The 56,574-nt window shown below is 72.3% G+C and carries 51 protein-coding genes, 2 tRNA genes and 1 riboswitch (1 of these 54 running past the window's edge); of the genes, 32 read left to right on the top strand and 21 right to left on the bottom strand.

The genetic code is table 11. From position 1 onward, the window contains the following. The first annotated feature begins 42 nt into the window (after positions 1-42). The gene (locus IE294_RS47675) at positions 43-171 is read left to right on the top strand and encodes a DLW-39 family protein (protein WP_003999697.1); all 129 of its coding nucleotides are present in this window, start codon (positions 43-45) and stop codon (positions 169-171) included. 288 nt (positions 172-459) lie between these two features. Continuing rightward, positions 460-1,851, top strand: a complete 1,392-nt coding sequence (locus tag IE294_RS20200; protein WP_229917236.1) for a hypothetical protein — start codon at positions 460-462, stop codon at positions 1,849-1,851. Here the strand turns inward: IE294_RS20200 and IE294_RS20195 are convergent. Continuing rightward, positions 1,815-3,185, bottom strand: coding sequence for a serine/threonine-protein kinase (locus IE294_RS20195; protein WP_189888090.1), 1,371 nt, complete (start codon positions 3,183-3,185; stop codon positions 1,815-1,817). The genes IE294_RS20200 and IE294_RS20195 overlap by 37 nt on opposite strands. A 107-nt stretch (positions 3,186-3,292) precedes the next feature. Next, positions 3,293-3,841 carry a helix-turn-helix domain-containing protein gene (locus IE294_RS20190; RefSeq protein WP_189888088.1) on the bottom strand — a complete coding sequence of 183 codons (549 nt, stop codon included), beginning with the start codon at positions 3,839-3,841 and terminating at the stop codon, positions 3,293-3,295. 182 nt (positions 3,842-4,023) lie between these two features. On the opposite strand from IE294_RS20190, the gene IE294_RS20185 reads away from it, so the two are divergent. Then, a tRNA-Ala gene (locus IE294_RS20185) sits at positions 4,024-4,096 on the top strand. A gap of 132 nt (positions 4,097-4,228) precedes the next feature. Here the strand turns inward: IE294_RS20185 and IE294_RS20180 are convergent. Then, positions 4,229-4,930, bottom strand: a complete 702-nt coding sequence (locus tag IE294_RS20180) for a DUF5324 family protein (protein WP_189888085.1) — start codon at positions 4,928-4,930, stop codon at positions 4,229-4,231. Between the two features lie 278 nt (positions 4,931-5,208). On the opposite strand from IE294_RS20180, the gene IE294_RS20175 reads away from it, so the two are divergent. Further along, a complete protein-coding gene (locus tag IE294_RS20175; RefSeq protein WP_189888083.1) occupies positions 5,209-5,739 on the top strand; it encodes a peptidylprolyl isomerase in 531 nt (176 codons plus the stop codon). Positions 5,740-5,824: 85 nt separating this feature from the next. Continuing rightward, positions 5,825-6,712 carry a rhomboid family intramembrane serine protease gene (locus tag IE294_RS20170; protein WP_189888081.1) on the top strand — a complete coding sequence of 296 codons (888 nt, stop codon included), beginning with the start codon at positions 5,825-5,827 and terminating at the stop codon, positions 6,710-6,712. A gap of 248 nt (positions 6,713-6,960) precedes the next feature. Here the strand turns inward: IE294_RS20170 and crgA are convergent, their stop codons facing one another. After that, on the bottom strand, positions 6,961-7,215 hold the full coding sequence (crgA, locus tag IE294_RS20165; RefSeq protein ID WP_189888078.1) for a cell division protein CrgA: 255 nt from the start codon (positions 7,213-7,215) through the stop codon (positions 6,961-6,963). A gap of 152 nt (positions 7,216-7,367) precedes the next feature. On the opposite strand from crgA, the gene IE294_RS20160 reads away from it, so the two are divergent. The 6 genes from IE294_RS20160 to IE294_RS20135 all read left to right on the top strand — a co-directional run bounded on the left by IE294_RS20160 (position 7,368) and on the right by IE294_RS20135 (position 11,629). Next, positions 7,368-8,156 carry a DUF881 domain-containing protein gene (locus IE294_RS20160; protein WP_189888075.1) on the top strand — a complete coding sequence of 263 codons (789 nt, stop codon included), beginning with the start codon at positions 7,368-7,370 and terminating at the stop codon, positions 8,154-8,156. A gap of 21 nt (positions 8,157-8,177) precedes the next feature. After that, the gene (locus IE294_RS20155) at positions 8,178-8,843 is read left to right on the top strand and encodes a class E sortase (protein ID WP_189888072.1); all 666 of its coding nucleotides are present in this window, start codon (positions 8,178-8,180) and stop codon (positions 8,841-8,843) included. Between the two features lie 63 nt (positions 8,844-8,906). Next, positions 8,907-9,068 carry a hypothetical protein gene (locus tag IE294_RS20150; protein WP_014673796.1) on the top strand — a complete coding sequence of 54 codons (162 nt, stop codon included), beginning with the start codon at positions 8,907-8,909 and terminating at the stop codon, positions 9,066-9,068. Beyond that, positions 9,065-9,703 (top strand): aminodeoxychorismate/anthranilate synthase component II, encoded by a 639-nt coding sequence (locus IE294_RS20145; protein ID WP_189888069.1) that lies wholly within the window; start codon positions 9,065-9,067, stop codon positions 9,701-9,703. Before IE294_RS20150 ends, IE294_RS20145 begins: the two co-directional genes overlap by 4 nt. Beyond that, entirely contained in the window at positions 9,700-10,851 is a 1,152-nt protein-coding gene (locus tag IE294_RS20140) for a class E sortase (RefSeq protein ID WP_189888066.1), read from the top strand. The genes IE294_RS20145 and IE294_RS20140 overlap by 4 nt, the downstream gene beginning before the upstream one ends. A 28-nt stretch (positions 10,852-10,879) precedes the next feature. After that, on the top strand, positions 10,880-11,629 hold the full coding sequence (locus tag IE294_RS20135) for a class E sortase (RefSeq protein ID WP_189888064.1): 750 nt from the start codon (positions 10,880-10,882) through the stop codon (positions 11,627-11,629). A 60-nt stretch (positions 11,630-11,689) separates the two neighbouring features. Here the strand turns inward: IE294_RS20135 and pknB are convergent, their stop codons facing one another. From pknB to IE294_RS20105, 6 genes are all read right to left on the bottom strand, one after another. Next, positions 11,690-13,684, bottom strand: a complete 1,995-nt coding sequence (pknB, locus tag IE294_RS20130) for a Stk1 family PASTA domain-containing Ser/Thr kinase (protein ID WP_189888061.1) — start codon at positions 13,682-13,684, stop codon at positions 11,690-11,692. Positions 13,685-13,879: 195 nt separating this feature from the next. Then, positions 13,880-15,367, bottom strand: a complete 1,488-nt coding sequence (locus IE294_RS20125; RefSeq protein WP_189888058.1) for a peptidoglycan D,D-transpeptidase FtsI family protein — start codon at positions 15,365-15,367, stop codon at positions 13,880-13,882. Beyond that, positions 15,364-16,809, bottom strand: coding sequence for an FtsW/RodA/SpoVE family cell cycle protein (locus IE294_RS20120; protein ID WP_189888055.1), 1,446 nt, complete (start codon positions 16,807-16,809; stop codon positions 15,364-15,366). Before IE294_RS20120 ends, IE294_RS20125 begins: the two co-directional genes overlap by 4 nt. Positions 16,810-16,836: 27 nt before the next feature. Continuing rightward, positions 16,837-18,429 carry a Stp1/IreP family PP2C-type Ser/Thr phosphatase gene (locus tag IE294_RS20115; RefSeq protein ID WP_189888053.1) on the bottom strand — a complete coding sequence of 531 codons (1,593 nt, stop codon included), beginning with the start codon at positions 18,427-18,429 and terminating at the stop codon, positions 16,837-16,839. 140 nt (positions 18,430-18,569) lie between these two features. Beyond that, positions 18,570-19,100 carry an FHA domain-containing protein FhaB/FipA gene (locus tag IE294_RS20110; protein ID WP_014673804.1) on the bottom strand — a complete coding sequence of 177 codons (531 nt, stop codon included), beginning with the start codon at positions 19,098-19,100 and terminating at the stop codon, positions 18,570-18,572. Positions 19,101-19,110: 10 nt separating this feature from the next. Further along, a complete protein-coding gene (locus tag IE294_RS20105) occupies positions 19,111-19,980 on the bottom strand; it encodes an FHA domain-containing protein (protein WP_189888050.1) in 870 nt (289 codons plus the stop codon). 447 nt (positions 19,981-20,427) lie between these two features. Between IE294_RS20105 and IE294_RS20100 the strand changes: the two genes are divergently transcribed. The 6 genes from IE294_RS20100 (at position 20,428) to IE294_RS20075 (ending at position 27,921) form a co-directional block, all read left to right on the top strand. Further along, a tRNA-Leu gene (locus IE294_RS20100) sits at positions 20,428-20,511 on the top strand. Between the two features lie 331 nt (positions 20,512-20,842). Further along, a complete protein-coding gene (locus tag IE294_RS20095) occupies positions 20,843-24,103 on the top strand; it encodes an FG-GAP-like repeat-containing protein (RefSeq protein ID WP_229917235.1) in 3,261 nt (1,086 codons plus the stop codon). 70 nt (positions 24,104-24,173) lie between these two features. Beyond that, a riboswitch (SAM riboswitch) is annotated at positions 24,174-24,289 on the top strand. Between the two features lie 45 nt (positions 24,290-24,334). Further along, a complete protein-coding gene (locus IE294_RS20090; protein ID WP_189888044.1) occupies positions 24,335-24,835 on the top strand; it encodes a DUF3293 domain-containing protein in 501 nt (166 codons plus the stop codon). A gap of 152 nt (positions 24,836-24,987) precedes the next feature. After that, the gene (locus IE294_RS20085; RefSeq protein WP_373315836.1) at positions 24,988-26,475 is read left to right on the top strand and encodes a DUF2252 domain-containing protein; all 1,488 of its coding nucleotides are present in this window, start codon (positions 24,988-24,990) and stop codon (positions 26,473-26,475) included. A gap of 254 nt (positions 26,476-26,729) precedes the next feature. Next, on the top strand, positions 26,730-27,542 hold the full coding sequence (locus tag IE294_RS20080; RefSeq protein ID WP_189888038.1) for a hypothetical protein: 813 nt from the start codon (positions 26,730-26,732) through the stop codon (positions 27,540-27,542). A gap of 49 nt (positions 27,543-27,591) precedes the next feature. After that, positions 27,592-27,921, top strand: a complete 330-nt coding sequence (locus IE294_RS20075) for a rhodanese-like domain-containing protein (protein WP_014673811.1) — start codon at positions 27,592-27,594, stop codon at positions 27,919-27,921. 108 nt (positions 27,922-28,029) lie between these two features. Here the strand turns inward: IE294_RS20075 and IE294_RS20070 are convergent, their stop codons facing one another. From IE294_RS20070 to paaA, 6 genes are all read right to left on the bottom strand, one after another. Continuing rightward, positions 28,030-29,172: an acyl-CoA dehydrogenase family protein gene (locus IE294_RS20070; protein ID WP_189888036.1), complete on the bottom strand. Its 1,143-nt coding sequence runs from the start codon at positions 29,170-29,172 to the stop codon at positions 28,030-28,032. 180 nt (positions 29,173-29,352) lie between these two features. Next, positions 29,353-30,417 (bottom strand): 2Fe-2S iron-sulfur cluster-binding protein, encoded by a 1,065-nt coding sequence (locus IE294_RS20065; protein ID WP_189888033.1) that lies wholly within the window; start codon positions 30,415-30,417, stop codon positions 29,353-29,355. Continuing rightward, positions 30,417-30,995 (bottom strand): 1,2-phenylacetyl-CoA epoxidase subunit PaaD, encoded by a 579-nt coding sequence (gene paaD, locus IE294_RS20060; RefSeq protein ID WP_189888031.1) that lies wholly within the window; start codon positions 30,993-30,995, stop codon positions 30,417-30,419. The genes IE294_RS20065 and paaD overlap by 1 nt, the downstream gene beginning before the upstream one ends. Then, positions 30,989-31,744, bottom strand: a complete 756-nt coding sequence (gene paaC, locus IE294_RS20055; protein WP_189888028.1) for a 1,2-phenylacetyl-CoA epoxidase subunit PaaC — start codon at positions 31,742-31,744, stop codon at positions 30,989-30,991. Before paaC ends, paaD begins: the two co-directional genes overlap by 7 nt. Further along, positions 31,741-32,028 carry a 1,2-phenylacetyl-CoA epoxidase subunit PaaB gene (gene paaB, locus IE294_RS20050; RefSeq protein ID WP_014673816.1) on the bottom strand — a complete coding sequence of 96 codons (288 nt, stop codon included), beginning with the start codon at positions 32,026-32,028 and terminating at the stop codon, positions 31,741-31,743. Before paaB ends, paaC begins: the two co-directional genes overlap by 4 nt. Next, the gene (gene paaA, locus IE294_RS20045) at positions 32,025-33,041 is read right to left on the bottom strand and encodes a 1,2-phenylacetyl-CoA epoxidase subunit PaaA (protein WP_189888025.1); all 1,017 of its coding nucleotides are present in this window, start codon (positions 33,039-33,041) and stop codon (positions 32,025-32,027) included. The genes paaB and paaA overlap by 4 nt, the downstream gene beginning before the upstream one ends. 452 nt (positions 33,042-33,493) lie before the next feature. Between paaA and IE294_RS20040 the strand changes: the two genes are divergently transcribed. From IE294_RS20040 to IE294_RS20030, 3 genes are read left to right on the top strand one after another with little or no spacing between them, the layout of a single operon-like run. Continuing rightward, positions 33,494-34,252 (top strand): DUF5819 family protein, encoded by a 759-nt coding sequence (locus IE294_RS20040; protein WP_189888022.1) that lies wholly within the window; start codon positions 33,494-33,496, stop codon positions 34,250-34,252. Next, the gene (locus IE294_RS20035; protein ID WP_189888020.1) at positions 34,249-35,460 is read left to right on the top strand and encodes an HTTM domain-containing protein; all 1,212 of its coding nucleotides are present in this window, start codon (positions 34,249-34,251) and stop codon (positions 35,458-35,460) included. The genes IE294_RS20040 and IE294_RS20035 overlap by 4 nt, the downstream gene beginning before the upstream one ends. Continuing rightward, entirely contained in the window at positions 35,457-36,209 is a 753-nt protein-coding gene (locus IE294_RS20030; protein WP_189888017.1) for a TrmH family RNA methyltransferase, read from the top strand. Before IE294_RS20035 ends, IE294_RS20030 begins: the two co-directional genes overlap by 4 nt. Here the strand turns inward: IE294_RS20030 and paaN are convergent. Then, positions 36,206-37,897 carry a phenylacetic acid degradation protein PaaN gene (gene paaN, locus IE294_RS20025; RefSeq protein ID WP_189888014.1) on the bottom strand — a complete coding sequence of 564 codons (1,692 nt, stop codon included), beginning with the start codon at positions 37,895-37,897 and terminating at the stop codon, positions 36,206-36,208. The genes IE294_RS20030 and paaN overlap by 4 nt on opposite strands. 158 nt (positions 37,898-38,055) lie before the next feature. Between paaN and IE294_RS20020 the strand changes: the two genes are divergently transcribed. After that, positions 38,056-39,570, top strand: a complete 1,515-nt coding sequence (locus tag IE294_RS20020; protein WP_189888012.1) for a 3-hydroxyacyl-CoA dehydrogenase — start codon at positions 38,056-38,058, stop codon at positions 39,568-39,570. Further along, positions 39,567-40,154, top strand: a complete 588-nt coding sequence (locus IE294_RS20015) for a TetR/AcrR family transcriptional regulator (RefSeq protein ID WP_189888009.1) — start codon at positions 39,567-39,569, stop codon at positions 40,152-40,154. The genes IE294_RS20020 and IE294_RS20015 overlap by 4 nt, the downstream gene beginning before the upstream one ends. Positions 40,155-40,156: 2 nt before the next feature. On the opposite strand, the gene IE294_RS20010 is transcribed toward IE294_RS20015, so the two are convergent. Continuing rightward, the gene (locus IE294_RS20010; RefSeq protein ID WP_030640264.1) at positions 40,157-40,642 is read right to left on the bottom strand and encodes an Lrp/AsnC family transcriptional regulator; all 486 of its coding nucleotides are present in this window, start codon (positions 40,640-40,642) and stop codon (positions 40,157-40,159) included. Between the two features lie 190 nt (positions 40,643-40,832). Between IE294_RS20010 and pdhA (IE294_RS20005) the strand changes: the two genes are divergently transcribed. The 7 genes from pdhA (IE294_RS20005) to IE294_RS19975 are packed head-to-tail and all read left to right on the top strand — an operon-like array spanning position 40,833 to position 48,921. Then, a complete protein-coding gene (gene pdhA, locus IE294_RS20005) occupies positions 40,833-41,996 on the top strand; it encodes a pyruvate dehydrogenase (acetyl-transferring) E1 component subunit alpha (RefSeq protein WP_189888006.1) in 1,164 nt (387 codons plus the stop codon). Then, a complete protein-coding gene (locus tag IE294_RS20000; protein ID WP_189888003.1) occupies positions 41,993-42,997 on the top strand; it encodes an alpha-ketoacid dehydrogenase subunit beta in 1,005 nt (334 codons plus the stop codon). Before pdhA (IE294_RS20005) ends, IE294_RS20000 begins: the two co-directional genes overlap by 4 nt. After that, complete coding sequence (locus tag IE294_RS19995; RefSeq protein WP_189888000.1) at positions 42,997-44,445, top strand: dihydrolipoamide acetyltransferase family protein; 1,449 nt, start codon at positions 42,997-42,999, stop codon at positions 44,443-44,445. Before IE294_RS20000 ends, IE294_RS19995 begins: the two co-directional genes overlap by 1 nt. Positions 44,446-44,505: 60 nt before the next feature. Continuing rightward, a complete protein-coding gene (locus IE294_RS19990) occupies positions 44,506-45,435 on the top strand; it encodes an NTP transferase domain-containing protein (RefSeq protein ID WP_189887998.1) in 930 nt (309 codons plus the stop codon). Next, a complete protein-coding gene (locus IE294_RS19985) occupies positions 45,432-46,817 on the top strand; it encodes a molybdopterin molybdotransferase MoeA (RefSeq protein WP_189887995.1) in 1,386 nt (461 codons plus the stop codon). Before IE294_RS19990 ends, IE294_RS19985 begins: the two co-directional genes overlap by 4 nt. Further along, positions 46,814-47,911 (top strand): potassium channel family protein, encoded by a 1,098-nt coding sequence (locus IE294_RS19980; protein ID WP_229917234.1) that lies wholly within the window; start codon positions 46,814-46,816, stop codon positions 47,909-47,911. The genes IE294_RS19985 and IE294_RS19980 overlap by 4 nt, the downstream gene beginning before the upstream one ends. Before the next feature lie 29 nt (positions 47,912-47,940). Further along, positions 47,941-48,921 carry an NAD(P)H-quinone oxidoreductase gene (locus IE294_RS19975; RefSeq protein ID WP_189887990.1) on the top strand — a complete coding sequence of 327 codons (981 nt, stop codon included), beginning with the start codon at positions 47,941-47,943 and terminating at the stop codon, positions 48,919-48,921. Positions 48,922-49,000: 79 nt separating this feature from the next. Here IE294_RS19975 and IE294_RS19970 read toward each other — a convergent pair whose 3' ends face one another. Then, positions 49,001-49,825 carry a hypothetical protein gene (locus IE294_RS19970; protein WP_189887987.1) on the bottom strand — a complete coding sequence of 275 codons (825 nt, stop codon included), beginning with the start codon at positions 49,823-49,825 and terminating at the stop codon, positions 49,001-49,003. A 173-nt stretch (positions 49,826-49,998) separates the two neighbouring features. Here IE294_RS19970 and IE294_RS19965 point away from each other — a divergent pair, with 173 nt between their 5' ends. Beyond that, a complete protein-coding gene (locus IE294_RS19965; protein ID WP_189888264.1) occupies positions 49,999-50,544 on the top strand; it encodes a bacterial proteasome activator family protein in 546 nt (181 codons plus the stop codon). Positions 50,545-50,629: 85 nt separating this feature from the next. On the opposite strand, the gene IE294_RS19960 is transcribed toward IE294_RS19965, so the two are convergent. Continuing rightward, positions 50,630-52,270 carry a Stk1 family PASTA domain-containing Ser/Thr kinase gene (locus tag IE294_RS19960; RefSeq protein WP_189887984.1) on the bottom strand — a complete coding sequence of 547 codons (1,641 nt, stop codon included), beginning with the start codon at positions 52,268-52,270 and terminating at the stop codon, positions 50,630-50,632. 343 nt (positions 52,271-52,613) lie between these two features. On the opposite strand from IE294_RS19960, the gene IE294_RS19955 reads away from it, so the two are divergent. Next, positions 52,614-54,254 carry a protein kinase domain-containing protein gene (locus IE294_RS19955; RefSeq protein ID WP_189887981.1) on the top strand — a complete coding sequence of 547 codons (1,641 nt, stop codon included), beginning with the start codon at positions 52,614-52,616 and terminating at the stop codon, positions 54,252-54,254. 134 nt (positions 54,255-54,388) lie between these two features. On the opposite strand, the gene IE294_RS19950 is transcribed toward IE294_RS19955, so the two are convergent. Further along, complete coding sequence (locus IE294_RS19950) at positions 54,389-55,405, bottom strand: phosphotransferase (RefSeq protein ID WP_189887978.1); 1,017 nt, start codon at positions 55,403-55,405, stop codon at positions 54,389-54,391. A gap of 539 nt (positions 55,406-55,944) precedes the next feature. Here IE294_RS19950 and pdhA (IE294_RS19945) point away from each other — a divergent pair. Next, positions 55,945-56,574 carry the 5' portion of a pyruvate dehydrogenase (acetyl-transferring) E1 component subunit alpha gene (gene pdhA / locus IE294_RS19945; RefSeq protein ID WP_014673837.1) on the top strand. Its footprint extends 600 nt past the window's final position, so the window shows 630 of its 1,230 coding nt (coding positions 1-630); it begins with the start codon at positions 55,945-55,947; its stop codon lies off the right edge, out of view.

Raw genomic sequence — 56,574 nt, 5'->3', positions numbered from 1 at the left:
GCGCCAGAGGTCCCCTACGTCAAGGAAAGACGAGGTCGCGCGGTGAAGAAGCTGCTCCTGGTCGCACTGGCCGCCATCGGCGGGCTCCTCGTGTACCGCCAGATCCAGGCGGATCGCGCCGAGCAGGATCTGTGGACGGAGGCGACTGACTCCGTGCCCACGGGTTCGTGAGTCCCGATACCCGATCTGTACCGACCCCGGCCGCCTGCGCGGTCGGGGTTTCGTGTTTCCCGGCCGTGCCGCGCGGTCCCCTGCTTCGTGTTGCGGGGTCCCGGCGGGTGCGGTAGACGGGGCGGGGCGACCGGGGCCGGACGGTGCCGGGCGTTTCGGACGGGCGTACGCGTTGCCCGGATGGCGCAGCGGCGGCCGGGGCAGGATGGGCCTGCGGTCCGCCGGTCCGGTGCGGCCGTCCGACGACTGGGGGTGTGGCGCGTGCGGGGCCGAGGGGGTGGTACGGCGGTGGGGGCCGGGTCAGCCGGGTGGCCGGCGCGGGTACGGGCGCGGGTGGGGGCGCGGCGGCGGGCCGTCCTCGCCCGGGGTGCCGTGATCGGCCTGCTGCTGGGACTCTCCGCGGCCCTCGCTCCGCCGACCCCCGCCCCCGCTCTGCCGGCCGGTGCCGGGACCGCCGCCGACGCGCGCCCGGGGTCGTACACCTTCACCCCCGGCGCCCGGACCGTCGTGGGCACGAAGGGCACCACGGACGCCGCCCTGCTCGACCCCCGCCACACCTACCGCAGCTCCCTGCCCCGCAACGGCAGGCTCTACTACCGCCTGCGCCTGAGCGCCGCGGACACGGCGTACGTCCCCGTCACCGCCGTACCACCGGCGGACGCCACGGTCTCCGCCACCGACGGCATCCGCGTCTCGCTCCGGGACGCCAACGGCGGCTCCTGCTTCTACGCCTCCGCCCGCATCGGCGCCGGGCTCAGCCCGCGCCCGGTCACGGCCCTGGCCCAGCGCGAGGCCGGCAAGGCGCTGTGCCAGGGCGCGGGGACGTACTACCTGCTCGTCGAACGCCTCGACGCCGAGGGCTCCGGCGCGGCGGCGACGTCCGAGCCGTGGGACCTGGAGATCGCGCCCGCCACGGAACCCGGCCTCGCCGAGGCCGGGCCCACCACCGCGCCGCGGACCTGGGACTCCGCCACACCGGAACCCCTCACCGGCACCCCCCGGGACCGCTCCGGCGGCACCGGATTCGCCACGGCGCGCCCGGTGGGCCAAGGGATCTGGCGCACCCGTCTCACCCCCGGCGAGACCCGGTTCTACGCAGTGCCGCTGGACTGGGGCCGGCAACTGCACGCCTCCGCCGGCCTGGACGGCGCCCCGGGCCACGGCTACGTCGGCGGCGCCCTGAACCTCTCCCTCTACAACCCCGTCCGCGACCACGTCGACGACGCCTCCCTCGGCTACACCGGCACCCCCAAGTCCGCCGCCCTCGCACCGCTCCCGCCGGTGGAGTACACCAACCGGTACGCCGTCCCCGCCGGGGTGACCTCCGTCCGCTTCGCCGGCGAGTACTACCTGGTCCTGCACCTCAGCGCGCGGCTGGCCGACACCTTCGGGCCGGGTCCGTTCGACGTGACCCTGCGGGTCCGGGTGCGCGGACAGGGGCAGGCAGGACCCGCGTACGCCGGCCGGCCCGTGCCGGACGACGTCTTCACGGTCACCGACGAGGACCGGGACGCCGCGCTGACCGGGAACACCGGGGGCGGGACCGGCGGCCGGGTGATGCGGCTGGTCGCCGTCGGCGGGATCGGCACGGGCACCGCGCTGCTGCTGGTCCTGGGCGGGTGGACAGTGGCGGCCCGGCGGGCTCACACCCGGGTCAACGCCCAGAAACCCACGGCGTAGCAGGCGAGCGCCAGCAGCAGGAGCGGGATCGCGGCCCTGGCGGGGGGACCGGGCCGTGGGGCCGCACGCCGCGCCCGACGCCCGCGGGCGCGGGCGGGGGTCCGGGGGGCGGGTGAGGGCGGCGGAACCTGTGGGTCGCGGGTGGTGTACGCGGCGGTGGCGGTATCGATCCGGGGGTCCGGAGCCGGAGCCGGAGCCGGGGCCGGCACGGGGGCCCGGGGCGGGAGCGGGTGGACCGGGACCTGTGGGGGCGGTGGCAGGCGGAAGCTCCCCGTGTCCGAGAGGGAACCGGTATAGGCGGGCGTCGAACGCTCCTCCACCGCCGAGCCCGCACCGGGGTCGGCCGGCCCGCCGTCGACACGCCCAACACCCCTGCTCCCCACGGGATCAGCCGCCGCACCGGACGCGTCCGTCCCGCCCGCAACCAGGTCCGACGCCACACCGGAAGCCCGCTGGAGGGGGCCGTCGGGGCCGAACCCGGGCGGGAGCGGGCCGAGTTGGTCGAAGATCTCGACGAGTTCGTCGTCGGGGCCCGGCTCCGGCAGGAGTTCGGCGGCGGCGGCGAGCGCCTTGCGCGCCCCCGTGGCGGTGCGGAACCGGTCCGCGGGATCGGGCTGGAGCAGTGTGGCGACGACCTGCCACAGCGGTTCCGGAATGCCCTGGGGCGGACCGGGCGTCCCGTGCTCCAGGAAGTACTGCACCAGCGCCTTGGCATCGGGCTTGGCGCCTTCGAGGAGGTACAGGGCGACCAGGCCGACGGCGAACAGGTCGGCCGGGAAGTCGGGTTCGGCACCCAGCATCTGCTCGGGGGCGAGGTAACCGGGCGTCCCCACCACGAGGTTGGTCTCCGTCAGCCGGGGTTCGCCGAGCCGCATGGCGATGCCGAAGTCGGACAGCCGCAGCCGGGGCCGGCCGGTGCCGGTGGCTTCGAGGAGCACGTTGGCGGGCTTGACGTCCCGGTGGACGACGTCCTCGGCGTGGACGGCGGCGAGCCCGGACAGCAACTGGTCCAGCAGCGTGCACACGAACACCGGCGGGAGGGGGCCGTAGTCGCCGACCAGGTGGACCAGGGAGCCGCCCGCGACCAGGTCCATGGTGAACAGCACCTTGTCGTCGTCGGCGGCCCAGCTCGCCGGGGCGAGGACGTGCGGGTGGTCGATGCGCAGCGCCTGCTCGCGGACGAAGCGGAGCAGGGAGTGGGCGTCGCGCTGCTGGAGGACCTTGGCGGCCACGTACCGCCGGCGGCGATGGTCCCAGGCACGCCACACGGCGCCCACACCACCACGTCCGATCGGGTCGGCCAGCTCGTACCGGCCGGCGAAGACCTCACCCATGGCAGCCGCCGCTCCTCCCCTGCTCCGACGAAGCGCCCCCGCGCCCCTGCCCCGCGTACCCCGTGCCCGCCCGGCCGGGACCCCCCGGCCCCGAACCGGCCGCGCGGTCAGCTCTGGTGGGACTGGTAGTGCGCGACGGCGTCGGAGGTGCGGCCGGCGCCGTAGACGCGGAGGAACTCCGCGAGTTCGGGATGGCTCGGGGCGAGGGTGTCCGCGGCGTCGATGATGTCACCCGCGGCGGCCACCGAGCGGAGCAGCGACTGGATCTCGCGCACCACCCGCTTGACCGTGGGCGCACCCGAACTGTTCGTCGTGTGCGTGGTGTTGCTGAGCACGGAGCCCCCCTGCGACCTCTTGATCTCGTCCATCCGCTCGGTCGCCTCGGCGGCGCTGACGCTGCCGTCCGCGACCTGGGACGCCAGTTCCTGCAACAGCTGCACCCGCTGGACCACCGCCGGATTGCCGATCTTCGCGCGCTGGCCGCTCATCAGCTGCGAGAGCATCGGCGCGGACAGGCCCAGAACCGCCGCGAGCCGGGCCTGGTTCAGCCCGAGATCGTCGATGAGCTTGCGGAAGAGCGCCCCCAACGGCTCCCCGTACCAGTTCCGCTGTAGCTCCCGCGCTCTGGCGGTGGCTTCCTGCTGTGCGGCGTCCATTGCGTCTCCCCATCGCTTCCCCTGAAAACCGCGGTTCGCTGTAGCGAACCACGTCGAGCATCTTACGGAGAGTGGTCATCCACGGGGACCCCCAATCTTTTTGCGGGATACGGGGGGTGACCCGGTACTCTGGTCTGCGGCGCCCGCCGGAACGTGATCCCTCCGGTCGGTCGCTCCTTCCCGGGGCCTTAGCTCAGTTGGTAGAGCGCCGTCTTTGCATGGCGGATGTCAGGGGTTCGACTCCCCTAGGCTCCACCCCAAAAAAAATGCCCCCTGATCTGCGGAAACGCAGTATCAGGGGGCATTTTCTTGCGCACGGAGGACCCTCCGGCCCGATGCACTCGCGGCCGAAGGGTCTCCTGGTGTGCGCTGATGCGGGCCCGGCGCTCAGACCTCGTCGTCGCGGTCCACGGCGTCTTCCTCCGCCTGCTTCGCCTGGACCTCGGGGTCCAGGCCCTGGGCTTCGCTGCCGTCCACGGACGTGATGCGCCCCTCGTCGGGGACCTCCGTCGCCGCGGGCGGTTCGACCAGCCAGTCGGGGTTGGCCTGCTTGTCCCACCACTTCCAGGCCGCGAAGGCACCGCCCGCCAGAGCGGTCAGCACCGCCACCACCTTCAGGGTGCGGCCGGCCCGGGACCGACGGGCGTTCCGCCGGGCCAGCTTCTGGATGTCCCGGGCCGAGACCTGACCGCGCAGCGCGGCCAGTGCTGCCGCACCGCGCGCGGCTGCCTCGTCGCGGACCGGAGCGGTCGCGGCCACGGCATGCTCGATCTTGGGACGTGAATAGGCGGCGGCCTGCCGGGCGGCCTTGCGGGTGCGGACGGCGGCTTCCTGCGCGGCCAGGTCCACCTTCGGCGGCACATGCGTGCGGGCTTGCTCCAGGCGCGGGGCGAGCCGGGCGTCGTACTGCACGCGGGCCTGTTCGGCGGCCTGCGACACCACGGGCGCCAGCCGTACGCGTGCCTCCTGCGCGTAGTGCGCGGCACGCTCCTTGGCCGTGTCGGCGTAGGGCGCCACCACTTCCGCGGCGTGCAGCACGCTGTCCTTCGCCGAGCCGGTCGCGGCGCGCACGCTGTCGATGCGGGTCACGGGTTCCTCCTCCTCGGTGGCGTACGGTATTTCGACTTTCCACCCTTTTACGGATCATGCCTGCCCGCGGCTGCTGTGGCATGTGCGGACGCGCATACGGGTGCCCATCGCTCCCTTTGGCCTGATCCTGGGCAACGGGGGGCTTGTGGTCGACACTGCCACGAATCACCGGCGCGCGCCGCCCGCCCCGCGGAAGTCACGGCCGCCCGGCGACGCGCGGACGGGACCGTGGAAGGATCGGAGGTGGAGCGGCGGACGACGACGACGGAAGGCAGATCGTGGCCGAGCAGCTGTATGCCACCCTGAAGACCACCCTCGGCGACATCGAGGTGCGGCTCTTCCCCCTCCACGCTCCCGTCACGGTCAGAAACTTCGTCGAGCTCGCCCGCGGCGAACGCGAATGGACACACCCGGGCACCGGCGAGCGGAGCAGAAACCCCCTCTACGACGGCACGGTCTTCCACTCCGTCATCAGCGGGTTCATGATCCAGGGCGGTGATCCCCTGGGCAACGGCCTCGGCGGACCCGGTTACGGCTTCGAGGACGAGTGTCGTCCGGACCTGGCCTTCGACACCCCGTACCTGATGGCCATGGCCAACGCCGGGCCGGGCACCAACGGCTCGCAGTTCTTCATCACCGTCACCCCGAGCACCTGGCTGAACGGCAAGCGCACCATCTTCGGCGAGGTCACCGACCCGGCCTCCCAGAAGGTGGTCGACGCCATCGCGAACGTGCCCACCGGGCGCAACGACCGCCCGCTGACCGACGTCGTCATCGAGACGGTGGTGGTGGGGGCGCGGGAGAAGTGAGGGGAACCAAACGCGCCGCTCGTCCGTAAGGATGGGCGGAGCAGGACGGTACCGTCAGGACGGACACGACGAGCAAGGGGATCCGATGGACCAGGCCGCAGGGAGCGCGCAGGACGCCGCCCGGAGCGTGCCGGTGTGCTACCGGCACCCGGACCGCGAGACCGGCGTGCGCTGCACCCGATGTGAGCGGCCCATCTGCCCGGAGTGCATGATCAGCGCCTCGGTCGGCTTCCAGTGCCCGGACTGCGTCCGCGAGGGCTCGGGCACGGGACACGCGCCGGCGGCGTCCCGGCCGCGCACGGTCGCCGGGGGCACGGTCACGGCCGACCCCCGCCTGCTCACCAAGATCCTGATCGGGATCAACCTCGCGGTGTTCATCGCCGTCCAGGCCGACAGCTCCCTCCTGGACCACCTGGTGCTCTACGGCGCCTGGCCCCCGAAGCCGTTCGCGCCGACCTCGGGCGTCGCCGGCGGCGAGTGGTACCGCTTCGTGACGTCGATGTTCGCGCACCAGGAGTACTGGCACATCGGCTTCAACATGCTGAGTCTGTGGTGGATCGGCGGCCCGCTCGAAGCGGCCCTCGGCCGGGCCCGCTACCTGGCGGTCTACTTCGTCTCCGGGCTGGCCGGCGGCGCGCTGACCTATCTGCTCACCTCCCCGCAGACCGCCTCGCTCGGTGCCTCGGGCGCGATCTTCGGGCTCTTCGGCGCGACCGCCGTGCTGATGCGCCGGCTCAACTACGACATGCGCCCGGTCATCGCGCTGCTGGTGATCAACCTGATCTTCACCTTCGGGTTCAGCAACATCGCCTGGCAGGCGCACATCGGCGGGCTCGTCGCCGGGGTCGTGACCGGGTACGCGATGGTCCACGCCCCGCGCGAGAAGCGGGCCCTGGTGCAGTACGGCACCTGTGCCGTCGTCCTGGTGCTGGCGGTGGCGCTGGCCCTGGTCAGGACCGCTCAGCTCACCTGATACCGAACCGTTGTCCACAGGCTGTGCCGGATCTTGTGCACGGCGTGCGGACACAGCTGCGCCCCCTGCCGCTCGGATGTGTTTTCGCAGGTCGGGCAGGGGGCGAACAGATGTATGGGGATCAGTGGACCGGTCACACCGGCGTCAACGCCCGATGAGTTATCCACAGATCGTAGTTTCTTTTCCCCAGGGGATTGTGGACAGCAGCCCTGGCCTGTGGATAACTCGGCGGATAGCCCTGGGCAGAGCTATTTCCACTGGGTGGAGACGCCGAAGCCGGCGGCGATGAAGCAGAAGCCGACGACGATGTTCCAGTTGTCCAGGCTGTCGACCGGCAGCGAGCCGTCGGTCACGTAGAACACGACGATCCAGGCCAGGCCGATGAGGAACATGGCCAGCATCACGGGCGCGACCCATGCGCGGTTGGTGAGCTTGATGGCCTGCGCCTGCTTCGCCGCCGGCGGCGTGTAGTCGGCCTTCTTGCGGATACGTGACTTCGGCACGAGGGTCTCTCCTGTCGATGCGCTGCGTGGCCGCGCAGGTAACTGGGTCGGGCTCGGGGCAGCGTACAAGGGGCCAACATGACGACTCTGTGTGCTCCCCCGGGCGTCCGTTAGCGTAGTGCTTCCGTGGCGCCGAAGGAGATAAGGGTACGTTGAGCAATTCTGCCGACTCCCCCGGGACGGGATCAACGGGTTCGGGCCCCGTCCGCCGACCGCGTGTGCGGCCCGTGCGGATCCTCACCGCCGCCGTCTTCGCGCTCGCCGGGCTCATCTTCTTCACGAGCTTCGACACGGCCAAGGGCACCGACATCCGTCAGGACGGCTCCCTGCTGAAGCTGTCCGACCTGATCCAGCAGCGCAGCCGCAAGAACAAGGAGCTGGACGAGTCCAACGCGACCCTGCGCGACAGCGTGGAGTCGCTGGCCGAGAGCGACGACGGCAGCACCAAGGCCGAGGACGAGAACCTCGGCCGGCTGGAGAAGAGCGCGGGCACCCGGAAACTGACCGGCAAGGCCGTCACCGTCACCCTGAACGACGCCCCGCCCAACGCCACCGCCAAGCTCCCCGGCTATCCCGAGCCGCAGCCCGACTACCTGGTCATCCACCAGCAGGACCTCCAGGCCGTGGTGAACGCGCTGTGGCAGGGCGGCGCCCAGGGCATCAAGGTCATGGACCAGCGGCTGATCTCCACCAGCGCGGTGCGCTGTGTCGGCAACACCCTGATCCTCCAGGGCCGCGTCTACTCACCGCCGTACAAGATCACCGCGGTCGGGGACCCGGACCGGCTGAAGCAGGCGCTCGCCGCGAGCAAGGCGATCCAGACGTACATGGTCTACGTCAATGTCTACGGCCTCGGCTGGAAAGTCACCGACGACGGGACGGTGACTCTTCCCGGCTACTCCGGCACAGTGGATCTGCACTACGCGAAGCCAGTGGGATAGACGTCCGTCCGGGAGCCGCCGGTGCGCGTGATCGTCAGGACCGTCAGCGAACTCTGCATCACCGTCGGCACCCTGATCGTGCTCTTCGTCGTGTATGTGATGTTCTGGACGGGTGTGCAGGCCGATCGGGTGATGGGCGACCAGATCGACCGGTTGCAGCAGCGGTGGTCCCGGGGGAGCGTCCAGCCGGAGCCCGTGGCGACACCTCGAACATATGAACCCGGTGCGCCCTTCGCGATCATGTACATCCCGCGGCTCGGTTCCACGTGGAACAAGCCGGTGCTGGAGGGTACGGGCACCGGCACCCTGAAGAAGGGTCTCGGGCACTACGCGCGCACCGCGCGGCTCGGCCGGAAGGGGAACTTCGCGGTGGCGGGGCACCGGCGGACGTACGGCGACCCGTTCAAGGACTTTCCCGAGCTCAGGCCGGGTGACGCGGTGGTGCTCACGGACGGGACCACCTGGTTCACGTATCGGATCGACAAAGGCCCGTACAAAACAGTGCCGACCGACGTCGAGGTGATCGACCCTGTTCCCCGTAAGTCCGGGTACACGCGTCCGGGCCGGTATCTGACGCTGACCACGTGCGATCCGGAATGGGGGCACAGCCACCGGCTGATCGTCTGGGCGCACCTGGATTCCACACAGCCTGTGGAGGCAGGCGAACCGAGGGCGCTGCGCCGTTAGTCTGGTGACGTACGGCGTGGGTCTGGTGCCGTAGGGGATACGGAAGGGACGGCAAGGGACGGCATGTACGGCTGGATCTGGCGGCATCTGCCGGGCAACGCGTGGGTGAAGGCCCTCATCTCCCTCGTCCTGGTCCTGGCCGTGGTCTACATCCTGTTCCAGTACGTCTTCCCGTGGGCCGAACCGCTGCTGCCCTTCAACGATGTGACGGTGGACAACCAGTGAGTGCGCGGATTCTCGTCGTCGACAACTACGACAGCTTCGTCTTCAACCTCGTCCAGTACCTGTACCAGCTGGGCGCGGAGTGTGAGGTCCTGCGCAACGACGAGGTGTCGACCTCGCACGCCCAGGACGGCTTCGACGGCGTGCTCCTGTCGCCCGGACCGGGGACCCCGCAGGAGGCGGGCGTGTGCGTGGACATGGTCCGGCACTGCGCGGCCACCGGGGTGCCGGTCTTCGGCGTGTGCCTCGGCATGCAGTCGATGCAGGTGGCGTACGGCGGTGTGGTCGACCGGGCGCCCGAGCTGCTGCACGGCAAGACCTCGCCGGTCGAGCACGAGGGCAAGGGCGTCTTCGCGGGCCTGCCCTCGCCCTTCACGGCGACCCGCTACCACTCGCTGGCCGCCGAGCCGGCCACGGTCCCGGCCGAGCTGGAGGTGACCGCCCGCACGCACGACGGCATCATCATGGGCCTGCGCCACCGCGACCTTCCGGTGGAGGGCGTGCAGTTCCACCCCGAGTCGGTGCTGACCGAGCACGGGCACCGGATGCTGGCCAACTGGCTGGCGGAGTGCGGCGACGACGGTGCCGTGGCGAGGTCGGCGGGGCTCGCCCCGGTGGTGGGCAGGGCCACGGCGTGACCGCGCTGCGCCCCGAGCGCGAGGACTTGTACGACGGCGAGAGACCGTACGAGTCCTCCGGCGGTGCGCGGCCGTACGGCGGGCGGCGGCAGGATCCGCCGACGGCTCCGATGCCCCGGCTGACCGAGGAGGGCCTCACGGCGCCGCCGCCTCCCGGCGAGGACCTCACGGCGGCTGCGGCCCTGCCTCGCGCCGACGAGGAGACGATGGCGCTGCGGATTCCGCGGCCGACGGGGTACGGCGCGCAGAGCGAGGCCGCACGGGCGGGCACAGGGGCCGCTGGAGCCTCCTCGGCCGCTTCGGTCACCCCGGTCGCACCCGGCGGCCGTGCGGCCCGGAGAAGGGCCGCCAAGCGGCGTGGCGGGCGGCACGGCGGGGTCAGGGACGCCCGCGAGCCGGCGGCCCCGCCCGCGGACCGGGACCCGCAGCGGCCCCTGAGCCGGGTGGAGGCCCGGCGGCAGGCCCGGCTGCGCAAGCCGAGCCCGGCGACCGTCGCGAGCCGGGCGATCGGCGAGGTGTTCATCACCACCGGCGTCCTGATGCTGCTGTTCGTCACCTACCAGCTGTGGTGGACCAACGTCCGCGCGCACGCGCAGGCCGGCAGCGAGACGCACCAGCTCCAGGACGACTGGGCCAACGGCAAGCGCAATCCGGGCGTCTTCGAGCCGGGGCAGGGCTTCGCCATCCTGCACATCCCGAAGCTGGACGTGGTCGCGCCCATCGCGGAGGGCGTCAGCAACAAGAGGGTGCTCGACAAGGGCATGGTCGGGCACTACGGCGAGGCCCCGCTGAAGACGGCGATGCCCGACGCCAGGACCGGCAACTTCGGCCTCGCCGCGCACCGCAACACGCACGGCGAGCCGTTCCGGTACATCAACAGGCTCAAGGCCGGGGACGCGGTCGTGGTCGAGACGCAGGACACCTACTTCGTGTACAAGGTGACCTCGATGCTCCCGGTGACCCCGCCGTCCAACACCAGCGTGCTGAACCCGGTCCCGCCGGGCTCCGGGTTCACCGGGCCCGGCCGGTACATCACCCTCACCACCTGCACGCCGGAATTCACCAGCAAGTACCGGTTGATCGTCTGGGGCAAGATGGTCCAGGAACGCCCGCGCAGCAAGGGCAAGCCGGACGCGCTCATCGAGTAGGGCTCACCGACCAAGGGCAGAGGACACAGTGGCAGCGACCGCCGACGAGACCGAAGAGACCACGGACGCGTCCGAACCGGAACCGGCTCCCCGCCGGCGCCCCGGCCGGATCGCGCTGGCGGTCAGCGTCTTCGGGGAACTCCTCATCACGGCTGGCGTGCTGCTCGGCCTGTTCGTCGTCTACTCGCTGTGGTGGACGAACGTGATAGCCGACCGCAAGGCGGACCGGCAGGCCGACAAGGTGCGCGAGCACTGGGCCGAGCCGCAGGAGTCCGGTCCCGGCGCGCTCGACACCAAGGACGGCATCGGGTTCCTGCACGTGCCCGCGATGCACAACGGCGAGGTGCTGGTCGAGAAGGGCACCGGAACGGACGTCCTCAACGACGGTGTGGCCGGCTACTACACGGACCCCGTCAAGGCCACGCTGCCCACCACGGGCAAGGCCGGCAACTTCGCCCTCGCCGCCCACCGGGACGGGCACGGCGCGAAGTTCCACAACATCGACAAGCTGAGGAAGGGCGACCCGATCGTCTTCGAGACGCGGGACGACTGGTACGTCTACAAGGTCTACTCGGTCCTCCCCGAGACCTCGAAGTACAACGTCAAGGCGCTCTCCGCCGTCCCCGAGGAGTCCGGCAGGAAGAAGCCGGGCCACTACATCACCCTGACGACCTGCACCCCCGTCTACACCTCCCGCTACCGGTACGTGGTGTGGGGGGAGCTGGTCCGGGTGGAGAAGGTGGACGCCGAGCGCACTGTGCCGAGGGAACTGCGCTGAGCATGCGGGTGGGCCCCTGCCGGGATGTCCCGGCAGGGGCCCACGTGTGTGCGGGGCCTGTCAGCCGCCGCCGCCGAAGAAGCCGCCGCCACCGTTGTCGCCGCCGTTGTTGCCGCCGGTGAAGTCCACGGTGGTCAGAACGATCTGCGTGCTGGCCGGGTCCGCCTGGGTGCCCTGCGGCGGGGTCTGCTGGATGACCCGTGCCTTGTCGTCGTTCGAGCCGCTGACCTGGATGTTCGTGAAGCCCTGCTGTTGCAGGATCTGCTGGGCCTGCTTCAGGGTCTGGCCCGTGACGTTCGGCACCGGCTTCTGCTGCGGTTGCTGCGCCTTGCCCACGTTGATCGCGATGGGCGTGTTCTTGGAGACCTGCTGGCCCGCCGACGGGTTGGTGTTCTGGACCTTGCCGTCCTGAGCCGGGTCCGTCACCGGGGTCTCGGTGCAGCTGGAGTTCGGCGCGAGGCCCTTGGCCTGGAGTTCGGCCTTCGCCTCGTCGCAGGACTTGCCGGTGACGTCGGGGACGGTCACCTTCTCCTCGGGCTTGGCGACCGTGAGGGTGATCGTGGTGCCCTTCTCCTTGCTGGAGCCGCCCTCCGGGTCCTGGCTGATGACGACGTCGGGCGTCTGGGTCGACACCTGGGTCTTCTTCTCGACCTCGAAGCCCTTCTCCTTGAGCTGGGCCTCGGCCTGGTCGAACTGGATGCCGCGCACGTCCGGCACGGGGACCTTGGGCGCGCCCGTGGAGATCACCAGGTTGACCGTGCTGTTCTTGTCGACCTTCTCGTCCGGCTGCGGGTCCTGTGAGCACACGTTGCCCGTGGCCTGGTCCTCGCAGGCCTTCTTGGTGACCGACACCTTGAGGTCGACGTTCGCGGCCATCTTGCGGGCCGTCTTCTCCGGCTGGCCCACGAACGACGGCACGGGCACCTTGCCGTCGCCCCCGCCGTTACCGCCGACCGCGTACATGCCGATCAGGATCGCGCCGACCAGGACCAGCAGGCCCGCGACCACCAGCAGGATCGTGGAGCTGTTGGACTTCTTCTGCTGGCGGCGGCGGTCCGGGCGATCGTCGTAGCCGTAGCCGCCGTCGTCGGGGTTCATCGGCGGCAGCATGGTGGTCGCCGCCGCGCCCGGCTCCGAGCGCATGGCGGTCGTCGCCTGGTCGTCGGGGTAGCCGCCGTAGCCGACGGCGCCCATCGCGGCGGTGGCGGCGACCGGCTGGCCGTCCAGGCACGCCTCGATGTCGGCGCGCATCTCGTCGGCCGACTGGTAGCGGTAGTTGGGGTCCTTGACCAGCGCCTTGAGGACGATCGCGTCCATCTCGGGCGTGATCTCGGGGTCGAAGACCGACGGGGGCTGCGGTTCCTCCCGGACGTGCTGGTAGGCCACGGCCACCGGGGAGTCGCCCACGAAGGGCGGCCGTACCGTCAGCAGTTCGTACAGGAGGCAGCCGGTCGAGTAGAGGTCCGACCGGGCGTCGACCTGCTCGCCCTTCGCCTGCTCCGGCGAGAGGTACTGGGCGGTGCCGATGACCGCCGCGGTCTGGGTCATGGTCATGCCGGCGTCGCCCATGGCGCGGGCGATGCCGAAGTCCATCACCTTGACCTGGCCGTTGCGGGTCAGCATGACGTTGGCCGGCTTGATGTCCCGGTGGACGATGCCGCTGCGGTGCGCGTACTCCAGGCCCTGGAGGATGCCGATGGTCATCTCCATGGCGCGCTCGGGCAGCAGCTTGCGGCCGGAGTGCAGCAGCTCGCGGAGCGTGGAACCGTCGACGTACTCCATCACGATGTACGGGATGGAGACCCCGTCGATGTAGTCCTCGCCCGTGTCGTAGACCGCGACGATCGCGGGATGGTTGAGCGAGGCGGCCGACTGGGCCTCCCGGCGGAACCGGGCCTGGAAGGACGGATCGCGCGCGAGGTCCGCGCGCAGCGTCTTCACCGCCACGGTGCGGCCGAGCCGGGTGTCATGCGCGAGGTAGACCTCCGCCATGCCACCGCGGCCGAGCACCTGGCCCAGCTCGTACCGGCCGCCGAGGCGACGCGGCTCTTCCATAGCTACCTACCAGCCCTCTCCGTCGGTCTCGGCCGCGCACCCCTGTGCGCGGCCGGAGGCTGCCGTCCGGGCCTACCGTACCCGGCTCGCTGTGTGTGACCTGGCCAAGCCCGTAACCCGATACAGGACCGGTATCGCAACGTGCGGCGATGTGAAGGGTGTGTGAGCGGCGTCACTCCCGGTGGCCGGCGGCGGTCACTTCTTGGAGTCGATGACCGCCTTCATGACGTCCTTCGCGATCGGCGCGGCCAGACCGCCACCGGAGATGTCGTCGCGGTTGGCGCTCTCGTCCTCGATCACCACGGCCACGGCGACCGGCGAGCTGCCGTCGCCGAGTTTGGCGTAGGAGATGAACCAGGCGTACGGGTTCTCGCTGTTCTCTACACCGTGCTGGGCGGTACCGGTCTTGCCGCCGACCGTGACGCCGTCGATCTTCGCCCGCGTACCGGTGCCCTTCTCGACCACCGTCTGCATCATGTCCTGGAGGATCTGCGCGTTCTTCGGCGACAGCGGCCGGCTCAGCTCCTCCGGCTTGGTCGTGGCGACCGGGTCCAGGTTGGAGGACTGGAGCGAGTCGACCATGTACGGCTTCATCAGCTTGCCGTCGTTGGCGACGGCCGAGGCGACCATGGCCATCTGGAGCGGGGTGGCGGCGGTGTTGTACTGGCCGATGGAGGACAGCGCGGTCTGCGACTGGTTCATGCCGTCCGAGAACACCGAGGCGCTGGAGCGGACCGGGGTGAACTGCTCGGCGTCGAAACCGAACTTCTTCGCTTCCGCGAGCATCTTGTCGTTGCCGAGGTCGGAACCGATCTTGCCGAAGACGGTGTTGCAGGAGTACTGGAGCGCGACCCGCATGGTCGCGTTCTCACACGGGATGTTGCCCTCGTTCTTCAGCTGGGTCGTGGTGCCCGGCATGGTCCACGGCAGCGGCGAGTCGGTCCGCTCGTCGGCCGAGGAGTACTTGCCGTTCTCCAGTGCCGCGGCGGCCGTGACCACCTTGAAGGTGGAGCCCGGCGGGTAGGTCTCGCGCAGCGCCCGGTTCAGCATCGGGTCGTTGGGGTTGTACTTCTTCTGGAGCTTCTTCCAGGCCGCGGCGTCGTCGTTGGTGTTGCCCGCGAACGACGAGGGGTCGTACGACGGGTAGGAGGCCAGCGCCAGTATCTTGCCCGTGGAGGGGTCCAGGGCGACGACCGCGCCCTTGCCGCCGCGCTGCTTCAGACCGTCGTACGCCGCCTTCTGCGCGGCGGCGTTGAGCGTGGTGACGACGTTGCCGCCCTGCTGCTCCTTGCCGGTGATCATGTCCAGCGTCTTGCGGAAGAACAGCCGGTCGTCGTTGCCGGTGAGGATGCCGTCCTCGATGGACTCCAGCTGGGTGGCGCCGAAGGCCTGCGAGGCGTAGCCGGTGACCGGCGCCCACATGGGGCCGTTCTTGTAGGTCCGCTTGTACTTGAGGTCGTTCAGACCGGTCTTGCTGGTCAGGGCGGACCCGGTGATCGGGTCACCGCCGGACACGATGATGTCGCCGCGCGGAGTGGCGTAGCGGGCGATGGTGACGCGGCGGTTGTTCGGGTCGTCCTTGAGCTTGTCGGCCCTGACGTACTGGAGGTAGTTGTCCCGCAGCAGCAGGGTGAGGACGAGGAGGCCGCAGAAGATCGCGATCCGGCGCAGGGGTTTGTTCATGACGGGCGGACCACCTGGGTCATCTCGGCGTCAGGGTTGGCGGCGGGGGCGGGCGCCGGGCGGCGGGCGGTGTCGCTGATGCGGATCAGGACGCCGATCAGCGCCCAGTTGGCGATGACCGACGAACCACCGTAGGCGAGGAACGGCATCGTCATACCGGTCAGCGGGATGAGGCCCATCACACCGCCGGCCACGACGAAGACCTGGAGCGCGAAGGCGCCGGACAGGCCGATGGCGAGCAGCTTGCCGAAGGGGTCGCGGGCGGCGAGGGCGGTGCGCACGCCGCGCTCCACGATCAGGCCGTAGATCAGCAGGATCGCCATGATGCCGGCCAGGCCCAGCTCCTCGCCGAAGGTGGCGAGGATGAAGTCGGAGTTGGCGGCGAACCGGATCAGCTCGGAGTGGCCCTGGCCCCAGCCGGTGCCGAGGGTGCCGCCGGAGCCGAACGCCCACAGCGCCTGCTGGAGCTGGTCGGAGTGGACACCGGGGACGCCGGGGGTGCGGCTGAGCGTGTACTCGCGCATCGGGTCGAGCCAGGCCTGCACACGGACCTTGATGTGCGGTTCGAAGCTGGCCACGCCGATGGCGCCGGCGGCGGACATCAGCAGACCGAAGACGATCCAGCTGGTCCGCTCGGTGGCGACGTACAGCATGATCACGAACATGCCGAAGAACAGCAGCGACGTACCGAGGTCGGTCTCGAAGACCAGGATGAGGATCGAGATCGCCCAGACGACGAGGATCGGGCCGAGGTCGCGACCGCGCGGCAGGTACATGCCCATGAAGCGGCGGCTGGCGAGCGCGAGCGCGTCGCGCTTGACCATCAGGTAGCCGGCGAAGAACACCGCCAGCACGATCTTGGCGAACTCACCGGGCTGGATGGTGAAGCTGCCGATCGAGATCCAGATCTTGGCGCCGTACACGTCCGCGCCCAGGCCCGGGACCAGCGGCAGGAGCAGCAGGAACAGCGCGGCCACCATGGAGATGTAGGTGTAGCGCTGGAGCGTGCGGTGGTCCTTGAGGAAGATCAGCACCGCTACGAACAGCGCGATGCCCATCGCCGTGTAGATCAGCTGGTTGGTCGCCTTGCCGCCCGCGACATGGATCTGCTGGAGCAGCTTGGACTGGTCCAGCCGCCAGATGCACACCAGTCCGAGCCCGTTGAGCAGGGTGGCGAGCGGCAGCAGCAGCGGGTCGGCGTACGGGGCGAACTTCCGTACGACGAGATGGGCGACGGCTGCCAGCAGACCCAGCCCGAGGCCGTAGCTCAGCAGGCCCGCGGGGACCTGGCCGTCGATGGCCAGGCCCACGTTCGCGTAGGCGAACACGGGGATGGCCACGGCGAAGACCAGCAGGGCCAGCTCGGTGTTGCGGCGGCTCGGCGCGCCGATCGCGCCGATCGTGGACGTGTGGTGCGTCGGCGAGTTCGTAGTACTGCTCATCGTGTGACAGGGCCTCTCACGGCTTGCCTACTGCTTACCGCACAGCGAGACGACCTTCTGCTCGTCCTCCGAGAGAGTCGGGCCGGGGCTGGGGGTCGCGGACGGGGTCGTGGACGGAGACTTCGAAGGGGACGTCGGGGACGTCTTCGAGGCCGACGGGTTCGGGGTCGTGTTCGGCGTCGGGGAGGCCTTGACGAAGGCGGTCTGCGTGGTGGTGCCCGTGGACGTTCCGGTGCCGCCGGAGCTGTTGGCGCCGCCGGTCTTGTCCTGGCCGCCCTTGGCGTCGTCCCGCGCGCGCTCGGCCGCCTGGCGCTCGGCCTGCTTGCGGCAGGCGGACGCCTGCACGGCCAGCTCCTGGACCTTCGTCCGGGCCGCCTCCAGACCGCCCTCCGCGATCGTCGCCTTCACCTGCTTCTGCTGGTACGGCGGCAGGTACTTGAGTTCGATCTCGGGGTGGTCCTTCTCCACCTTCGACAGCGACACCCAGGCCAGGTCCTGGCTGATCCCGCGGTACAGCGCGACGTGCTCGTCCTTGGTGCCGACGTAGTACTGGGTCTGCGTCCAGCGGTAGCCGCCGTACAGGCCGCCGCCGACGACGGCGAGGGCGAGGACGCCGTAGAGCGAGGTCTTCAGCCATCCGCGCCGCTTGCGCGGCTTGGTGAAGTCGTCGTCGGCGTAGTCGCCGAAGCCGTCGGCCGGGACGTAGCCGGCGGTGTCGCCGGAGCCGGGCGGGCCGAACTCGCCGCCGCCGTGCCCCTGGCCCTGCCGGCCCAGGTGGGAGGCGCGGCCCGCCGGGGTCTGCATGATGCCGTTGTCGTGCAGGTGGTTCTGGTTCTCGGCGACGGCGCCGACCACGACGGGCTGGTCGGACAGCTGCCCGGCGAGGGTGTCACCGGTGTCCAGGTCGAGCACGTCGGCGACGATGACCGTGATGTTGTCGGGGCCGCCGCCGCGCAGCGCGAGCTGGATGAGCTCCTGCACGGTCTCCTGCGGGCCCTGGTAGCTGGCGAGGGTCTCCTCCATCGTCTGGTGGGAGACCACGCCGGACAGGCCGTCGGAGCAGATCAGATAGCGGTCGCCGGCCCGGACCTCGCGGACCGACAGGTCGGGCTCGACGTGGTCGCCGCTGCCGAGGGCGCGCATCAGCAGCGAGCGCTGCGGGTGGGTGGTGGCCTCTTCCTCGGTGATCCGGCCCTCGTCCACGAGCCGCTGCACCCAGGTGTGGTCCTGGGTGATCTGGGTGAGCACACCGTCCCGGAGCAGGTACGCGCGCGAGTCGCCGACGTGCACGAGACCGAGCCGCTGGCCGGTCCACAGCAGCGCGGTCAGTGTCGTCCCCATGCCTTCGAGCTGGGGGTCCTCCTCCACCATGGCGCGCAGCTGGTCGTTGGCGCGCTGCACGGCCACGCCGAGGGAGGTGAGGATGTCGGAGCCGGGCACGTCGTCGTCGAGCGTGACCAGGGTGGAGATCACCTCGGAGGAGGCGACCTCGCCCGCCGCCTGGCCGCCCATGCCGTCGGCGATGGCGAGCAGGCGCGGACCGGCGTAACCGGAGTCCTCGTTGCCCTCCCGGATCATGCCCTTGTGCGATCCGGCGGCGAAGCGCAGTGACAGACTCATGCGCACCTCGCCCGTCGGCTCCGAATGCAGCCGGTCGTGTCGAGCCACACTGCCCACCCTCCGGTCGGGAGCGCGTCGGAGACCGGGTGGCGGTCTGCCGCTGCGTGCTCGCTCCGCTCGCGCTCATTCATGACGTAGCACTACTTCCGCAGCTCGATTGCGGTCTTGCCGATGCGGATCGGCGCGCCCAGCGGGATCGGTGTGGGGGTCGTCAGCCGGGACCGGTCCAGGTAGGTGCCGTTGGTGGAACCGAGATCCTCGATGATCCACTGGCCGTCACGGTCCGGGTAGATCCTGGCATGGCGGCTGGAGGCGTAGTCGTCGTCCAGCACGATCGTGGAGTCGTGCGCCCGGCCCAGGGTGATCGTCTGGCCCTGCAACGCGACGGTGGTGCCGGTGAGTGTGCCCTCGGTCACCACCAGCTTGGTGGGGGCGTTGCGGCCACGCCGGCCGCCGCCGCCCTGCTGGCCGCGCTGCGGCGGGGGCGCGGCCTGCTGCCGGGTCTGCTGCCGGCCCGTCTGCTGCGGCCGGGCCGCTTCCCTACGCGATCCGCGCTGGGTGACGCGCGTACCGAACAGGTCGCTCCGGATGACCTGCACGGCCACGATCACGAACAGCCACAGTACGGCCAGGAAACCCAGCCGCATGACCGTGAGGGTCAGCTCTGACATTGCCCCCGCTTCACCCTTCGGCTTGCCTATAGATAACGGTGGTGCTGCCCACGACGATCCGCGAGCCGTCGCGGAGCGTAGCGCGGGTGGTGTGCTGCCCGTCCACCACGATGCCGTTGGTGGAGCCGAGATCCTGGATCGTCGAGGGCGTTCCGGTCCGGATCTCGCAGTGCCGGCGGGACACGCCGGGGTCGTCGATCCGCACGTCGGCGTCGGTGCTGCGGCCCAGCACCAGCGTCGGGCGGGAGATCTGATGGCGGGTGCCGTTGATCTCGATCCAGTAGCGGGTGCGCGCGCCGCTCATCGGGGCCGCGGCCGGCCGCTGTGTGGCGGGCTGCGGGTAACCGTAGCCGCCGGGGCGGGTGCCGGGCGGCGGTGCGGACGGCATCGGGGGCGCGCCGGCGGGCGGGGCGGCCGGCGGGTAGCCGTAGCCGCCGGGGGCGCCCGCCGCGGGGCGGCCGGGCGCCGGCGCGCCGGGAGCCTGCGGCGCCCCTTGCTGGTTACTGGAGGAGGCGAGGGTGCGCGAGCGCACCCGGTACAGGCCGGTGTCCAGGTCGTCGGCCTTCTCCAGGTTGACCTTGATCGGGCCCATGAAGGTGTAGCGCTGCTGCTTGGCGTAGTCGCGCACCATGCCGGCCAGCTCGTCGCCGAGCTGCCCGGAGTAGGGGCTGAGGCGCTCGTGGTCCGGCGCGCTCAGCTCCACGATGAAGTCGTTGGGCACGACGGTCCGGTCACGGTTCCAGATGGTGGCGTTGTTGTCGCACTCCCGCTGGAGCGCTCCGGCGATCTCCACGGGCTGGACCTCGGACTTGAAGACCTTGGCGAAGGTGCCGTTCACCAGACCTTCGAGACGCTGCTCGAACTTCTTCAGGACTCCCATGGGGCACCTCCTCCGTCCCTGCCGTCGTCTTGCCTGTTCTGTGCCGTTGCCTTGCCGGGTACTGCGGGTACTGCGGGTACTGCTCACTGATCGTATCTACGCGCCCGCCAAACAGCCGGTTCCCCCAGCGGCTCCCCTTCGAACTCCCGGGTGCGTGTCCTGCTGCCATGGATCGTAGAGGCGCGCGAAGTCCAGTGTCCCGCACCCGGCTGCGGACCCGGTCCGCCTCCCGGGCAGATGGCCTGGACCGGTACGAGGTTGATACGAGAAGCGCGTCTCCCTGATACGTGCGGCGTTCGGCGGGCGCGTCGTTGAGGCGGTACGCCGCGCGCGCCGGGGCTCGGGGCCGGTGGGAAGCGATGTGAATCCACCCCGTACGACGTGCTAATGTTCTGGGTGTCGGAAGGGGCCGGGCCGAGAGGGCCGGAAACGGAAGACACACCCAATGCGCGGGTGGCGGAATAGGCAGACGCGCTGGATTCAGGTTCCAGTGCCCGAAAGGGCGTGGGGGTTCAACTCCCCCCTCGCGCACAGAGAAACCGATGAGACGGGTCTCTGCCGGTGACGGAAGTCACGGCAGGGGCCCGTTTCTCGTTGTATTCGGAGTTGTGAGGGATCGCCCAGCCAGGTGTCGCCGTGCGTGGACCCGTCTGTGAACTAAGTCACGGGCAGGGCCCGGGGTCTGGGTGCCGGGCCTCCGCTCTTCCCCGGGAACCCTCCCCGGAAATCCCGCCGAGGGCGTCATGTCCATGCTGTTAGCCTTCTCCGCACGCGCGCGTGGGGGGAGCGGCCGGGGGGCCGGAGGGGATGCCAGAGCGTTGCCGTACCTCCGCCCATGCCACCCCTGCTCCCTGGAGGAACGGTGGCCCGACTCGGTACGCACCGGCACAGACCCCAGCCCGCATCACACCCGGCACGACGCACCGCGGCCGTCCTCGCGGCGGCGCTCGGCCTCGCCCTGCCCCTCGCGAACACGCCCGCGACGGCCGCGCCGGCCGCGCCCACGGTCTCCGCGGGAGAACTCGTCCTGCCCGCCGCCGCGCGGGCCGTCCCCCGGTTCACCCGGATCCTCAACGCCGGGACCAGCGGCTTCCTGTGGGTGCAGGAGGGCGACGACCGGTTCCTGTGGACGGACTACGCCACCGGCGCCACCACCGCGCTGGACCAGCGCATGCCGGTCCCGCTCCAGTACGACATCGACAACGGCTCCTACCGCGGGGACGTCTCCTTCGAACCCGGCCACTACGGGGACGGGTCGGACACCGTCGCCCTCTACTCGGAGGAGGACGCGCAGGTCACGCTCGTGCGAGGCGCGGAAACGCCCGGCACCGGCAGCGCGGTGGTGCCGGTGCCCGAGGGCCACACGTACGAGGGCACGTTCGGCGACACCGTGCTCACCAGCACGAGCGACCTCGCCGGGAACCCGGACGCCTACCAGCTCCTGAGGGCCGACGACGGCGAGGTCCGCCGGACGCCGGTGACGGGGCTGCCCGGCGGCGCCCACGACATCCGCGTCGAGGACGGTGACGCACGGTCCGTCATCCTGCGCTGGCAGACGGAGGACGGCAGCCACTGGAGCATCGTCGACCTCGCCACCGGCGTGGCGGAGGCGCTGCCCGACCGGCCCGATCCGCAGGAGGCCTGGGAGGTGACCGGCTTCCGGCTGAGCCCCGGCACGGTGCTGCGGCTGCGCACCGGACGCGGCAAGGCGGACCTGCTCGACCGGGCCGACCCGGCCGCCACACCCCGCACCCTGGAGACGAGTTCGCTGACGTACCAGGCCGCCTACGGCGTCGTCGGCTCGGCACTGCTGGGCGTCGAGCCGATGTCGCCGGGTGACGACAAGTACCGGGGCCAGCCCCTGTTCGCCCTCACGTCCGACGGCTCGGACACCGCCCTGACCAAGGTCATGGACCCGGCCGCCCATCAGCTCGTCCAGGCCCCGGACGGCTCCGTCCTGGTGGCGGGCGCCGCGGCGTACGTCGACCGGGGCGACCTCGACTGGGGCGTGTACCGGGTCGCCCAGGGCGCCGACGGCTCGGTCACCCGCAGCCGCCTGACCGCCGTACAGCCGATGCCCGCGCAGGTCCACGGACTCTCCCTCGGCAGCGGCATCCTCACCACGGCCGACAACAGCACGCTCTACGAGCCGCACACGATCCTCGGCGCCTACCGCAGCACCTGGCTCACCACGAGCGGCACCCCGAGCCCCGCACGGACCACCGTGGACGGCCTGGTCAGCGGCTGGGACGGCTTCTGCGACGAGACCACGCCCCGCTGCATCCGGATGTTCGCCGACGGCACCGGCCGCCACGGCCGCCGCGACTCCACCGAGTCCGGCCTGACCATGCTGCGCGCCAACGGCGCCGTCGACTGGGGCCCGACCCTCGACACCGGCGACGACTCCCCGGAGCTCACGGACCTCTCCGGGCGGTACGCCGTCGTCGACGGCGCCTCCTCCGGCAAGCAGTACATCGGTGGGTTCGCCACCGCCGGGGCGGGCAAGGTCCTGCTCAAGCGGGACCGGGTCGCCGCGGCCGTGTGGGGGAACACCCTGTGGAGCGGCGCGGCGAGCGGCGGGAAGGTCACGGCCACCCGGCTCCCCGCGGGAACCGCCGTCGAGTCCTTCACCACCCGCGACGGCTGCACCCCGTCCGACCTCCAGGCCGTGGGCCGCTTCGTCTACTGGGTCTGCCGGGACGCCTGGGGCGACGTACACGGCGCGGGCCTGTACGACCGCACGACCAAGCGCACCTCCACCGCCCCGGACAGCCGGGTCCTGCTCGGGGACGGATACCTGGTCGAGCGGGTTCCCGGCACCCAGTCGGACAGCGGGCTGAGGTTGCTCGACCTGCACAACGGGCTGCCGGCCGGCGGCAGTCACACCGACCTGCCGAGCCGCGAGCTGGCCGACTGGACCGACCTCGGCCAGGAGAACACCGGGGCCGGGAGCAGCTGGACCGTGGACCGCTTCGGCGGCGGCGTCGCCTACGCCGACCGCGACCAGCGCGTGCACGTCGTGCCGGCCGGCGTCCCGGCGTCCCCCCTCACGGCCGTCGACGCCACGGTCACCGCGGGCTCCGCGCACTGGTCCGGCACCTGGTGGCTGTCCAAGCCCGCCGCCGACTGGAAGGTGACCGTCCGCCGGAAGACGTCCGGCGCCACCGTCCGTACGCTCTCCGGCGGCACGGCCCGGGGCCTGCTGACGGCCGCCTGGGACGGCAGGGACACCGCGGGTCGCCTGGTCGCCAACGGCGCCTACACCTGGACCCTCACCGCCCGGCCCGCCGACGGCCGGGGCGCCGCGCTCACCCTCTCCGGAGACGTCAAGGTGACCGCCGGGACGGCGGCACCGCGCGACTACGCCGGCAACGACGGGGTCGGTGACGTCCTCACCCTCAGCTCCTCCGGCACCCTCACCGTCCGGCGCGGCACCGGTACGGGCACGCTGGGCGGCACGGTCTCCGGCTCCGGCTGGCCGGCCACCGCCCGGATCGTGCCGTTCGGCGACCTGGACGGCGACCACTGCAACGACGTGCTGGTCCGCACCGGCGGCGCCCTGCGGGCCTACCGCCCGGCCTGCGGCAAGGCCCCGACGCCCGCCACGCCGTACACCTCGCTCGGCACCTCCGGCTGGAACGCGTACGACGTCCTGACCTCACCCGGCGACGTCAACGGCGACGGCCGGCCCGACCTGATCGGCCGCCAGTCCTCGACCGGGGACGTCTACCTCTTCAAGGGCGCGGCGAACGGCAGGCTCTCCGCCCGCACGAGGATCGCCTCCCACTGGACCGGCTACAAGAAGATCGTCGGCGCCGGTGACCTCACCGGCGACGGCCGCGGCGACCTCCTCGTCCAGGACAAGTCCAACGAGCTGTGGCGGTACGAGGCCACCACCACGAGCACGGGCGGCTTCAAGGCCCGCGTCAAGGTGTTCGCCGACTGGGGCGCCTCCTACAACGCGGTCGTCGGCGCGGGCGACTTCACCGGCGACGGCCGCGCGGACCTCGTGGCCCGCGACACCGCGGGCACCGTGTGGCGCTACAACGGCAACGGCAAGGGCTCGTTCGGGGGCCGAGTGAAGATCGCCACCGGGTGGAAGGGGTACACGGCCGTCATGTGACGGCGGATGCGACGTCAGCCACGGGTCCTGGGCTGGACTTTGCGCCGGGCCCCGTGCCAGGATCCGCCTCGGTCACGAAGCCGATCGCGCCCCTGGACGAGCGTCGGCTGGCAACCTCGCTCACCGCGCAAGGTGCCCTCCAGGGAAGACCGGGCCCCCACGGTCCCGTGGGGGTAAGCGCGGATCTCCCTGCCCGGCGGGTAAGGGGGTCCCTCTCGGACGGAGACCCTCATGACCGCCGGCAACCCGATCACGCGAACGTCCCAGTGGGGCCTCTACCAGCAGGCCGTCGTGGACGTGGAGTTGCCCGGAGGACCGGTCCGCATCACCCCGGCACCGCCCGGGGTGGTGGTGGGCCGGTTCCCCGTCCCGCACGGGGAGACCATCCACGTGGTCACGGCCCACAACCCCCGGGGCACCCGCGCCTCCCGGCAGCACAACGACCGCGCGCATCGGCAATTGCTCGGCCTGCTGCGCCGGCGGGGACTTCCGTGGTGGCCCGCTGTCGGCGGTGACCCGGACGGCCGGCACACCGAGGAGAGCGCGGCGATCGTCGGCCTGAGCGACGACGAAGCGCGCGCGCTGGGACGGGAGTTCGGGCAGGACGCGGTGTTCGCCTGGTCGGCGCCGGCATGGAGGCTGCTCACCTGCTTCGGCGCCGAAGAGGCACTGACACTCGGGTGGCGGGCTACAGAGCGGCCTTCAGGGCCTTCAGGGCCTTCAATGCCTTGAGGGTCTTCAGGTCTTGAGAATCTTCAGGGTCTTGAGGGCCTTCAGGGCCTTCAGGGCCTTCAGGGTCTTGAGGGTCTTCACCCGCGGGCGCGCTGAGTTTCCCCAGGGTGCTGACGGTTTTCGGCCACCGGCTGTACGGTCTCCCCGAGTTGATGTTCGTACCGTCGCCTGTTCGAAGGCGGGCGGGCCGTGCGGGGAAGGCGGTCGCGGTGACCGGAACCGATGTAGGAGCGACGGACGCGGCGGACCGGGGCGCACGCCGCCTGCCCCGGGTGCGCGGGTTCGCCGCCTGGCCGCCGCAGGGCTCGCCGAAGGAGGAGGGCAAGGCGCTCCGGACGGGTGTGCCGCGCTCCGCCCACCGCACGCTGGAGCTGGACGCCGCCCGCCCCGACGCGGTGAGCGCGGTGGCCGAGTCCAACGCCGGCCGCATCGCCGAACTGACCCCGCTGCGCGTGGGCCGGATGGCGGCCACCCCCTTCGCCTTCCTGCGCGGCTCCGCCGCACTCATGGCGTACGACCTCGCGCGCACCCCCACCACCAGGATCGGCACCCAGATCTGCGGTGACGCCCACGCGGCCAACTTCGGGCTGTACGGCGACGCCCGCGGCGACCTCGTCATCGACCTCAACGACTTCGACGAGACCGCGCACGGCCCCTGGGAGTGGGACCTCAAGCGGCTCGTGGCCTCGCTGGTGCTCGCCGGCCGCGAGGCGGGCGCCGACGAGGACACCTGCCGCGCCGCGGCCCAGGACGCGGCCGGTGCCTACCGCCGTACCATGCGGCTGCTCGCCAAGCTGCCCGTGCTCGACGCCTGGAACGCCATCGCGGACGAGGAACTGGTCTCCCACACCGACGCCCACGACCTGCTCGGCACGCTCCAGCGGGTCTCGGAGAAGGCCCGGGCCAACACCAGCGGCCGGTTCGCCGCGAAGTCGACCGAGCCGGTGCCGGACGGCGGACGCCGGTTCGTGCCCGCGCCGCCGGTGCTGCGCCGCGTACCGGACGCGGAGGCCGCCGCGGTCGCCGCGTCCCTGGAGTCGTACGTCGACACCCTCGGCGAGGACCGCCACCCGCTGCTCGCCCGGCACGCCGTGCACGACGTCGCCTTCCGGGTGGTCGGCACCGGCAGCGTCGGCACCCGGTCCTACGTCGTCCTGCTCCTCGACCACCGTGGCGAGCCCCTGGTCCTCCAGGTGAAGGAGGCCCGTCCCTCCGCGCTCGTCCCGCACCTGGTCACGGCCGGTTTCGAGGCGCCCGCGGTGCCACACGAGGGGCGCCGCGTGGTCCTCGGGCAGAAGCGGATGCAGGTCGTCAGCGACACCTTGCTGGGCTGGACCACCGTCGAGGGGCGCCCGTACCAGGTGCGGCAGTTCCGCAACCGCAAGGGCAGCGTCGACCCGGCCGCCCTCGCCGCCGACCAGATCGACGACTACGGCCGCATGACCGGCGCCCTGCTGGCCCGCGCCCACTCCCACAGCGCCGACCCCCGGCTGGTCGCCGGCTACTGCGGCAAGAACGAGGAACTGGACGAGGCGATGGCCGCGTTCGCCGTCGCCTACGCCGACCGCACGGAGGCGGACCACGCCGAGCTGGTCGCGGGGATCAGGGCGGGGCGGATCGAGGCGGAGCTGGGGGTCTGAGGGCGGCTCCGGGGGGCGAGGGGCGGTTGTGAGGGCTGTCCCGGGGGCGGGGTGCGGCTGTGAGGGGGGTTCCCCGGGAGCGGAGGTGCGGGTTCCCGGGCGGGGGCGGGACGGCTTTGAAACGGGGGTTTGTCGGGGTCCGAGGGGTGGTGTCCCGGGGTTCGAGGGGTGGCGTGGCGGGGTCCGAGGGGTGGTGTGCCGGAAGCGCGGGAACCGCGCCCGGGCCGAGCCGGGGCAACGGCTACGCTGGGCGGGTGACAACCCCGGAAGCCGGCCAGTCCCAGGCCCCCCGCCCCGAGGAACGGCTGGAACAGGCCGTACGGGCCGCCGAGCAGGCGTTGATCGAGTACGAGATCGCCGTGGAGACCTTCCGCGTCGAGGTCGAGAACTTCGCCCGCCTCCACGAACAGCGACTCGGCCCGCTCTACACCCGCATCGAGGAGCTGGACGCGGAGATCGCCGAGGCGAAGGCCGCCCGCACCGGCGACCCCGAGGACATCCGCCGCGCAGCTGAGGCCCGTGCCCAGGTGACGCCGATCCCGGGCGTGGAGGAGCTGCTGCACGGCTGGATGGACGGTGACGGCCTGTTCCCGGAGGCCGTCGCCATGCTCACCGACCAGCCGGTGCGGCCCCCGCAACGGGTGCGGCCCAGCGAGGAGGCCCGCAAGCTCTACCGCGAGCTGGCCCGCAAGGCGCACCCCGACCTGGCCCAGGAGGAAGCGGAGCGGAAGCGGCGCGAGGAGTTCCTCAGCCGGGTCAACGCCGCCTATGCCCGTGGCGACGAGGCCCTGCTCAGGGAGCTGGCCGAGGAGTGGGCCGCCGGACCGGTACCGCCGGAGCGCCGCCCCAGCCCCGTCGAGGAGCTGTACGCCCGCCTCGAATGGCTCGCCCAGCGCAAGGAACTGCTCACCCTCGTCGCCCGCGAACTGGAGGACGGCGCGATCGCCGGCATGCTCCGCCTCGCGCCGGACGACCCCGACGGACTGCTCGACGAGATCGCCGGCCGGCTGCGCGCCGACATCACCCAGCGGGAGGCGGAACTGGCCGCCCTGCTGGGGCAGGACTGAACCGACCCTCGCTTCGGGTAGCGTCGGAGCCATGAATTTCGGAGCTGGTGTGCCCACGGTCCAGGTCACGGACCTCAAGGACGGCGACTTCCTGCTGGACGTCCGCGAGGACGACGAGTGGCAGGCGGGCCACGCCGGGGGAGCCCTGCACATTCCCCTCAGCGAGTTCGTGGCCCGCTACGGCGAGCTGACCGAGGCCGCCCCGCAGGACGGACGCGTCCACGTCATCTGCCGCTCGGGCGCCCGCTCCGCCCAGGTCACCATGTACCTGGTCCAGCAGGGCGTCGACGCGGTGAACGTCGACGGCGGCATGCAGCACTGGCAGGCGGCCGGCCGCCCCGTCATCACCGACGACGGCAAGCCGGGTTTCGTCCTGTAGCCCCGGGCCTCCCGGGCGCCGGTCCCCAGCCCTGGATTCCCGGCCTCTCGGCCCCCGGTCCCGGCCCCTGATGCCCGGCCTCCCGGGCGCCGGTCAGCCGGGCGCCGGTCAGCCGAGGGGATGGGTGGCCAGCAGGTCGCCCAGCCCCTCCTCGTACGCCGCCGCCGGGCCGAGCGAGAGCTCCAGGTGCTTGGCCCAGGCGTGATAGCGGTGCAGCGGGTAGTCGGTGTCCGCGCCGAACCCGCCGTGCAGATGCTGGGCGGTCTGCACCACCCGCCGTACCCCCTCCGCCGCCCAGATCTTCGCCACGGCGACGTCCCCGGCGACGGGCAGCGCCCCCGGCGCCCCCGAGGCGATCCGCCACGCGGCCTGCCACAGGGTGGCCTCCATGGCTCGCAGATCGATGTACCGGTCCGCGGCCTGCACGGCCACCGCCTGGAACGTCGCGATCGGATACCCGAACTGCTCCCGCTTGCCGGTGTACTCACCGGTCATCCGCAGCACCCGCTCGCCCAGCCCGAGTGCCAGCGCGCAGGTGCCCGTGACCAGCAGCCCGCGCAGCCACTCCCAGGCGCCGTCGGCCTCGATCACCTCACCGGGCCCGACCCGCACGGACCGCAGCCGCAGCTCGGCCAGCCGCTCACCGCTGGTGGAGACCTGCTCCGCGAGTACCAGCCCGTCCGCCTCGCGCGGCACCAGCGCCAGCACGGCCGCATCGCCGGCCGTGCCCTCGACGTGCGCCGGTACGACGACCAGGTCCGCGTCGAACGCCCACGGCACCGCCGTCTGCACCCCCTCCAGCAGCCAGGTCCGCCCCTCCCGCCGTGCGGTGACGGCCAGTTCGGCCGGGTCGTGGCCGGTACGGCCCTGTGCCGCGACGGTCAGCACCAGCTCGCCCCGGCCTGCCTGGACCAGCAGCCGGTCCGCAAGCTCCGGGCTGCCGTAGGTCTGCACGGCCGCCGCGGCGGCGCAGTGCTCCAGCAGCGGCACCCGGGCCAGCACCCGGCCGGCCTCGCGCAGCACCAGGCACAGCGCGATGGCGTCCAGACCCGCACCGCCGTGCGCCTCGGCCAGCAGCAGGCTCAGCAGGTCCGCGTCGGCGAGCCGGGACCACAGCGCCCGGTCGAAGCCCTCGGCGACGGCGCCGATGGTGAGCGCTGGACTGGGCACCGCGTCCGGCGCGACCCCGGCGAACACCCCGCGCGCCGCCTCGGCCGCCGCCTGCTGCTCCTCGCTGAAGGTGAAGTCCACGGCCTGTCCTCCTGGCGGGTCCGGTGATCCGGTGATCCGGTCATCAGGTCGTCCGATCGTCCGGCGGTGTGCCGGTGTGCCGGTGTGCCGGTGTGCCGGTCTGGCGTGCCGACGGTCAGACGATCTGACGGTCCGTCAAGATAGAACAGGTTTCAGGAGAAGGGAACGGTCCCGCGGGTCTCAGCGGTCGAAGTCCAGCTCCACCCTTTCCGTCAGCGGATGGGACTGGCAGGCCAGCACATACCCGGCCTCCGTCTCCTCCGTCTCCAGCGCGAAGTTGCGGTCCATGCGGACCTCGCCCGTGACCAGGAAGGCCCGGCAGGTCCCGCACACCCCGCCCTTGCAGGCGTAGGGCGCGTCGGGCCGGTTGCGCAGCACCGTCTCCAGCAGCGACTCTCCCTCCCGCACCGGCCAGGTGCCGCCGCGGCCGTCGAGCCGTGCGGTGACGGTGCTGTGCGCGGGCGCCGGAGCCGTGGCCGCCGGGGCCGAGCCCGCGTCCACGTGGAAGATCTCCTGGTGGATCCGGTCCCGGGCCACGCCCAGTGCGCGCAGCGCCTGCTCCGCGCCCCGCACCAGCCCGTACGGCCCGCACAGGAACCAGCCCGCCACCTCGCCCACCGGCAGCAGCGCGGGCAGCAGCCCGGTGAGCCGCTCCCGGTCGAGGCGGCCGGACGGCAGGCCCGCCTGCTGTTCCTCCCGGGAGAGCACGGTCACCAGCTGGAGCCGCTCCGGATAGCGGTCCTTCAGGTCGGCGACCTCCTCCAGGAACATCGTCGACGCGGCCGTGCGGTCGCCGCGTATCAGACAGAACCGGGCCGCCGGCTCGCGCGCCAGCAGCGTGGCGACGATGGACAGCACCGGGGTGATGCCGCTGCCGCCGACGACCGCCGCGTACAGGCCCGGCGCCGGTTCCAGCGTGAAGCGGCCCGCCGGGGTCATCACCTCCAGCTCGTCCCCGACGTTGATCTCCTTCAGCGCGTACGCCGAGAAGGCCCCGTCCTCGACCAGCCGCACCCCCACCCGCAGGCAGTCCGGGCCCTCGCCGTCCGGATCGGGGGCGGGGGAGCAGATCGAGTAGGTGCGCCGGATCTCCGTGCCGTCGACCCGGCGGCGCAGCGCGAGATGCTGGCCGGGGGCGTGCCGGTACTCCTCGCGCAGGTCGGGCGGGACGGAGAAGGTGAGGGCGACGGAGTCGTCGGTGATCCGGTCGACCGCGGCCACCGGGAGCGGGTGGAAACGGGCCATCACAACTCCTTGAAGTGGTCGAACGGTTCACGGCAGGCCAGGCAGCGGCGCAGCGCCTTGCACGCGGTGGAGGAGAACCGGCTCAGCAGTTCGGTGTCGGCCGATCCGCAGTGCGGGCAGCGGACCGGTTCGGTCGCGGTGTCCGTCACGTGGAGGTCCGGGGCGGCCGGCGTGGCGTGCGGGGCTTGCGGGGCTTGTGTGCGGGTCGGGCCGAGGGTCAGCGGCACCGGGCCGTCCCCGTGGCGCACACGCGGCGGGGCGATGCCGAACTCCCTGAGTTTCTCGCGCCCTTCGGAGGTGATGTCGTCGGTGGACCAGGCGGGGCTGAGCACCGTGCGGACGGTGACCTCGCGCATGCCGTGGGCGCGCAGCACCCGCTCGATGTCGAGGCTCATCGCCTCGATGGCCGGGCAGCCGGTGTAGGTGGGGGTCAGGTCGACCTCCACCGCGTCGCCGGTGTGGACACGCACCGCGCGGAGCACGCCCAGTTCGCGCAGTGTGAGCACGGGCAGTTCGGGGTCGGGCACCGCGCCGGCCAGCTCCAGCAGCCGCTCCTCCAGGGCGGTGGCGGTCACCATGACGCCCCCGGGTGGCTGCGGTGCAGGTGCTGCATCTCGGCGAGCATCCGGCCGAACGGCTCGGTGTGCAGGCCCTGCCGGCCGGCGCCCGCCGACCAGGCTCCGGTGCGCGGGCCCTCCGGGACGGGGAGGCCGGCCCGGCCGAGCACGTCGGTGACGGACTCCAGCCAGCGCTCCTCCAGGCGGGCCCAGTCGGCGGTCAGGCCCTCCACCGGCTGGAACATCTCGCCGGTGAACCGCCACAGCGCGTCGCAGGCCCGCCGCATCCGCTCGTGGCTGGTCTCGGTGCCGTCACCGAGCCGCAGCGTCCACTGCTCGGCGTGGTCGCGGTGGTAGGCGACCTCCTTCACCGCCTTCGCGGCCAGCGGAGCGAACGGGCCGTCGTCCGCGGCGAGTTCGGCGTAGAGCAGCTGCTGGTAGGTGGAGAAGTACAGCTGGCGGGCGATGGTGTGCGCGAAGTCGCCGTTCGGCTGCTCGACCAACTGGAGGTTGCGGAAGGCGCGTTCCTCGCGCAGATAGGCCAGCTCGTCCTCGTCGCCGGCCAGGGACAGCAGCACCCGGGCCTGGCCGAGCAGGTCCAGGGCGATGTTGGCGAGGGCCACCTCCTCCTCCAGGACGGGGGCGTGCCCTGCCCACTCCCCCAGGCGGTGGGAGAGCACCAGGGCGTCGTCGCCGAGGGCGAGCGCGGCGGTCACCGGGACGGGGGCGGAGCCGGTGGCGGGGCGGGCCGCGGGGCCGGTGGCGGTCACAGGTGCTTCACCCCTTCCGGGATCTCGTAGAAGGTCGGGTGCCGGTAGGGCTTGTCGGCGGCCGGCTCGAAGAACGGGTCCTTCTCGTCCGGCGAGGACGCGGTGATCGCGGCGGCGGGGACGACCCAGATGGAGACGCCCTCGCCGCGCCGGGTGTACAGGTCGCGGGCGTTGCGCAGGGCCAGCTCGGCGTCGGGCGCGTGCAGGCTGCCGGCGTGGGTGTGGGAGAGGCCGCGCCGGGAGCGCACGAAGACCTCCCACAGGGGCCAGTCGGTGGTGCTCATGCTCGCGTCGCTCCTGTCTCACCGGTGCCGCCGGTGTGCTTGGCCGCGTAGGCCGCGGCCGCTTCCCGTACCCACGCGCCCTCGTCGTGGGCGCGCCTGCGCTGGGTGATCCGCTGGTCGTTGCAGGGGCCGTTGCCCTTGAGGACCTCCCAGAACTCCGTCCAGTCGATCGGACCGAAGTCGTAGTGCCCCCGCTCCTCGTTCCACCGCAGCTCCGGGTCGGGGAGGGTGAGGCCCAGGGACTCGGCCTGCGGGACGCAGATGTCCACGAAGCGCTGGCGCAGCTCGTCGTTGGAGTGGCGCTTGATCTTCCATTCCATCGACTGCGCGGAGTGCTGGGACTCGTCGTCGGGCGGGCCGAACATCATCAGTGACGGCCACCACCAGCGGTCCACGGCGTCCTGGGCCATGGCGTGCTGCTCGGGGGTGCCCTTGCTGAGGGCCAGCAGCAGTTCGTAGCCCTGGCGCTGGTGGAAGGACTCCTCCTTGCAGATCCGCACCATCGCGCGGGCGTAGGGGCCGTAGGAGCAGCGGCACAGGGGGACCTGGTTGGTGATCGCGGCGCCGTCCACCAGCCAGCCGATCGCGCCGACGTCGGCCCAGGTCAGGGTGGGGTAGTTGAAGATCGAGGAGTACTTCTGGCGGCCACTGTGCAGTTTGTCGAGCAGCTCGTCGCGGCTGGTGCCGAGGGTCTCGGCCGCGCTGTACAGGTACAGGCCGTGGCCGGCCTCGTCCTGGACCTTGGCCATCAGGATCGCCTTGCGGCGCAAGGAGGGCGCGCGGGTGATCCAGTTGGCCTCCGGCTGCATGCCGATGATCTCGGAGTGCGCGTGCTGGGCGATCTGCCGGACCAGGGTCGCGCGGTAGGCGTCGGGCATCCAGTCGCGTGGTTCGATGCGTTCGTCGGCGGCCACGGCCGCGTCGAAGGCGCGCTGGTAGGCCGCCGTGCCGGCGGTGTCCGGTGTGCCGTCCGCCTCGGCGCGGGCCGTGCGCTGCGCGGCTGCTGTGGCCATGCGGTCCCCCTGACCTCGGGCTCTGCGGTGAACCCCGTCCGGTCCGTACGTCCCCGGACAAGGTACCGACCGATCGTTCGGTCCATGCGTAGTCCATGGTGTGCCGGGCCGCGGTAGGTGTCAACCGCTGTGGAAAACTGCGCCCACAGCCTGTGGACAAGGGCGGACAAGGCACGGCAGGTCGGACCCGCGACCGGCGTCAGGAGCGGTGGCGCGTGGCGAGGACCACCACGGTGGCCCGTACCCGGGGCTGCGCCCGGTGCCCGGGGCTGAGTACCGTTCCGTGCGAGCGCCGAGAAGTGGCCCTCGTGAACCATGCGACACCTGTGACGGGCGTCGCGCTCCCGCGCCGCCCCGCTCAGCCGACCGCTGGGCCGGACGACCGGGCCGCACGAACCGCACGAGCCGAACGACTGACCAGCCACACGAGCCGAAACGGGGGACGGGACGGAATGGACGCGTACGACGAGGACTCGCGGGGCCCGCAGGGCCCGGACGGGCCGGCCGGGACGCGTCTCCCGGAAGAACCCGCGCAGCCGCCGCCCGCCGAGGCGCCCAGGCCCCGCACCGGCGTCGCCGCGCTCTCCCCCGGCTACCAGGTCGGTGCCGCGCTGGCGCTCGCCGTCGTCGCCGTGGCCGCCTGTGTGCACCTGCTGATGGTCTTCCTCAGCCTCGCGCCCGCGAACACCGTGACGAAGCAGCACGGCAAGGCGATAGAGGAGTGGGTGTACCCGGAGTTCGAGCAGAACTGGAAGCTGTTCGCCCCGAACCCGTTGCAGCAGAACATCGCCGTACAGGTCCGCGCCGAGGTGCGGATGCGGGACGGCGGCCTGCGCACCACCGGGTGGACCGACCTGTCCGCCCAGGACGGCGCCGCCATCGACGGCAACCTGGCGCCCAGCCACACCCAGCAGAACGAGCTGCGCCGGGCCTGGGACTTCTTCACCGCCACGCACGCCGCCGACAACCGTCCCGTCGGCCTGCGCGGCTCCCTGTCCGAGCAGTACCTGCGCCGGATCGTGGTGATGCGCCTGTACCGGGACGATCCGACGAGCCGGGAAGGCGTGATACAGCGCGTGCAGGTCCGTTCCAGCACCACCAATGTGCAGCCGCCGCCGTGGAGCCGTGAGCGGATCTCCGACAAGCCCGTCTACCGCCTGTTGTCCTGGTGGTCCGTGACCGCCGACGAGGCCGCCGGAGGTGTGCGGTGAACCGTCTCTCCCTGACGCTGTCGCGCGGTGTCGCCCGGATCACCGAGGCGGCCCTCGGGCCCTACCAGAGCGCTGTGATCCGGATCGGCTTCGCCGGGACCTGGCTGCTGTTCCTGCTGCGCGAGTTCCCGCACCGCCAGGAGCTGTACGGCCCCGCCGGACCGTGGGGCTGGAACCTCGCCAGACAGTTGACCGCCGACAACCACGCCTTCACGGCGCTGCTGTGGTCCGACGGACAGCTCTGGTTCGAGTGCTGCTACACGCTGGCCATCCTCGCCAGCGCGGCCCTGGTGCTCGGCTGGCGCACCCGGACCGCGTCCGTGCTGTTCATGGTGGGCGTGCTGTCGTTGCAGAACCGCAGTGTGTTCATCGGCGACGGCGGCGACAACGTCCTGCACCTGATGGCCATCTACCTGGTGTTCACGCGCTGCGGACAGGTGTGGTCCCTCGACGCGCGGCGGGCGGCCCACGCCGCGGCGGCACGCGCGCGGGGCGAGCGGGCGCCCGCCGACCGGGTGGGACCGGTGCTGTGGGCGGTGCTCGGCCTGGCGCTGGGCACGGCGACGGTGACCGGCCGGTTCGACAACGGCTGGCTGATCCAGGCGCTGCTGTGGACGGTCTGGGCGGTGCTCGGCCTGTGGTGGGCCGTCGGACGCCGGGAGGCATGGCGGCAGCCGCGGATGCTGCTGGACGTCATCGCCAACATCCTGCACAACGGCGCCCTGGTCGTGATCATGGCGGAGGCCTGTCTGATCTACGCCACGGCCGGCTGGTACAAGGTGCAGGGCTCGCGCTGGCAGGACGGCACGGCCGTCTACTACCCGCTCCACCTGGACTACTTCTCGCCCTGGCCCGGCCTCGCCGACCTGATGTCGTCCAGCGGCACGATCCTGATGATCGTGGCCTACGGGACCGTCATGGTGCAGGTGGCCTTCCCGTTCACCTTGTTCAACCGGCGGGTCAAGAACGTCCTGCTGGTGCTGATGATGACCGAGCACGCGGTGATCGCCGTCGTCCTCGGACTGCCGTTCTTCTCGCTGGCGATGATCACCGCCGACGCGGTCTTCCTGCCGACGTCCTTCCTGCGCCGGCTGGGCGACCTGGCGGCACGCGCGCGGGGGCGGTTCGCCCGGCGCGGCGGCCGTACGGTTCCCGCGCCGCGCTCCCCGGAGGAGAGCACGGCGGACCACGTAGGGTTCACCGCATGAGCGATCCGCTGAGCCGCTGGCGCGAGCACGCGGACACCGCCGTGCTGCTCGACGGCTTCCACGCCCTGAAGCACGCGCTGCGCTTCGGGGCCGAGGTACCGGTCGCGGTCACCACCGACCGGCGGGCCGCCCTGGCCCTCGCCGAGGAGCTGGCCGGGGACGTGCGCGACACCCTGGACGCCCTCCTCGTGGAGGTGCCCGGCCAGGCGTACGCCTCCCTCGTCCCGCGCCCCCATCCGACCGGTGTGGCCGCCCTCGCGCTGCGGCCGTCCCGCGAGGCCGGCCTGCGCGCGCTCGCCCGCACGCCCCGCACCGCGCCCGTCGTGGTCCTGGACAACCCCCGCAACCTGGGCAACGCCGGGGCCGTGATCCGGCTGGCCGCCGGTTTCGGGGCGACCGGTGTGGTCACGACGGGCACGCTCGACCCCTGGCACCCCACGGTGGTGCGCGGCGGCGCGGGTCTGCACTTCGCGACCGCCGTCGAGCGCCTGGGCGTCGACGAGCTGCCCGCCGGGCCGCTGTTCGCCCTCGACCCGGAGGGCGAGGACATCCGCGGCACCAAGCTGCCCGACGACGCCCTGCTGGCCTTCGGCTCGGAACGCTCCGGCCTGTCGCCGGAACTGCGCGCCCGGGCCGACCACCTGCTGCGCCTCCCGATGCGCCCCCAGGTCTCCAGCTACAACCTGGCCACCAGCGTGGCGATGACGCTGTACCACTGGAGCGCGACCGGCGCCGCGCCCACGGCCTAGGCCTCCCGGCGCACCTCCACCACCCGGAAGCGGTTGGCGACGAACGCGCCGTCGGTGAGGGCCGCGTTGGCCGCCGGGTTGCCGCCCGAGCCGTGGAAGTCGGAGAACGCGGCCGTCTGGTTGACGTAGACCCCGCCGGTCAGGTTGAGGGAGAGCTGGGCCGCCTCCTCCAGGCAGACCTCCTCGACGGCGCGCTCGGTCTCCGCGTCCGTGGTGTACGCGCCGACCGTCATCGCGCCCTTCTCGCGGACCGTGCGGCGCAGCAGCTCCACCGCGTCCGTCACCGAGTCGACGGCGACGGCGAAGGAGACCGGGCCGAAGCACTCGCTCATGTACGCGGCCTCGTCGTCCGGCTTGGCGCCGTCCAGCTTGACGACGACCGGGGTGCGGACCACCGCGCCCGGGAACTCCGGGTTGGTGACCTCGCGGGAGGCGAGGGCGACCTCGCCGAGGCCGGCCGCGGCCTCCAGGCGGGCCTTGACGTCCGGGTTGACGATCGCGCCCAGCAGCGCGTTCGCCCGCGCGTCGTCGCCGAGCAGCCCGTCGACCGCGCGGGCGAGGTCGGCGGTGACCTCGTCGAACGTCCTGGGACCCTGGTCGGTGGCGATGCCGTCGCGGGGGATGAGCAGGTTCTGCGGGGTGGTGCACATTTGGCCGCTGTACAGGGACAGCGAGAACGCCAGGTTGGACAGCATGCCCTTGTAGTCGTCCGTGGAGTGCACGAGCACCGTGTTGACGCCGGCCTTCTCCGTGTAGACCTGTGCCTGGCGGGCGTTGGCCTCCAGCCAGTCGCCGAAGGACGTCGACCCGGTGTAGTCGATGATCTTGATTTCGGGGCGGGTGGCGAGGGTCTTCGCGATGCCCTCGCCGGGGCGCTCGGCGGCCAGCGCCACCAGGTTCGGGTCGAAGCCCGCCCCGGCCAGGACCTCCCGGGCGACCTGGACGGTCAGCGCGAGCGGCAGCACCGCGCGCGGGTGCGGCTTGACCAGGACCGCGTTGCCGGTGGCCAGGGAGGCGAACAGGCCGGGGTAGCCGTTCCAGGTCGGGAAGGTGTTGCAGCCGATGACCAGGCCGATGCCGCGCGGGACCGCGGTGAACCGCTTGGTGAGGGCCAGCGGGTCGCGCTTGCCCTGCGGCTTGGTCCACTCCGCCGACTCCGGGGTGCGGACCTGCTCCGCGTACGCGTACGCCACCGCCTCCAGGCCGCGGTCCTGGGCGTGCGGGCCGCCCGCCTGGAACGCCATCATGAAGGCCTGCCCGCTGGTGTGCATGACGGCGTGCGCGAACTCGTGCGTCCGGTCGCTGATCCGCTTGAGGATCTCCAGACATACCACCGCCCGGACCTCCGGGCCCGCGTCCCGCCAGGCCCGCTGCCCGGCCCGCATGGCCGGGAGCAGCACGTCGACGTCCGCGTGCGGGTACGTGACGCCCAGCTCGATGCCGTACGGCGAGACCTCGCCGCCCACCCAGTCGTCCGTGCCGGGCTGGCCGAGGTCGAGGCGGGTGCCCAGCACGGCGTCGAAGGCGGCCTTGCCCGCCGCGGCGTCCAGGCTTCCGCCCTCGCCGTAGGCCTTGGGGTGCTCGGGGTGCGGGGACCAGTACGCGCGGGTGCGGATGGCCTCCAGGGCCTGGTCGAGCGTGGGCCGGTGATTTTCGATCAGCTCGGGCGCGGTCAGTTCGGCGGCCATGCGGGACCAACTCCTCGTCTGGAGAACTCGTCGTCGAGTTCGGACCTGGCAGAAAGAGCAGCGGGATGGGACGGTCAGAGCTAGAGTAACCGAACGATCGGTCGGTACAAGGGGGTCCGCCGTATCTGTGGAAAACCCCGTGCGGGAGGATCGCGCACATGACAGGACTCGACCTCAGCAGCCCCGTGGCCGTCGTCGGCACCGGCACCATGGGCCAGGGAATCGCCCAGGTCGCGCTGGTCGCCGGGCACCCCGTGCGGCTCTACGACGCCGCACCCGGGCGGGCCCGGGACGCGGCCGGAGCGATCGGCGCCCGGCTCGACCGGCTCGTGGCCAAGGACCGGCTCACTGCAGCCGACCGCGACGCCGCCCGCGCCCGCCTGGAGCCCGTGGACAACCTCGCGGACCTGGCCGACTGCGGGCTGGTCGTGGAAGCCGTCCTGGAGCGGCTGGACGTCAAGCAGCGGCTCTTCGGCGAACTGGAGGAGATCGTCGCCGAGGACTGCCTGCTCGCCACCAACACCTCCTCGCTGTCGGTGACGGCCGTCGGCGGCGCCCTGCGCAACCCCGGCCGCTTCGTCGGCCTGCACTTCTTCAACCCGGCGCCGCTGCTGCCGCTGGTCGAGGTGGTCTCCGGGTTCGCCACCGACGTCACGTCGGCCACGCGCGCGTACGAGACCGCCCGCGCCTGGGGCAAGACGCCGGTGGCCTGCGCGGACACCCCCGGCTTCATCGTCAACCGCATCGCCCGGCCGTTCTACGCCGAGGCGTTCGCGGTCCACGAGGCCCAGGCCGCCGACCCCGCCACCATCGACGCGGTGCTGCGGGAGTGCGGCGGCTTCAGGATGGGCGCGTTCGAGCTGACCGACCTGATCGGCCAGGACGTCAACGAGTCCGTCACCCACTCGGTGTGGCAGTCCTTCTTCCAGGACGCGCGCTTCACGCCCTCGCTCGCCCAGCGCCGGCTGGTGGAGTCCGGACGGCTCGGCCGCAAGAGCGGACGCGGCTGGTACGACTACGCCGACGGCGCCGAGCGGCCCGAGCCGCACACCGCCGACAAGGAGCAGCCGCCCGCCTACGTCATCGCCGAGGGCGGTCTCGGGCCGGCCGCCGAACTGCTGACCCTGATCCGCGAGGCGGGCATCCGGGTCCGCGAGGAGGACGAGGACCACGGCACCCGCCTGGTGCTCCCCAGCGGCGGCCAGCTCGTCCTCGCCGACGGCCAGACCTCGGCGGAGTTCCGGGACGTCGTCTACTTCGACCTCGCCCTGGACTACCGCACGGCCACCCGCGTCGCCCTGTCCGCCGCCCAGGACACCTCGCCGCGGACCCTCGCCGAGGCCACCGGCCTGTTCCAGGCGCTCGGCAAGGACGTCAGCGTCATCGGCGACGTCCCCGGCATGATCGTCGCCCGCACGGTCGCCCGGATCATCGACCTCGCCCACGACGCCGTCGCCAAGGGCGTGGCCACCGAGGAGGACATCGACACCGCGATGCGCCTCGGCGTGAACTACCCGCTCGGGCCCTTCGAGTGGGACCGCAGGCTCGGCCGCGACTTCGCCTTCGACGTCCTGGACGAGATGCACGAGCGCGACCCCTCCGGACGCTACGCGCCCTCCCTCGCGCTGTACCGCCACGCGTATGCCACCGACAAGCGGGAGGGCACCTCATGACCACGGCCAAGCGCGACACCTACACCCCCGAGACGCTGCTCTCCGTCGCCGTCCGCGTCTTCAACGAACGCGGCTACGACGGCACCTCCATGGAGCACCTGTCCAAGGCGGCGGGCATCTCCAAGTCGTCGATATACCACCACGTCAGCGGCAAGGAGGAGCTGCTGCGCCGGGCCGTCAGCCGCGCCCTGGACGGCCTGTTCGCCATCCTGGAGGAGGAGCACGCGCGCGCGGGGCGTCCGGCCGGACGGCTGGAGCACGTCGTGCGCCGCATGGTCGAGGTGCTCATAGCCGAGCTGCCCTACGTGACGCTGCTGCTGCGCGTGCGCGGCAACACCGAGACCGAGCGCTGGGCGCTGGAACGGCGCCGCGACTTCGACCACCGGGTCGCCGAGCTGCTGAAGGCGGCGGCGGCCGACGGGGACGTACGCGGCGACGTGGAGGTCCGCCTGGCCACCCGGCTGGTCTTCGGGATGGTCAACTCGATCGTGGAGTGGTACCGGCCGGACGCGCGGGGCGCGAGCGGCCAGGAGGTGGCCGACGCCGTCGTCCGGCTGGTCTTCTCGGGGCTGCGCCAGGACTGACCTCAGCCCTCCGGCTCCAGGTCCTCCTCCTCGAACACCAGCAGCGTGCGGGTGCTGAGCACCTCGGGGATCGCCTGGAGCCGGGTCAGCACCAGCTCGCGCAGCGCCCGGTTGTCGGGTGTGTGCACCAGCAGCAGCACATCGAAGTCGCCGCCCACCAGGGCGATGTGGGAGGCGCCGGGCAGCTGCCTGAGCTGCTCGCGGACCGTGCGCCAGCTGTTCTGGACGATCTTCAGCGTGATGTACGCCGACGTGCCGTGACCCGCCCGTTCGTGGTCCACGCGCGCGCTGAAGCCCCGGATCACCCCGTCCTCGACGAGCCGGTTGATGCGCGCGTAGGCGTTGGCGCGCGAGACGTGGACGCGCTCGGCGACGGACCGTATCGAGGCCCGGCCGTCCGCCTGGAGGATCTTCAGGATGTCCTGGTCGATGGCGTCCAGCGGGCGCGGGGGCGGCAGCGCCGCGCCGTCCTGCGGCCCGGCGGCCATTTGTTCAGCTCCCATGTCCCCCCGCTTCCTCGCCATGGACGTCCTGCTGTCATTCCAGGCTGTGGAGAACCGTTTGTCCACAGCCTGAAGGCACCTGTAGCCAAATTGTGCCGACGACCGAACAATCGGTTGGTGAGGCGGGTCACAGGCGACACGCCTCCCGTAGCCACCCCCACGAGGAGGTGCCGTCATGACGGTTCTGGAGCAGCGGGGCGCGTACCGGCCATCGCCGCCGCCCGCCTGGCAGCCCCGTATGGACGCCGCGCCGCTGCTGCCCGACGCCGAGCCCTACCGCGTCCTCGGCACCGAGGCGGCCGGCAAGGCCGACCCCGGCCTGCTGCGCCGGCTGTACGCCGAGCTGGTGCGTGGCCGCCGGTACAACACGCAGGCCACCGCCCTCACCAAGCAGGGCCGGCTCGCCGTCTACCCGTCCAGCACCGGCCAGGAGGCCTGCGAGATCGCCGCCGCCCTGGCGCTGGAGGAGCGCGACTGGCTCTTCCCCAGCTACCGCGACACGCTCGCCGTCGTCGCCCGGGGCGTGGACCCCGCCGAGGCGCTCACCCTGCTGCGCGGCGACTGGCACCACGGCTACGACCCCTACGCCCACCGGGTGGCCCCACTGAGCACCCCGCTCGCCACCCAGCTCCCGCACGCCGTCGGCCTCGCCCACGCCGCCCGCCTCAAGGGTGACGACGTGGTCGCGCTGGCCATGGTGGGCGACGGCGGCACCAGCGAGGGCGACTTCCACGAGGCGCTGAACTTCGCCGCCGTCTGGCAGGCACCGGTCGTCTTCCTGGTGCAGAACAACGGCTTTGCCATCTCCGTACCGCTCGCCAAGCAGACCGCCGCGCCCTCCCTGGCCCACAAGGCCGTCGGGTACGGCATGCCGGGCCGGCTGGTCGACGGCAACGACGCCGCGGCCGTGCACGAGGTCCTCGGCGACGCCGTACGGCACGCGCGCGCGGGCGGCGGCCCGACCCTGGTGGAAGCGGTGACGTACCGCGTCGACGCCCACACCAACGCCGACGACGCCACCCGCTACCGGGGCGAGGCCGAGGTCGCGGCCTGGCGCGCCCACGACCCCATCGAGCTGCTGGAGCGCGAACTGACCACGCGCGGACTGCTGGACGACGCCGGCATCGAGGCGGCCCGCCAGGACGCCGAGACGATGGCCGCCTCCCTGCGGGAACGCATGAACCGGGACCCCGAACTCGACCCGATGGACCTCTTCGACCACGTCTACGCGGAGACCACCTCCCAACTGCGCGAACAGCGCGCCCTGTTGCGTGCCGAGCTGGAGGCCGAGCAGGAGCAGCACGGCGAGCCCGGCGCCCCGGAAGGCGGGGCCCGATGACCACCGTCGCCGTCAAGCCCGCCACCATGGCGCAGGCCCTCACGCGCGCGATGCGCGACGCGATGGCCGCCGACCCGACCGTGCACGTCATGGGCGAGGACGTCGGCACCCTCGGCGGGGTCTTCCGCGTCACCGACGGGCTCGCCAAGGAGTTCGGCGAGGACCGCTGCACCGACACCCCCCTCGCCGAGGCCGGCATCCTCGGCACCGCCGTCGGCATGGCCATGTACGGCCTCAGGCCCGTGGTGGAGATGCAGTTCGACGCCTTCGCCTACCCGGCGTTCGAGCAGCTCGTCAGCCATGTCTCCCGGATGCGCAACCGCACGCGCGGCAGGATGCCCCTGCCGATCACCGTCCGCATCCCCTACGGCGGCGGCATCGGCGGCGTCGAGCACCACAGCGACTCCTCCGAGGCCTACTACATGGCGACGCCCGGGCTCCACGTCGTCACCCCCGCCACCGTCGCCGACGCCTACGGGCTGCTGCGCCAGGCCATCGCCTCCGACGACCCGGTCGTCTTCCTGGAACCCAAGCGGCTGTACTGGTCGAAGGACAGCTGGAACCCCGAGCAGCCGACGGACGTCGAGCCCATCGGCCGGGCCGTGGTCCGCCGGACCGGCCGCAGCGCCACGCTGATCACCTACGGCCCCTCGCTGCCGGTCTGCATGGAGGCCGCCGAGGCCGCCCAGGCCGAGGGCTGGGACCTGGAGGTCGTCGACCTGCGCTCCCTGGTGCCGTTCGACGACGAGACGGTCTGCGCGTCCGTCCGGCGCACCGGCCGCGCCGTCGTCGTCCACGAGTCCACCGGGTTCGGCGGGCCGGGCGGCGAGATCGCGGCCCGCGTCACCGAACGCTGCTTCCACCACCTGGAGGCGCCGGTGCTGCGCGTGGCCGGGTTCGACATCCCGTACCCGCCGCCCATGCTGGAGCGGCACCACCTGCCCGGTGTCGACCGCATCCTGGACGCCGTGGCCCGGCTGCAATGGGAGGCCGAGGGCTGATGGCTCAGGTGCTGGAGTTCAAGCTGCCCGACCTCGGTGAAGGGCTCACCGAGGCGGAGATCGTCCGCTGGCTGGTCCAGGTCGGTGACGTGGTCGCCGTGGACCAGCCGGTGGTCGAGGTCGAGACGGCCAAGGCGATGGTCGAGGTGCCCTGTCCGTACGGCGGCGTGGTCACCGCCCGCTTCGGCGAGGAGGGCACCGAACTGCCCGTCGGCGCCCCGCTCCTGACGGTGGCCGTGGGCGAGCGGGCACCGGAGCCGGAGGGCTCCGGCAACGTCCTGGTGGGGTACGGCACCCAGGGCCCGGCGGCACGCCGGCGCCGGGTGCGGGCGGGCACGGCCGCGGTCGACGGACAGGGCGTCCGGCGCGCGGCCGACGGCAGCGGACAGGCGGCGCCGGCCGGAGCCCCGGGCAACGGGCAGGCCGCCCGGCGCGGGACCGCCCGCGTCGGCGCCCACGCCCCCGCGCGCGTGGCCGCACCGGCGGTGACGCAGGCACCCGCCCCCGCTTCCGCCCCCACCGCCGCGCCGGCCGGGCCCACCGCCGCCCCCACCGAGGGCCCGGTCCCCGTGATCTCCCCCCTCGTGCGCAAGCTCGCCCGGGACAACGGCGTCGATCTGCGGCGGCTGGCCGGGTCGGGGCCGGACGGACTCATCCTGCGCGCGGACGTCGAGAACGCGCTGCGGGCCGGGGCGGCACCGGCCCGCACGGCCGAAGAAACGGTCGTACGGACTTCCGCGGCGCCCGTCGCTCAGGGCGGCGGGACCCGGGTCCCGCTCAAGGGCGTGCGCGGTGCCGTCGCCGACAAGCTCTCCCGCAGCCGCCGGGAGATCCCGGACGCGACCTGCTGGGTCGACGCCGACGCGACGGAACTCATGCGCGCCCGCGCCGCGATGAACGCGGCCGGAGGCCCGAAGATCTCCCTCCTCGCGCTGCTCGCCCGCATCTGCACGGCCGGCCTCGCCCGGTTCCCCGAGCTGAACTCCTTCGTCGACACCGAGGCCCGCGAGGTCGTCCGGCTCGACCAGGTCCACCTCGGGTTCGCGGCGCAGACCGAACGCGGCCTGGTCGTGCCGGTCGTCCGGGACGCCCACGCACGCGACGCCGAATCCCTGACCGCCGAGTTCGCCCGGCTCACCGAGGCGGCCCGCACCGGGACGCTGACCCCCGGGGAACTCACCGGCGGCACGTTCACGCTGAACAACTACGGCGTCTTCGGCGTCGACGGCTCCACCCCGATCATCAACCACCCCGAGGCGGCCATGCTCGGCGTCGGTCGCATCGTCCCCAAGCCGTGGGTGCACGAGGGCGAGCTGGCCGTCCGCCAGGTCGTCCAGCTCTCGCTCACCTTCGACCACCGGGTGTGCGACGGCGGTACGGCGGGCGGCTTCCTGCGGTACGTGGCGGACTGTGTGGAACAGCCGGCGGTGCTGCTGCGCACCCTGTGAGACCCGACGACCCCTGAGACACAGGTTCGGAAGGAGGAACCGGCAGGACATACTCGGAGGGTGACCGACACCGCCCCCACCGCGCCCGGGACCCCCGTCCCCGGCACCCCCGCGCCGTATGACGCCGTCGTGCTGGCCGGCGGTGCCGCCCGGCGGCTCGGCGGGGCCGACAAGCCAGGGCTCCGGGTCGGTGGCCGCGCGCTGCTCGACCGGGTGCTCGCGGCCTGCGCGGACGCCGGTACGACCGTCGTCGTGGCCGCGCCCCGGCCCACCGCACGCCCGGTGCGCTGGGCACGCGAGGAGCCGCCCGGCGGCGGCCCGGTCGCCGCGCTGGAGGCCGGCCTGCGGCTCACCACCGCCGGGCACACCGTCGTCCTCTCCGCGGACCTGCCCTTCCTGGAACAGACCACGCTGCGGCGGCTGTTGACCGCCCTTCAGGACACCGGGGCCGACGGTGCGCTGCTCACCGACGCCGCCGGCCGTGACCAGCCGCTCGTGGCCGCCTACCGCACCCCCGCCCTGCGCCGTGAGCTGACCGCCCTCGCTGCCACGCACGGCGGCCTCGGCGGACTGCCGCTGCGCCGGCTGACCGGAGCGCTGCGCCTCACCCGCGTCCCGGACCCGCTCGCCTCCTTCGACTGCGACACCTGGGACGACATCGCGACGGCCAGGGCACGCATCAGGGAGCATGGGTCCGTGTTGGATGAATGGATCTCCGCAGTCAAGGACGAGTTGGGCATCGAACTGGACGTCGACACCGGCGTCCTCCTCGATCTGGCCCGGGACGCCGCGCACGGCGTGGCCCGGCCCGCCGCCCCGCTGACCACCTTCCTCGTCGGCTACGCCGCCGCCCAGGGCAAGGGCGGCCCCGAGGCCGTCGCCGAGGCCGCGCGCAAGGCCGCCGCGCTGGCGCTGCGCTGGGAGGAAGAGAACGGTGAGGGCAGTGCGGACGCGAGGAGCGGGGGCCCGAGCGCCCCGGACGCCGGATGACCGCCCCCGGCACCCGGGCCGAGGCGTCCGCCGAAGACACCGACGACCTCGACGTCGAGGAGGCTCTGGCGCTCGTGAGGGATGCTCACAGGGAGCCACGGGACGACAGCACGGACGACGGCGCGGGCCAGGCGTCCGCCCCGGCCGGCCAGTCGCCCGGTGCGCGGCCCGCAGAACGGCACCGGGCCACCCCCTGGCCCCAGGCCCGGGAGGCCGCCGCGCGTGCCGCGCGTTCCCGCGCCCGCCGCGCCCCCGTCTCCGTGCCGCTCGGCGACGCCCTCGGGCTGGCTCTGGCCGCGCCCCTGGACGCGCTCACCGACCTGCCCTCCTTCGACACCTCGGCGATGGACGGCTGGGCGGTCGCCGGGCCCGGACCCTGGCAGGTGCGCGAGGAGGGTGTGCTCGCCGGGCACACGCAGCCCGGACCCCTCACCGACGGCGAGGCGGTCCGCATCGCCACCGGCGCCCGTATCCCCGTCGACACCACCGCCGTCCTGCGCACCGAGCACGGCCGGATCGACGCCCAGGGCCGCCTGCACACCACCCGCGAGATGCTGCACGGCCAGGACATCCGTCCGCGCGGCCAGGAGTGCCGCAGCGGCGACCAGCTGCTGCCCGTCGGCACCCTGGTCACCCCCGCCGTCCTGGGCCTCGCCGCGGCGGCCGGCTACGACACGGTCACCGTCGTTCCCCGCCCCCGCGCCGAAGTCCTTGTCCTGGGTGACGAGTTGCTCACCGAGGGCCTGCCGCACGACGGGCTGATCCGGGACGCCCTCGGCCCCATGCTGCCGCCCTGGCTGCGCGCGCTCGGTGCCGACGTCATCGCCGTACGCCGGATCGGCGACGACGCCAAGGCCCTCCAGAAGGCGGTCACCCGATCCGCCGCCGACCTGATCGTCACCACGGGCGGCACCGCGGCCGGACCCGTCGACCACGTCCACCCGGTCCTGGAACGCGTCGGCGCCGAACTCCTCGTCGACGGCGTCAAGGTGCGCCCCGGCCACCCCATGCTGCTGGCCCGCACCAAGGACCAGCAGCACCTCGTCGGCCTGCCCGGCAACCCCCTGGCGGCCGTCTCCGGCCTGCTCACCCTCGCCGAGCCGCTGCTGCGGACCCTTGCCGCACACCCCGCCCCCGAGCCGTACACGCTGCCGCTCCGGGAGGCGGTGCACGGGCACCCGCACGACACCCGGCTCATCCCCGTGGTGCTGCGCGGTGACCACGCCATGCCGCTGCACTACAACGGTCCGGCCATGCTCCGAGGCGTCGCCGCCGCCGACGCGCTGGCCGTCGTACCGCCGGGCGGGGCCCGACAGGGCGAGGAGGCCGAGCTGCTGGACCTGCCCTGGGCGACCGCCGGAATCGGGGTGTGTTTCACGTGAAACTTCCGGGCCATGACGCCATCGCCCGCCAGGCGGGCGAACATCTGGTGACCCATCGGGTGAAACTCCCGAGGAAAGTGGTGGAGCGTCCGATCCGCCAGGTCGTCAAGCGGCTCGTCATGGCCCTGGTGCTGCTGGTCGCCACCGCGTTCGTCGTCTACGCCGACCGCGAGGGCTACCGCGACAGCTCCGACGGCCCCGTCGATCTGCTCGACGCGTTCTACTACGCGACCGTCACCCTCTCCACCACCGGATACGGCGACATCACCCCGGTCAGCGACAGCGCCCGGCTCACCAACATCCTCGTCATCACACCGCTGCGCGTGCTGTTCCTGATCATCCTGGTCGGCACCACGCTGGAGGTCCTCACCGAACGCACCCGTGAGGAATGGCGCCTGAACCGCTGGAGGTCCACCTTGCGCGACCACACCGTCGTCATCGGCTTCGGCACGAAGGGCCGGTCGGCCATCCAGACCGTCTGCGCCACCGGGCTGAAGAAGGAGCAGGTGGTCGTGGTCGACCCCAGCTCCAAGGTGATCGACGCGGCCACCGCCCATGGCTACGCGGGCGTCATAGGCGACGCCACCCGCAGTGACGTGCTCAAACGGGCCGAGGTGCACAAGGCCCGGCAGATCATCGTCGCCCCGCAGCGCGACGACACCTCCGTCCTGGTCACGCTGACCGCCCGCCAGCTCAACCGCACCGCCAAGATCGTGGCCGCGGTGCGCGAGGAGGAGAACGCCCCGCTGCTCAAGCAGTCCGGCGCCGATGCCGTCATCACCAGCTCCGGCGCGGCCGGCCGCCTGCTCGGCCTGTCCGTGCTCAGCCCCGCGGCCGGCATGGTCATGGAGGATCTGATCCAGCAGGGCAGCGGGCTGGACCTCGTCGAACGGCCGGTGGTCCGCGGCGAGGTCGGCAAGACGCCGCGCGAGACGGACGACCTGGTGGTGAGCGTCCTCCGCGGACACCGGGTGCTCGGCTACGACGATCCGTCCGTCGGCACGCTCCAGCTGACGGACCGGCTCATCACCATCGTCCGCGCCACCCCCGGAACCCAGGTCACCCCGGACATCCGCCCGCTGCCACCAGGATGACCGGTCGCCGGGGGAGTAGCGTCACCGGCATGCATGCGATCACGATTCCCGAACCTGGTGGTCCCGAGGCGCTGGTGTGGGACGAGGTCCCCGATCCGGTGCCCGGCGAGGGCGAGGTGCTGGTCGAGGTGGTGGCCAGCGCCGTCAACCGTGCCGACATCCTGCAACGCCAGGGCTTCTACAACCCCCCGCCCGGCGCCTCCCCCTACCCCGGCCTGGAGTGCTCCGGCACGGTCGCCGCGCTCGGCCCCGGCGTCTCCGGCTGGGCCGTCGGTGACCAGGTGTGCGCGCTGCTCGCGGGCGGCGGCTACGCCGAGAAGGTCGCCGTACCGGCCGGACAGCTGCTGCCCGCGCCCGAGGGCGTGGACCTCACGCGCGCCGCGGCACTGCCCGAGGTCGTCTGCACGGTCTGGTCCAACGTGTTCATGGTCGCCCATCTGCGTCCGGGCGAGACGCTGCTGGTGCACGGCGGCTCCAGCGGCATCGGCACCATGGCGATCCAGCTCGCCAAGGCCGTCGGCGCCAAGGTGGCGGTGACCGCCGGGACGAAGGAGAAGCTCGACCGGTGCGCCGAACTGGGCGCGGACGTACTGATCAACTACCGCGAGCAGGACTTCGTCGCCGAGATCAAGCAGGCCACGGGCGGCGCGGGCGCCGACGTCATCCTCGACAACATGGGCGCGAAGTACCTGGACCGCAATGTCCAGGCGCTCGCCGTCAACGGACGCCTCGCCATCATCGGCATGCAGGGCGGTGTGAAGGGCGAGCTGAACATCGGCACGCTGCTCAGCAAGCGGGCCGCGATCAGCGCGACCTCGCTGCGCGCCCGCCCGCTGGGGGAGAAGGCCGCCATCGTCGCCGCCGTACGCGAGCACGTGTGGCCGTTGCTCGCCGGCGGGCACGTCGGCCCGGTCGTGGACCGCGAGCTGCCGATGCCGGAGGCGGCCGAGGCGCACCGGCTGGTGGAGGCGAGCGGCCACATCGGCAAGGTGCTGCTGGTCGCGCCGTAACGGGAGGCGGTGCGGGGCGGCGCCGCGAGGCCCCGGCCGTTCCGGGCCGTCCAGGCAGGTCGCGGGCCGTCCCGGGCGGTCAGCTCTTGCGGAGTCTCAGGCCGAGGAGGGCCAGCCCCAGGCCCAGACCGATGAGGACCAGGCCGCTGCCGAGCGGGAGGATGCGGAGCACCGGCTCCGTGGGGGCCTCTCCCGGTGGGGCCGCCTGCTCGGCGGCGGGCCCCTGCGGGGAACCGGTGGGGTCCGGGCCGGTCTCCAGGGGCGAGGGGGAGACGCCCGGCACCTCCGCGGTCTCCGGCTCCTCCGGCTGGGCGGCAGGGGTGGCGGGAGGGGGGTCGTCGTCGCCCTCGTCCTCGACCTCGGGCCCGTCCGGCCGCCCCGGCCGCATCCGTCCCTCACCGGCCCGGCTGCCCGCCCGGGACGGCTCTACGGAGGCGAGGGGGCGATAGGGGCGGACCGACGCCGAGGCGGAGTCGGACGGCATCGGGACGGCGGCGGACGTCTCCTGCGAGGACGTCTCGTCCGGGGACGCCTCCTCGGACGTCTCCTCCGGGGACGTCTCCTCCGAGGACGCTTCCTCCGGGGACGCCTCCTCGGGGGGACCCTGGTCCGGGCGTCCGCGGTCCGGGGCGGCGTGCTCCGGAGCCGTGTGCTCGACGGGCGCGTGCTCCGGGACGGCCGCCAGAGGACGCGCGTGCCCCGGGGCCGCGCCCTGTCTGGTTCCCTGCCGTGTGCCGGCCTGCTCCCGGTGTCCGATGGTGGACGGGCGGGCGGTGTCCGGCTCCGCGGCGAGGACGGGCGTGCCGCCGTACGCGACGGCGGTGCCGGACGCCGGCAGCGCCGTCGCCGTGAGGACGACCAGCAGCCGGAGACAGCGCAGCGTGAGTCGTGGGTGTGCAGTCACGTCGGTGACCTCCCGGGCCCAGGTGCCGTGACCGATGGAAAACCGACGGGAACAAGCCTCACATTCCATGGCGAAGGAGGCATTCCGGATTGGGCCGTCGGGTCTAAACGGTGGATCAGCCCCACGAGGGGGCAGCACGGTGATGAGGTGGTGGCGTGCGAGAGAATGACGGCATGGAGATGCCGAGGAACGAACGGTCGCCGGGGAACCCCCAGATCCTTGTCGTGGGTCAGGACGGGATGGCGCTCGGCGGTGGCGACGGGCACGAGGACTCCCGTGAGACCCCGGTGACGGAGCAGGTGGAACAGCCGGCCAAGGTCATGCGGATCGGTAGCATGATCAAGCAGCTCTTGGAGGAGGTGCGGGCGGCTCCCCTCGACGAGGCCAGCCGGGTGCGACTCAAGGAGATCCACGCCAGCTCGGTGAAGGAGCTGGAGGACGGCCTGGCCCCCGAGCTGGTCGAGGAACTGGAACGGCTCTCCCTGCCGTTCACCGACGACGCCACCCCGAGCGACGCGGAACTGCGGATCGCGCAGGCACAGTTGGTGGGCTGGCTGGAGGGTCTCTTCCACGGGATCCAGACGACGCTGTTCGCCCAGCAGATGGCCGCCCGGGCCCAGTTGGAGCAGATGCGCCGCGCGCTCCCGCCGGGCGTGACCGGCCACGAGGGCGGCGACGACCAGCACACCGGCGGTCGCTCGGGCGGGCCGTACCTGTAAGAACCCCCCTGACTCGGCCAGACACACCAAGGGCCCGGCGGACGACCGCCGGGCCCGACCCGTGCCCCGGACCGCCGGGGGCGGCTCACTGCGGCGGATTGCCCGTCGAGACCCTCAGCTCGATGGTGCCCACGTCGTCCTGGTCGACGTCGGTGCCCTGTTCGGGGAACTGGTTGAGGACCGTCCCGTCACCCCAGGTGTTGTCGTCCTCATCCTTGATGTCCCACTTCCAGCCCGCGGCCTGGAGGCACTCCTTCACGGAGCCGATGTCCTTGTACCGGAAGTCGGGCAGCTGGATCTTGTCCGGATCGTTGTAGGACTCCTGCGGATCGGTGCACTTGGTCTTGTCGATCCGCCGGGTGGTGTCCGGACCGCGGTAGCCCGCCTGGTGCGACGCGGACGCGGAGGCGCTCGATCCGCCGCTGCCGCCCCTGGTGCCCTCGCCGGTGTTCCTCAGCGTGATCGCGACGATCAGGCCGACGGCCACGACGGCCGCCACCGCGACCGATCCGACGACCACCGGCCGTCTGTTCCGGCCGCCACCGGACCGGCCCGTCTGCTGCGGCGCCATCGTGTACGGCGGCGGGGTCGGGGCGCCGCCCTGCGGGCCGTAGCCCACGGGCGTCGTCTGGTAGCCGCCCTGCTGCGGGTAGCCGTACCCCGGGGCGGGAGTCGGGTGGCCGTACGGGTTCGGAACCGGTGCCGGAGCCGGCGGGTACGGCGTCTGCACCTGCCCGTGCGGCGCCGCCGGGGCTGTCCGGTCCACCGGCGGGAACACCGCGGAGCCGACGCCCGAGCCGCTCTGCGCCGGTCCGGCGCCCGGCACGATGCTCGGCGGGGCCGCCTGGAGGGAGGCCGCGATCCGCAGGCACTCGTCGCGCATGGACTCGGCGGTCGGGAAGCGCTCGTTCGGGTTCTTCCTCAGCGCGCGGGCGACCAGCGCGTCCACGGCGGGCGGCAGCGCGCGGTTGACCGAGGAGGGCGCCACCGGCTCCTCCTGCACATGCGCGTACGCGATGGCCAGCGGCGAGTCCGCGTCGAACGGCAGCCGCCCGGTGACCAGCTGGAACAGCATGATGCCGACCGAGTACAGGTCGGAGCGGGCGTCCACGCCGCGGCCGAGAGCCTGCTCGGGCGAGAGATACTGCGGGGTGCCGACGACCATGCCGGTCTGCGTCATCGAGGTGACGCCGGACTGCATGGCGCGGGCGATGCCGAAGTCCATGACCTTGACCACGCCCCGCCTGGTCACCATCACGTTGCCCGGTTTGATGTCGCGGTGGACCAGCCCCTTCTCGTGGCTGATCTCCAGGGCCGCGAGCACATCGGCGGTGACCTTCAGGGCCTTGTCCGCGGGCATCGCGCCGTACTGCCGGATGTCCTCCTCCAGGACGGAGCCCAGCGGCCGGCCCTCGACGTACTCCATGACGATGTACGGCGTCGCCATGCCGTTCAACTCGTCCTCGCCCGTGTCGAAGACGGAGACGATGTTGGTGTGCGTGAGCTTGGCCACGGCCTGCGCCTCGCGGCGGAAGCGCTCGCGGAAGGCCTGTTCCCGGCCGAGTTCGGTGTGGAGCGTCTTGATGGCGACCTGGCGGTCCAGCACGGCGTCGTACGCGAGGTGCACGGAGGCCATGCCGCCCTCACCCAGTAGGTCGCGCAGCTGGTAGCGGCCCCCGGCCAGCGCCTGCCCCGCGTACCGGCCGTGTGCGCCGTCCTGGCTCATCTCTCCGCGTCCCCCACCGGCCGTGCGGCGCCGTCAGCCGGCGGACAGGCCTTGATCGAATGTGTCATTCCCGGCCAAGTCTGCCCGAGGGCCTCGGCACGTCAAGCTCGGTGCCCGTTCCGTGACCGTACGCGCAAGAAGCGTCGCGCAAGCGTTACAGGGGACGTACGACCGGCGCACAGAATTTGCACGACAGCGCGTGCTAGAGGTTTCATGACCGGTCCGTCTCGGGTCGGTCCCGGTTGCCGTTCCGGACCGGTGGTCCCCGCGGAGGCTGTAGCGTGGCGGACGGAGACCGTGACAACACCGCGCGCACCGCGGGCAGAAACGACGGCGAGGACTGATGGCACAGACGCAGCGCTCTCAGGGCCCGTCCGACCCCGAGGCGACTGGCGGCGGCATGTCAGACGCGCCGGAGATGTGGGGCAACGGCGGGCTCGTCGGCGACGGCCGGTACCGGCTCACGCACCGGCTGGGCCGGGGCGGCATGGCCGAGGTGTTCGCGGCCGAGGACGTCCGTCTGGGCCGGACGGTCGCGGTCAAACTGCTCCGCGCGGACCTGGCCGAGGACCCGGTCTCCAAGGCCCGCTTCACCCGCGAGGCACAGTCGGTGGCCGGCCTCAACCACCACGCGATCGTCGCCGTGTACGACTCCGGCGAGGACACGGTGGGCGGCCAGTCCGTGCCGTACATCGTCATGGAGCTGGTCGAGGGCCGCACCATCCGCGACCTGCTGCTGAACGCCGAGGCGCCGGGCCCCGAGCAGGCCCTGATCATCGTCTCCGGCGTGCTGGAGGCGCTCGCCTACTCGCATCAGCACGGCATCGTCCACCGTGACATCAAGCCGGCGAACGTCATCATCACCCACAGCGGTGCCGTCAAGGTGATGGACTTCGGCATCGCCCGCGCCCTGCACGGCGCGTCGACGACGATGACGCAGACCGGCATGGTCATGGGCACCCCGCAGTACCTCTCCCCGGAGCAGGCGCTCGGCAAGGCCGTCGACCACCGCTCCGACCTGTACGCCACCGGCTGCCTGCTGTACGAACTCCTCGCGCTGCGGCCCCCGTTCACCGGCGAGACCCCGCTGTCGGTGGTCTACCAGCACGTCCAGGACATGCCGGTGCCGCCGTCGCAGGTCTCCGAGGGGACCTGCCCGCCGGAGCTCGACGGCCTGGTCATGCGCTCGCTCGCCAAGGACCCCGACGACCGGTTCCAGACGGCCGAGGAGATGCGCGGGCTCGTCCAGTACGGCCTCCAGATGCTCTACGACCAGGGCGCGCACACCGGCACCTGGAACACCGGCCCGGTGGAGACGCACGACGGCCGGCAGACCCCGGCGGGCGGCTTCGCCGGGACGACCGTCATGCCGCACCCGGCGGACGCCTCGGGCACCACGCAGATCCCGCAGCCGATCCTGCCCGCGGGCTACGGCAGCGGCGACGACGGCGGCTTCGAGGGGCACGGGAACAAGGGCGGCGGACGCGGCAAGCTGTGGCTCCTCGCCGTGTTCGCGGTCATCGCCATCGCGGCGGGCGTGGCGCTGGCGCTGAACGGCGCGGGCGGCAGCGGCGGCAACGACACCGACATCCAGCCGACGAAGACCCCGTCCAAGAGCACGAAGCACGAGTCGCCCACCCCGACCCCGACCGACGAGAAGACCGACCAGCAGCCCTCGGACCCCGAGACGAACAGCGGCTCCGGCACGGGCACCGGCTCCGGCTGGCCGCCGGCGACGACGCCGTCGTACACCCCGTCGAGGACGGCGAGTTCCACCCCGAGCACCGAGCCGTCGCAGCCGCAGACCTCGCAGTCGCAGCCCACGGACCCGACGAACGGCGGCACGGACGCGGGGACGGACACCGGCGGCACGGACACGGGCGGCACGGACACCGGCGGCACGGACACGGGCGGCACGGACACGGGTGGCACGGACGCGGGCGGCACCACGACGGACGGCAGCACCGGCGCCACCACCGGTTGAAGGACACCCACGGCGGCCGGGACGGCGTCCCCGTGAGGTGACGCCGCCGGTCCGCCGCACGAACGCGCCCCGCCCGGACGTGTCTCATCACCCGCACGGGGCTTCTCGCTCGTCCGGGACCTGAGGCCCGGCGCCTACTGCACGAACGCGTCGCACACCGCGTCGTACCCGCGGGTCCACCACACCGCGAGGGCCGACGCGGCCGGGAACTGGGTGTCCGCGCGCGTGTCGCCGCGCTCGTAGTGCCAGCGCAGCATCCAGAAGTCGTTCAGCCGCTCCCACCACACCCGGTGCACGGCCGCGGACAGTTCCGAGGGCGTGGCGCCGGCCGCGCGCCGGTACGCGCGCGCGTAGGCACGCACTTTCGGCAGGTCCAGGGTCCCGCCGGGCGCCACGAAGAAGATCACGGCGGCGCGTACGGCCTCCTCCGCGCGCGGCTGCACACCGAGCCGGTCCCAGTCCACGATGGCGGCCGGGGCGTCGTCCTTGTAGAGCAGGTTGAACGGGTGGAAGTCGCCGTGCACCCAGCCCACCGAACCGCCGCGCGGCGGGCGCCGGTCCGCGTGCTGTTCCAGGAGCGCGCGGCGTTCCAGCAGCCGGTGCCGGGCGAGTTCGTCGAAGGCGTCGGCGGGGCGGTGCCGCCGCACATGGGCGAGCAGGTCGTCGATGAGGGCGAAGGTGTCGGCCGGGTCCGCGCTCTCCACCGGGTGGGGACTCGTCGCAGGGCGCGTGCGCCCCTTGGGGGGCATCACGCGCTCCAGACAGGCGTGCACGGCGCCCAGGAGCGCCCCCAGGCGCGCGCTCTCCCCTCGGGTGAGCTGGCCGCCGTGCCGGTGCCTGCCGTCGATCCAGGGGTGCAGGGCGTAGGCGTGGCCGCCGACGACGGCGACCGTGCGGCCCTCGCGGTGCGCGAGCGGTACGGCGACCGGGACGCCGAGGTCGGCGAGGCGCCGGGTGGCCAGGTGCCGGCGTTCGATGGCGGCCGGGTCGGCGGTGTCCGGGTCGAAGTGGTGCTTGAGGAAGTAACGGCCGCTCGTGGTGCACAGCCGGTAGCCGCGGTTGAGCAGGCCCTGGTCGACCGGGTCACAGGTAAGGGCGGTACCCGCGGCGTACAGGCGGAGCAGGGCGCCCAAGGGGAGTGCGTGGGGCACGGGGGGTGGTACACATGAGCGCGGCACGCGCCAGATGCTAGGGCACGCGCGGCCCCTGTGAGCTGGGGCTTGTCACAGACAGTCGCCAGTGGTCGCTTTCGGTCACGAGATGGGCCTTTCCGTCTCCGCGCGGGCCGCGGCGAGGTCTTCGTCCGTACGCGCCCGAGGGCCTCATCCGTATGCGGGAGAAATACCGCGACTTTTCCCTCTTCGTGTGCGAGGCCGGTCTCACATGAAACTCTTCCCGTGACCTGGGTGCGCGGGATAACGTGCGGATGCTCCGGACTGCCGCAAGGCTGTGACCAGCGCGCTTCCGCATCGCCTCGATTTACTTGGAAATCCAAGCAAAATCGCAGGTCAAACGGGGTTTCACAGAAATGTGGGGCACTGGGTAACGTGATGGTTGCAGGGCGCTCGCCGGGGCACCTGTCACGCCTGTTCCCGGCCGAGTGGCACCCACCCCGTGCCCGGTGGTCGAAACAGGTGAGCCGCACTGGCCTACCGGCAACCCCGGGGGCCGGAACGACGGAGGAGCACACGTGACCGTGGAGAGCAGTGCCGCGCGCAAGCCGCGACGCACCGCCGCAGGCAAGGCCGGCACCACCGGCGGCAAGACCGGCACCACCGGCGCCGCGACCGGAGCCACCGGCACCAAGCGCACCACCCGCAGCACCGCCAGGAAGAGCACCGATCCGGAGCTCGTACAGCTCCTGACGCCGGAGGGCAAGCGGGTCAAGAACGCCGAGTACGACGCCTACGTCGCCGGCATCACCCCTGAAGAGCTGCGCGGCCTGTACCGCGACATGGTGCTCACCCGCCGCTTCGACGCCGAGGCCACCGCCCTCCAGCGCCAGGGCGAACTGGGCCTGTGGGCGTCCCTGCTGGGCCAGGAGGCCGCCCAGATCGGCTCCGGCCGGGCCACCCGCGAGGACGACTACGTCTTCCCGACCTACCGGGAGCACGGCGTCGCCTGGTGCCGCGGCGTCGACCCGACCAACCTGCTCGGCATGTTCCGCGGCGTGAACAACGGCGGCTGGGACCCGAACAGCAACAACTTCCACCTGTACACGATCGTCATCGGCTCCCAGACGCTGCACGCCACCGGCTACGCGATGGGCGTCGCCAAGGACGGCGCGGACTCGGCGGTCATCGCCTACTTCGGCGACGGC

It is taken from the genome of Streptomyces canarius (assembly GCF_014650735.1).
Taxonomy (GTDB): Bacteria; Actinomycetota; Actinomycetes; order Streptomycetales; family Streptomycetaceae; genus Streptomyces; species Streptomyces olivaceoviridis.
This window is presented reverse-complemented; position numbering and strand designations above follow the sequence as displayed.

Bases quoted from the DNA above. Each gene is read 5' to 3' on its own strand.
- IE294_RS20195 (WP_189888090.1), bottom strand. From the start codon at position 3,185: ATGGGTGAGGTCTTCGCCGGCCGGTACGAGCTGGCCGACCCGATCGGA.
- IE294_RS20190 (WP_189888088.1), bottom strand. From the start codon at position 3,841: ATGGACGCCGCACAGCAGGAAGCCACCGCCAGAGCGCGGGAGCTACAG.
- IE294_RS20170 (WP_189888081.1), top strand. From the start codon at position 5,825: ATGGACCAGGCCGCAGGGAGCGCGCAGGACGCCGCCCGGAGCGTGCCG.
- IE294_RS20150 (WP_014673796.1), top strand. From the start codon at position 8,907: ATGTACGGCTGGATCTGGCGGCATCTGCCGGGCAACGCGTGGGTGAAG.
- pknB (WP_189888061.1), bottom strand. From the start codon at position 13,684: ATGGAAGAGCCGCGTCGCCTCGGCGGCCGGTACGAGCTGGGCCAGGTG.
- IE294_RS20125 (WP_189888058.1), bottom strand. From the start codon at position 15,367: ATGAACAAACCCCTGCGCCGGATCGCGATCTTCTGCGGCCTCCTCGTC.
- IE294_RS20120 (WP_189888055.1), bottom strand. From the start codon at position 16,809: ATGAGCAGTACTACGAACTCGCCGACGCACCACACGTCCACGATCGGC.
- IE294_RS20115 (WP_189888053.1), bottom strand. From the start codon at position 18,429: ATGAGTCTGTCACTGCGCTTCGCCGCCGGATCGCACAAGGGCATGATC.
- IE294_RS20110 (WP_014673804.1), bottom strand. From the start codon at position 19,100: ATGTCAGAGCTGACCCTCACGGTCATGCGGCTGGGTTTCCTGGCCGTA.
- IE294_RS20105 (WP_189888050.1), bottom strand. From the start codon at position 19,980: ATGGGAGTCCTGAAGAAGTTCGAGCAGCGTCTCGAAGGTCTGGTGAAC.
- IE294_RS20090 (WP_189888044.1), top strand. From the start codon at position 24,335: ATGACCGCCGGCAACCCGATCACGCGAACGTCCCAGTGGGGCCTCTAC.
- IE294_RS20085 (WP_373315836.1), top strand. From the start codon at position 24,988: ATGTTCGTACCGTCGCCTGTTCGAAGGCGGGCGGGCCGTGCGGGGAAG.
- IE294_RS20065 (WP_189888033.1), bottom strand. From the start codon at position 30,417: ATGGCCCGTTTCCACCCGCTCCCGGTGGCCGCGGTCGACCGGATCACC.
- paaD (WP_189888031.1), bottom strand. From the start codon at position 30,995: ATGGTGACCGCCACCGCCCTGGAGGAGCGGCTGCTGGAGCTGGCCGGC.
- paaB (WP_014673816.1), bottom strand. From the start codon at position 32,028: ATGAGCACCACCGACTGGCCCCTGTGGGAGGTCTTCGTGCGCTCCCGG.
- paaA (WP_189888025.1), bottom strand. From the start codon at position 33,041: ATGGCCACAGCAGCCGCGCAGCGCACGGCCCGCGCCGAGGCGGACGGC.
- IE294_RS20040 (WP_189888022.1), top strand. From the start codon at position 33,494: ATGGACGCGTACGACGAGGACTCGCGGGGCCCGCAGGGCCCGGACGGG.
- IE294_RS20030 (WP_189888017.1), top strand. From the start codon at position 35,457: ATGAGCGATCCGCTGAGCCGCTGGCGCGAGCACGCGGACACCGCCGTG.
- paaN (WP_189888014.1), bottom strand. From the start codon at position 37,897: ATGGCCGCCGAACTGACCGCGCCCGAGCTGATCGAAAATCACCGGCCC.
- IE294_RS20020 (WP_189888012.1), top strand. From the start codon at position 38,056: ATGACAGGACTCGACCTCAGCAGCCCCGTGGCCGTCGTCGGCACCGGC.
- IE294_RS20015 (WP_189888009.1), top strand. From the start codon at position 39,567: ATGACCACGGCCAAGCGCGACACCTACACCCCCGAGACGCTGCTCTCC.
- IE294_RS20010 (WP_030640264.1), bottom strand. From the start codon at position 40,642: ATGGCCGCCGGGCCGCAGGACGGCGCGGCGCTGCCGCCCCCGCGCCCG.
- pdhA (WP_189888006.1), top strand. From the start codon at position 40,833: ATGACGGTTCTGGAGCAGCGGGGCGCGTACCGGCCATCGCCGCCGCCC.
- IE294_RS20000 (WP_189888003.1), top strand. From the start codon at position 41,993: ATGACCACCGTCGCCGTCAAGCCCGCCACCATGGCGCAGGCCCTCACG.
- IE294_RS19995 (WP_189888000.1), top strand. From the start codon at position 42,997: ATGGCTCAGGTGCTGGAGTTCAAGCTGCCCGACCTCGGTGAAGGGCTC.
- IE294_RS19985 (WP_189887995.1), top strand. From the start codon at position 45,432: ATGACCGCCCCCGGCACCCGGGCCGAGGCGTCCGCCGAAGACACCGAC.
- IE294_RS19975 (WP_189887990.1), top strand. From the start codon at position 47,941: ATGCATGCGATCACGATTCCCGAACCTGGTGGTCCCGAGGCGCTGGTG.
- IE294_RS19965 (WP_189888264.1), top strand. From the start codon at position 49,999: ATGGAGATGCCGAGGAACGAACGGTCGCCGGGGAACCCCCAGATCCTT.
- IE294_RS19960 (WP_189887984.1), bottom strand. From the start codon at position 52,270: ATGAGCCAGGACGGCGCACACGGCCGGTACGCGGGGCAGGCGCTGGCC.
- IE294_RS19955 (WP_189887981.1), top strand. From the start codon at position 52,614: ATGGCACAGACGCAGCGCTCTCAGGGCCCGTCCGACCCCGAGGCGACT.